Annotated in this window: 53 protein-coding genes and 1 riboswitch (2 of these 54 running past the window's edge); of the genes, 37 read left to right on the forward strand and 16 right to left on the reverse strand. The window is 60.3% G+C overall.

Annotation, left to right across the window (positions count from 1 at the left end; translation table 11 throughout):
* The 3 genes from H4V96_RS02320 to H4V96_RS02330 form a co-directional block, all read left to right on the forward strand.
* Positions 1-454, forward strand: the 3' portion of a protein-coding gene (locus H4V96_RS02320) for an MBL fold metallo-hydrolase (RefSeq protein WP_196856080.1). The gene continues 416 nt to the left of window position 1, outside the view; the window shows 454 of its 870 coding nt (coding positions 417-870); its start codon lies beyond the left edge, outside the window; its stop codon occupies positions 452-454.
* Between the two features lie 137 nt (positions 455-591).
* Positions 592-1,248, forward strand: coding sequence for a DsbA family protein (locus tag H4V96_RS02325; RefSeq protein ID WP_196856079.1), 657 nt, complete (start codon positions 592-594; stop codon positions 1,246-1,248).
* Between the two features lie 246 nt (positions 1,249-1,494).
* A complete protein-coding gene (locus H4V96_RS02330; RefSeq protein ID WP_280720674.1) occupies positions 1,495-1,878 on the forward strand; it encodes a hypothetical protein in 384 nt (127 codons plus the stop codon).
* Positions 1,879-1,929: 51 nt separating this feature from the next.
* Here H4V96_RS02330 and H4V96_RS02335 read toward each other — a convergent pair whose 3' ends face one another.
* The 4 genes from H4V96_RS02335 to H4V96_RS02350 form a co-directional block, all read right to left on the reverse strand.
* Positions 1,930-5,508: a M1 family aminopeptidase gene (locus H4V96_RS02335; RefSeq protein ID WP_196856077.1), complete on the reverse strand. Its 3,579-nt coding sequence runs from the start codon at positions 5,506-5,508 to the stop codon at positions 1,930-1,932.
* 10 nt (positions 5,509-5,518) lie between these two features.
* A complete protein-coding gene (locus tag H4V96_RS02340; RefSeq protein WP_010393267.1) occupies positions 5,519-6,412 on the reverse strand; it encodes an ABC transporter ATP-binding protein in 894 nt (297 codons plus the stop codon).
* Between the two features lie 171 nt (positions 6,413-6,583).
* Positions 6,584-7,780 carry an ABC transporter permease gene (locus H4V96_RS02345; RefSeq protein ID WP_196856076.1) on the reverse strand — a complete coding sequence of 399 codons (1,197 nt, stop codon included), beginning with the start codon at positions 7,778-7,780 and terminating at the stop codon, positions 6,584-6,586.
* Positions 7,781-7,783: 3 nt separating this feature from the next.
* Positions 7,784-8,563 carry an ATP-binding cassette domain-containing protein gene (locus H4V96_RS02350; protein WP_196856075.1) on the reverse strand — a complete coding sequence of 260 codons (780 nt, stop codon included), beginning with the start codon at positions 8,561-8,563 and terminating at the stop codon, positions 7,784-7,786.
* 148 nt (positions 8,564-8,711) lie between these two features.
* On the opposite strand from H4V96_RS02350, the gene H4V96_RS02355 reads away from it, so the two are divergent.
* Positions 8,712-9,143: a hypothetical protein gene (locus H4V96_RS02355; RefSeq protein WP_196856074.1), complete on the forward strand. Its 432-nt coding sequence runs from the start codon at positions 8,712-8,714 to the stop codon at positions 9,141-9,143.
* 84 nt (positions 9,144-9,227) lie between these two features.
* Complete coding sequence (gene coq7 / locus H4V96_RS02360; protein WP_196856111.1) at positions 9,228-9,872, forward strand: 2-polyprenyl-3-methyl-6-methoxy-1,4-benzoquinone monooxygenase; 645 nt, start codon at positions 9,228-9,230, stop codon at positions 9,870-9,872.
* 251 nt (positions 9,873-10,123) lie between these two features.
* Here coq7 and H4V96_RS02365 read toward each other — a convergent pair whose 3' ends face one another.
* The gene (locus H4V96_RS02365) at positions 10,124-10,552 is read right to left on the reverse strand and encodes an OsmC family protein (RefSeq protein ID WP_196856073.1); all 429 of its coding nucleotides are present in this window, start codon (positions 10,550-10,552) and stop codon (positions 10,124-10,126) included.
* Between the two features lie 225 nt (positions 10,553-10,777).
* On the opposite strand from H4V96_RS02365, the gene rplM reads away from it, so the two are divergent.
* From rplM to erpA, 5 genes are all read left to right on the forward strand, one after another.
* The gene (gene rplM, locus H4V96_RS02370) at positions 10,778-11,206 is read left to right on the forward strand and encodes a 50S ribosomal protein L13 (RefSeq protein WP_010393282.1); all 429 of its coding nucleotides are present in this window, start codon (positions 10,778-10,780) and stop codon (positions 11,204-11,206) included.
* A gap of 9 nt (positions 11,207-11,215) precedes the next feature.
* Positions 11,216-11,608: a 30S ribosomal protein S9 gene (rpsI, locus tag H4V96_RS02375; RefSeq protein WP_010393285.1), complete on the forward strand. Its 393-nt coding sequence runs from the start codon at positions 11,216-11,218 to the stop codon at positions 11,606-11,608.
* A 179-nt stretch (positions 11,609-11,787) separates the two neighbouring features.
* Positions 11,788-12,825 (forward strand): N-acetyl-gamma-glutamyl-phosphate reductase, encoded by a 1,038-nt coding sequence (gene argC / locus H4V96_RS02380; RefSeq protein WP_196856072.1) that lies wholly within the window; start codon positions 11,788-11,790, stop codon positions 12,823-12,825.
* A gap of 90 nt (positions 12,826-12,915) precedes the next feature.
* Entirely contained in the window at positions 12,916-13,305 is a 390-nt protein-coding gene (locus tag H4V96_RS02385; protein ID WP_010393290.1) for a polymer-forming cytoskeletal protein, read from the forward strand.
* A 129-nt stretch (positions 13,306-13,434) separates the two neighbouring features.
* Positions 13,435-13,797: an iron-sulfur cluster insertion protein ErpA gene (erpA, locus tag H4V96_RS02390; protein WP_029496047.1), complete on the forward strand. Its 363-nt coding sequence runs from the start codon at positions 13,435-13,437 to the stop codon at positions 13,795-13,797.
* A gap of 165 nt (positions 13,798-13,962) precedes the next feature.
* Here the strand turns inward: erpA and H4V96_RS02395 are convergent, their stop codons facing one another.
* Together H4V96_RS02395 and H4V96_RS02400 are read right to left on the reverse strand one after the other, a co-directional pair.
* A complete protein-coding gene (locus tag H4V96_RS02395) occupies positions 13,963-15,081 on the reverse strand; it encodes an anhydro-N-acetylmuramic acid kinase (protein WP_280720675.1) in 1,119 nt (372 codons plus the stop codon).
* Positions 15,082-15,193: 112 nt separating this feature from the next.
* Complete coding sequence (locus tag H4V96_RS02400; protein ID WP_010393298.1) at positions 15,194-16,561, reverse strand: M23 family metallopeptidase; 1,368 nt, start codon at positions 16,559-16,561, stop codon at positions 15,194-15,196.
* A gap of 154 nt (positions 16,562-16,715) precedes the next feature.
* On the opposite strand from H4V96_RS02400, the gene tyrS reads away from it, so the two are divergent.
* From tyrS to H4V96_RS02455, 11 genes are all read left to right on the forward strand, one after another.
* Positions 16,716-17,981, forward strand: a complete 1,266-nt coding sequence (gene tyrS / locus H4V96_RS02405; protein WP_070345816.1) for a tyrosine--tRNA ligase — start codon at positions 16,716-16,718, stop codon at positions 17,979-17,981.
* Positions 17,978-18,427 (forward strand): D-aminoacyl-tRNA deacylase, encoded by a 450-nt coding sequence (dtd, locus tag H4V96_RS02410; protein ID WP_196856071.1) that lies wholly within the window; start codon positions 17,978-17,980, stop codon positions 18,425-18,427. The genes tyrS and dtd overlap by 4 nt, the downstream gene beginning before the upstream one ends.
* Positions 18,428-18,452: 25 nt before the next feature.
* Positions 18,453-19,109, forward strand: coding sequence for a YbhB/YbcL family Raf kinase inhibitor-like protein (locus H4V96_RS02415; RefSeq protein ID WP_196856070.1), 657 nt, complete (start codon positions 18,453-18,455; stop codon positions 19,107-19,109).
* 3 nt (positions 19,110-19,112) lie between these two features.
* A complete protein-coding gene (locus H4V96_RS02420) occupies positions 19,113-19,757 on the forward strand; it encodes a histidine phosphatase family protein (protein ID WP_196856069.1) in 645 nt (214 codons plus the stop codon).
* Positions 19,758-19,873: 116 nt separating this feature from the next.
* Positions 19,874-20,926, forward strand: a complete 1,053-nt coding sequence (dusB, locus tag H4V96_RS02425; RefSeq protein WP_080570545.1) for a tRNA dihydrouridine synthase DusB — start codon at positions 19,874-19,876, stop codon at positions 20,924-20,926.
* Between the two features lie 181 nt (positions 20,927-21,107).
* Positions 21,108-21,341, forward strand: coding sequence for a helix-turn-helix domain-containing protein (locus H4V96_RS02430; RefSeq protein WP_008445162.1), 234 nt, complete (start codon positions 21,108-21,110; stop codon positions 21,339-21,341).
* A gap of 102 nt (positions 21,342-21,443) precedes the next feature.
* On the forward strand, positions 21,444-23,030 hold the full coding sequence (gene purH, locus H4V96_RS02435) for a bifunctional phosphoribosylaminoimidazolecarboxamide formyltransferase/IMP cyclohydrolase (protein ID WP_070345814.1): 1,587 nt from the start codon (positions 21,444-21,446) through the stop codon (positions 23,028-23,030).
* 134 nt (positions 23,031-23,164) lie between these two features.
* A complete protein-coding gene (gene ruvC / locus H4V96_RS02440; RefSeq protein WP_010393321.1) occupies positions 23,165-23,704 on the forward strand; it encodes a crossover junction endodeoxyribonuclease RuvC in 540 nt (179 codons plus the stop codon).
* A gap of 42 nt (positions 23,705-23,746) precedes the next feature.
* The gene (ruvA, locus tag H4V96_RS02445; RefSeq protein WP_196856068.1) at positions 23,747-24,325 is read left to right on the forward strand and encodes a Holliday junction branch migration protein RuvA; all 579 of its coding nucleotides are present in this window, start codon (positions 23,747-23,749) and stop codon (positions 24,323-24,325) included.
* Positions 24,326-24,337: 12 nt separating this feature from the next.
* Positions 24,338-25,393: a Holliday junction branch migration DNA helicase RuvB gene (gene ruvB / locus H4V96_RS02450; RefSeq protein ID WP_196856067.1), complete on the forward strand. Its 1,056-nt coding sequence runs from the start codon at positions 24,338-24,340 to the stop codon at positions 25,391-25,393.
* A 32-nt stretch (positions 25,394-25,425) separates the two neighbouring features.
* Positions 25,426-25,902, forward strand: a complete 477-nt coding sequence (locus H4V96_RS02455; RefSeq protein WP_043460334.1) for a YaiI/YqxD family protein — start codon at positions 25,426-25,428, stop codon at positions 25,900-25,902.
* Between the two features lie 46 nt (positions 25,903-25,948).
* Here H4V96_RS02455 and H4V96_RS02460 read toward each other — a convergent pair whose 3' ends face one another.
* Complete coding sequence (locus tag H4V96_RS02460; RefSeq protein ID WP_196856066.1) at positions 25,949-26,416, reverse strand: DUF2147 domain-containing protein; 468 nt, start codon at positions 26,414-26,416, stop codon at positions 25,949-25,951.
* A 113-nt stretch (positions 26,417-26,529) separates the two neighbouring features.
* Positions 26,530-29,337, reverse strand: a complete 2,808-nt coding sequence (locus tag H4V96_RS02465; protein ID WP_010393334.1) for a valine--tRNA ligase — start codon at positions 29,335-29,337, stop codon at positions 26,530-26,532.
* Between the two features lie 491 nt (positions 29,338-29,828).
* Here H4V96_RS02465 and H4V96_RS02470 point away from each other — a divergent pair, with 491 nt between their 5' ends.
* Entirely contained in the window at positions 29,829-30,881 is a 1,053-nt protein-coding gene (locus H4V96_RS02470) for a porin (RefSeq protein WP_196856065.1), read from the forward strand.
* On the opposite strand, the gene H4V96_RS02475 is transcribed toward H4V96_RS02470, so the two are convergent.
* The gene (locus H4V96_RS02475) at positions 30,878-32,923 is read right to left on the reverse strand and encodes an EAL domain-containing protein (protein ID WP_070345812.1); all 2,046 of its coding nucleotides are present in this window, start codon (positions 32,921-32,923) and stop codon (positions 30,878-30,880) included. The two genes, H4V96_RS02470 and H4V96_RS02475, sit on opposite strands and share 4 nt — an antisense overlap.
* Positions 32,924-33,160: 237 nt before the next feature.
* Here H4V96_RS02475 and H4V96_RS02480 point away from each other — a divergent pair, with 237 nt between their 5' ends.
* The 12 genes from H4V96_RS02480 to H4V96_RS02535 all read left to right on the forward strand — a co-directional run bounded on the left by H4V96_RS02480 (position 33,161) and on the right by H4V96_RS02535 (position 46,549).
* Complete coding sequence (locus H4V96_RS02480; RefSeq protein ID WP_196856063.1) at positions 33,161-33,901, forward strand: Crp/Fnr family transcriptional regulator; 741 nt, start codon at positions 33,161-33,163, stop codon at positions 33,899-33,901.
* 57 nt (positions 33,902-33,958) lie between these two features.
* Complete coding sequence (locus H4V96_RS02485) at positions 33,959-36,202, forward strand: PAS domain S-box protein (protein ID WP_280720676.1); 2,244 nt, start codon at positions 33,959-33,961, stop codon at positions 36,200-36,202.
* A gap of 28 nt (positions 36,203-36,230) precedes the next feature.
* Positions 36,231-37,037: a response regulator gene (locus tag H4V96_RS02490; protein ID WP_196856061.1), complete on the forward strand. Its 807-nt coding sequence runs from the start codon at positions 36,231-36,233 to the stop codon at positions 37,035-37,037.
* 53 nt (positions 37,038-37,090) lie between these two features.
* Positions 37,091-37,348 carry a hypothetical protein gene (locus H4V96_RS02495; protein WP_010393340.1) on the forward strand — a complete coding sequence of 86 codons (258 nt, stop codon included), beginning with the start codon at positions 37,091-37,093 and terminating at the stop codon, positions 37,346-37,348.
* 108 nt (positions 37,349-37,456) lie between these two features.
* A riboswitch (TPP riboswitch) is annotated at positions 37,457-37,572 on the forward strand.
* Between the two features lie 90 nt (positions 37,573-37,662).
* The gene (gene thiC / locus H4V96_RS02500; RefSeq protein ID WP_010393342.1) at positions 37,663-39,576 is read left to right on the forward strand and encodes a phosphomethylpyrimidine synthase ThiC; all 1,914 of its coding nucleotides are present in this window, start codon (positions 37,663-37,665) and stop codon (positions 39,574-39,576) included.
* Positions 39,577-39,587: 11 nt separating this feature from the next.
* Complete coding sequence (gene thiS / locus H4V96_RS02505) at positions 39,588-39,800, forward strand: sulfur carrier protein ThiS (protein ID WP_043460341.1); 213 nt, start codon at positions 39,588-39,590, stop codon at positions 39,798-39,800.
* A gap of 15 nt (positions 39,801-39,815) precedes the next feature.
* Entirely contained in the window at positions 39,816-40,610 is a 795-nt protein-coding gene (locus H4V96_RS02510) for a thiazole synthase (RefSeq protein WP_010393350.1), read from the forward strand.
* Positions 40,610-41,434 carry a hydroxymethylpyrimidine/phosphomethylpyrimidine kinase gene (locus tag H4V96_RS02515; RefSeq protein WP_280721171.1) on the forward strand — a complete coding sequence of 275 codons (825 nt, stop codon included), beginning with the start codon at positions 40,610-40,612 and terminating at the stop codon, positions 41,432-41,434. Before H4V96_RS02510 ends, H4V96_RS02515 begins: the two co-directional genes overlap by 1 nt.
* Positions 41,397-42,020, forward strand: a complete 624-nt coding sequence (gene thiE / locus H4V96_RS02520) for a thiamine phosphate synthase (RefSeq protein ID WP_070346556.1) — start codon at positions 41,397-41,399, stop codon at positions 42,018-42,020. The genes H4V96_RS02515 and thiE overlap by 38 nt, the downstream gene beginning before the upstream one ends.
* Positions 42,021-42,099: 79 nt before the next feature.
* Positions 42,100-42,732, forward strand: coding sequence for a response regulator (locus tag H4V96_RS02525; protein WP_010393356.1), 633 nt, complete (start codon positions 42,100-42,102; stop codon positions 42,730-42,732).
* A 112-nt stretch (positions 42,733-42,844) separates the two neighbouring features.
* On the forward strand, positions 42,845-43,951 hold the full coding sequence (locus tag H4V96_RS02530) for an S-(hydroxymethyl)glutathione dehydrogenase/class III alcohol dehydrogenase (RefSeq protein WP_010393359.1): 1,107 nt from the start codon (positions 42,845-42,847) through the stop codon (positions 43,949-43,951).
* A gap of 288 nt (positions 43,952-44,239) precedes the next feature.
* Positions 44,240-46,549, forward strand: coding sequence for a UvrD-helicase domain-containing protein (locus H4V96_RS02535; RefSeq protein ID WP_196857045.1), 2,310 nt, complete (start codon positions 44,240-44,242; stop codon positions 46,547-46,549).
* Between the two features lie 175 nt (positions 46,550-46,724).
* On the opposite strand, the gene H4V96_RS02540 is transcribed toward H4V96_RS02535, so the two are convergent.
* From H4V96_RS02540 to H4V96_RS02550, 3 genes are all read right to left on the reverse strand, one after another.
* Positions 46,725-47,516 (reverse strand): BPSS1780 family membrane protein, encoded by a 792-nt coding sequence (locus tag H4V96_RS02540; RefSeq protein ID WP_010394768.1) that lies wholly within the window; start codon positions 47,514-47,516, stop codon positions 46,725-46,727.
* Between the two features lie 2 nt (positions 47,517-47,518).
* Positions 47,519-48,475, reverse strand: coding sequence for a homoserine kinase (locus H4V96_RS02545; RefSeq protein WP_196857044.1), 957 nt, complete (start codon positions 48,473-48,475; stop codon positions 47,519-47,521).
* Between the two features lie 83 nt (positions 48,476-48,558).
* On the reverse strand, positions 48,559-48,963 hold the full coding sequence (locus H4V96_RS02550; RefSeq protein WP_070345806.1) for a hypothetical protein: 405 nt from the start codon (positions 48,961-48,963) through the stop codon (positions 48,559-48,561).
* Between the two features lie 313 nt (positions 48,964-49,276).
* Here H4V96_RS02550 and polA point away from each other — a divergent pair, with 313 nt between their 5' ends.
* The 3 genes from polA (at position 49,277) to H4V96_RS02565 (ending at position 54,088) form a co-directional block, all read left to right on the forward strand.
* The gene (polA, locus tag H4V96_RS02555) at positions 49,277-52,027 is read left to right on the forward strand and encodes a DNA polymerase I (protein WP_196857043.1); all 2,751 of its coding nucleotides are present in this window, start codon (positions 49,277-49,279) and stop codon (positions 52,025-52,027) included.
* Between the two features lie 134 nt (positions 52,028-52,161).
* Positions 52,162-53,046, forward strand: a complete 885-nt coding sequence (locus H4V96_RS02560; RefSeq protein ID WP_010394775.1) for a dienelactone hydrolase family protein — start codon at positions 52,162-52,164, stop codon at positions 53,044-53,046.
* 283 nt (positions 53,047-53,329) lie between these two features.
* A complete protein-coding gene (locus H4V96_RS02565) occupies positions 53,330-54,088 on the forward strand; it encodes a ZIP family metal transporter (RefSeq protein ID WP_010394777.1) in 759 nt (252 codons plus the stop codon).
* Positions 54,089-54,233: 145 nt separating this feature from the next.
* Here the strand turns inward: H4V96_RS02565 and H4V96_RS02570 are convergent, their stop codons facing one another.
* The 3 genes in view from H4V96_RS02570 to H4V96_RS02580 are tightly spaced (at most 60 nt apart) and all read right to left on the reverse strand, a layout consistent with a single transcriptional unit that may run on beyond the window.
* Positions 54,234-55,085, reverse strand: a complete 852-nt coding sequence (locus H4V96_RS02570) for a sulfurtransferase (protein WP_196857042.1) — start codon at positions 55,083-55,085, stop codon at positions 54,234-54,236.
* Positions 55,086-55,098: 13 nt separating this feature from the next.
* Positions 55,099-56,022: a DMT family transporter gene (locus tag H4V96_RS02575; protein WP_070345803.1), complete on the reverse strand. Its 924-nt coding sequence runs from the start codon at positions 56,020-56,022 to the stop codon at positions 55,099-55,101.
* Between the two features lie 60 nt (positions 56,023-56,082).
* On the reverse strand, positions 56,083-56,753 hold the 3' portion of the coding sequence (locus H4V96_RS02580) for an aromatic ring-hydroxylating dioxygenase subunit alpha (protein WP_196857041.1). The gene runs 430 nt beyond the window's last position; the window shows 671 of its 1,101 coding nt (coding positions 431-1,101); its start codon lies beyond the right edge, outside the window; the stop codon is at positions 56,083-56,085.

Here is a 56,753-nt window from a genome sequence, read left to right on the forward strand (position 1 = left end):
CAGCATCGTCATTCCCGACGCCTTGCAAGGCCAGAGCATTACGCTCGAAGGCCAGTCGCTGAGCATCTCGGGCCCGACCCCATCGCGCACCTATGTGTGGATTCCGTCGATCAAGGCCGTCGTTGGCGGCGTGGCGCTGTTTGGCAATTTGCACGTGTGGACGGCCGATACGCAAAGTCTGGCATCGCGCCAGGACTGGCTCAAGACGCTCGATGGCATCGCCGCACTGAAACCTGTTACCGTCGTGCCCGGCCACTTCCAGGTCGGTGCCAGCCTGACGCCCGACAGTATCGGCTTTACGCGCGACTATCTGGTGACGTTCGAAGCGGAAACGGCCAAGGCCGCCAATTCGGCGGCCCTGATCAAGGCCATGAAACAGCACTACCCGAGCCTGGGCCTCGATGGTGCCCTGGAGACCAGTGCGAAAGTGGCCAAAGGCGAAATGAAATGGTAAAAACCTATTGCGCGACGCGATTTCCGGCCTGCGATGCTCACTGCCTCGGCGGCCCCGTGCCTGACACGGTTGCGCTTCTTGGCCAGAACTAGCGTCGCTCGCGACGGTTTTTCACGTCTTTTATAAAGGATAGGGTCATGCCCACACTGCATTATATTTTCGATCCCTTGTGCGGCTGGTGCTACGGCGCCGCGCCGCTGGTCGAGGCGGCGCGCGCCGTGCCAGGGCTGGCGCTGGCGTTCCATGGCGGCGGCATGATGACGGGCAGCAATCGCCGTCAGATCACGTCCGCCTGGCGCGGTTACGTCTTGCCGCATGACCGGCGCATCGAGCAGCTATCCGGCCAGCCATTTGGCGACGCCTATGTCAACGGCTTGCTCAACGACACCACGGTCATGCTCGATTCCGAACCGCCGATCACGGCCATCCTGGCTGCGGAAATGCTGGCCGGCAAGGGCCTGGACATGCTGCAGCGTGTGCAGCGCGCCCATTACCTGGACGGCTTGCGCATCGCCGACTTGCCTGTGCTGGTGGCGCTGGCGCAAGAACTGGGCCTCGATGGCACTGCCTTCGAGCGCGCATATGTGCAGCAGGCGCGCGCTGCCACGCAGCAGCACATCGATGCCAGTCGCACGTTGCTGGCGCAGGTGGGCGGGCAGGGCTTTCCCACGTTTGTGCTCGACGATGGCAGCGGCAAGCTGTCCGTGATCGATATCGGGGACTTTCTGGGACAGCCGGCGAAGTTGCAGGCGCAATTGGGCGGCGTGTGCGACGCCCACGGTTGTTCATTGTAAATATATAGAGAAGCAATCAAATCAATTGTCTTCTTTTGTTGTTGACTTCGCTACTCTGCTACCAATAGGCAAGCACGGATGCCTTGCCGGCGTAACAACACTGGGGCGCCTGCTGTTGACGCAGCACAAAGTAGTGGCTGCAATTAAATATTGCCACGTGGACATATCCGTCTTCCATGCGTAGACTTGTCGTTCTGATGATTGCGCCATCTTCCTGGCGCAATCCTGACTAGAAAGTCGTACGATATGAATATGGTGAAGCTGTCGGTGCATGGGGACGACCCCACGCTCAAATCGATTCTCGAAGTCTTGCCCACCGATCCTGAACGGCAATGGCGCAAGGGCGAGGAGAAAGGCGCGGGTCGAATGCATCTCGATTCCGGCTTCGAAGTGATCATCGCGCAGGCGTCCAAATCCCAAGTGCTGCCCTCGCGCATACGCAGCTACCTGGCCGAATGCCGCTCGCGCGGCGTCACGTTCAGCATGTCGTGCATCGTCGCCGAGCTGCAATTGGAGTTGAATGGCGACGATACGCTCGATGCCTCGCTGGAGCTGACCCTGTCCGACATGCAGCAACTGACGGAGATGGGCATTAGCCTTAGCCTGGTGACGCGTGGCGCCGCCGCCTGATACCCGCGCAACACTGAACAAGCAGCCGTCCAAGAAGACGGCCACTGTTCGTCACGTTTCTTCCAGCTCGACAGTGAGCATATTGTCATCGGGCTTGCGGTCGATCAACTTGTTGTCGGGATCGATGCCTGCCTTGCCTGGCCGGCTATTGACGATGACGGTATAGCGCGCTTCACGCGCCGTCATGCGCAGGCGCTCGCGCAACAGCGGATGGCCATACGCATCGTCGACGCCAATCTCGATCCAGTCATGCAGGGGCGCGTCGTGTTCCTCGCCCTGTTCGCCAGCCGTCAATTTGCTCGCCTGCACCTTGAGGGTGACAGCGTACTTGCCGTCGCTGCGCTTGGTAGCCGTGGCCGACAGGGCACGGTTGTCGAACAACACGATTTTCTCGAACAGATCATCGATCAGGTAAGCATGCTCGGGCGGCGTCACCTGGCGCAAGCCCTGGACCAGGGCCGTCACGCTGGCGTACGGCGGACCTTTTTGGCCATGCGTCTTGAGCAGCGCGCGTAGTACGCCATTGACTTTGTCTGCGCCGATCATGTCTTGTAGCAAGTACATGGCCAGGCTGCCCTTGTGGTAATGGATGTAAGCCTGGTTTTCAGTCTCGGCCAACGGCAGTTCTTTTTTGCGCTCGGTACTGCGTCCTATCAGGTATTGATTCAAGTCATAGCGCAGGAAACGGCGCATCTTCGCCGGCCCCACGGTTTTCTGCATCACCATCAGGGCCGAATATTCGGCCAGTGTTTCACTGAGGACGGTGGCGCCGCGCGTGTTACCGCCCACCAATTGATGCGCCCACCACTGGTGCGCCACTTCATGCGCCGTGACGTAGAACGGATAGTCGATATCTTTCGGGTTCTTGTCATCGACCTTGGCGATAAAGCCCAGGCCTTCCGAATATGCAATGGTATTCGGGAACGACTGTGCAAAGGTGGCGTAGCGGGGGAATTCGACGATGCGCAAGACCTTGTGCTGGTAAGGGCCGAAGTTTTTCGTGTAGTAATCGAGCGCTTCCTTGCTGCCGCGCACGAAACGTTCGAGGTTGTACTCATGGCCAGGATGGTAATACACGTCGATGCCCACATCCTGCCAGCGCTCGTGCCTGACGGCGTAGCGGGCCGACTGGAAGGCGTAGAAATTGACGATAGGCAGGTCCATCGTGTAATGGAAGTAATGGCGGCCCTTGGCGATCCAGTCCTTGTTCAGCGTGCCCGGTGCGATGGCTGTCTGGCCATCGACGGTGCTGACGGTGGCGTCAAAGTTGATGCGGTCAGCGTCGTTGCTGACGTAATTGTCGGCCAGTCCGCGTGCATCGTCACGTGGCAAGACCTGTTCGCGCGCGGGCAAGCCATGTTTCTTGCGGTCGCGCGGGTCTGTCAATTCCTGCTGCGGCTGGTAGCCGATGCGCGGCAGCACGGCATTCGTGAAGAAGGTACCGTTAGCCACTACGGGCGTGTCCTGGCCCAGGCCGAAGAGGCCGCGCGGCGCATAGGAAATGTCGAAATCGAGGCCCAGGCTGGCGCCCGGCGCCAGCGGCGCGGACAGACGGTAGCTGTAAAAGCCCAGCTTGGCGTCATCGAGACCGGGATGCACGCGCGCATCGAAACGCAGGCGCATGGTAGACGTGGGATCTTGTTGCACAAAAATGTGGCGGATCGGCAGGCTGGTCTTGTTTTGCAGCATATAGCGGCCCGTGACGGCCAGGGTGCGCTGCGCCGGGTAGATTGCCACGTCGAGTTTCACGTCGGTGATTTTCGGCTGCGCCGTGGCGGCAAACTTGCGGTACTGGCGCTCGATACTGGCGCGGTCCGCATCGCGGCCAAATTCGGACTTGTCATCGTTGGCCACGTGGAAGACGTAGAACAGCACGCTGCCGGTCCCGAGAAATAGCAGGGCGCCGCCGGCAAAGCTGGCCAGCACACCGTGCGTCAGGCCGTGGCGCGCCAGGCGCAATCGGATGCGCCAGCTGTCTTGCGCGCCGCGCGGCCAGAACAGCAGCGACAGCAGCGTCAGCATGATGGCCGCGCCGCTCCAGTACAGCAAGTACCAGCGCTCACGCAAGACATAGTGGCCGGCCCCGTTCATGGCCGAATACACGAAGTCCGGCGTGCTGCCGTATAGCAGCAGCGGGTCGCCCAGGCCCAGCGAGGCAAAGCTGATGCTGGCGATGTGGTACACAATCATGGCGAAATATGCCAGATACTTGTGATTGATCAGTACCTGCAAAAAGATGGCCAGCACGGCGATCAGCGCATAAGACGGCAGGTGCGACAGGAATAGCGATTCCAGGTACAGGCCGGGGTCGAGGCGGTAATAGCCCTTGAAGATCTGGATCGACATGCCGCACAACATGATGACCAGGCTGAGTAGTGCTTGCAGGCCGATCAGCGCAAACAGCTTTGACAGCAGCGGCAGCCAGTTTGGCACGGGCAGGGCGTCGAGCATCAAGTGCGTGCCCGTCTCGCGTTCGCGCCACACCAGTTCGCCCGCATAGAAGGTGGTAATGATCAACATGAACAGGGCGAACGAGGCGCTGACCATTTGCAGCACCTTTTCCGTTGTCGGATAGGTATTCGTGCCGTAGAGCGAGCCCATGTCGAGCGCGCCGCCATACATGGTCAGGACGCCTGCCAGCACGATGACGACAAAATAGATGTTCTTGATGGTTTCGCGCAGGTTCAGCCAGCTCATCTTGAGCAGCAGGGACGCCAGCTTGCGCTGCGCAAAATCAGGCGCTTGCTGCGTCGACAGTGACGCTTTCGACAGGCGCAGCGGGACGTCGCCGTCGCTGCGGCGCTTGCTGGCACCGGCGTCCGTCGTGGCGTGTAGCTGGAAGCGCCAGTAACCGAGCAGCAAGGTCACCAGGGCGAAGCCGGACCAGATGGCGCGGTTCAGCAGGTATACGCCTTCCAGGGTCACCAGGCGCGTGTTGCGCTGCGCATTCGGCCAGTATTCCGTCAGGCGTATCAGCGCCGTGGTGCCGAAGGGGTCGATCAGGGCGGCCAGGGTCTTGTAGTCGAGGTCGCGCGCCAGCGAGGGCGCCACCAGGTAGCCGATCAGCATGACTACCGAGCTGATGTAGACGGGCAGCATGCGCCGCGTCAGGGCGGCGATGACGAAGAAGATGGCGCCGAAGATGAACAGGTTCGGCAGCAGCGTAAATACGTACGGCATCAGGTAGGCCAGCGCGCGTTGCGGCCCCAGCCGTTCCGGGTCGATGCCGGGCAGCCAGGTGCCCAGCCACGCACCGATCACGATGCTGGAAAACACGGCGGCCAGCACCAGGTAGGCACCGAGGAAGCGGCCAAAGACATACTGGTATTTTTTGATCGGCGCGCTGAAGAAGAAATGCTGCATGCCGTATTCGAAATCCTGCTGCACCGAGCGGCCCATCATGGCGGCTACCACCACGGCGCCGAAACAGCCCAGCACGCTGCAGGTGAATGCCAGCGAGCGCGGCGCATTGATCAGGAACTTGCCGCCAAAACTGATGCTCGCTTCCTTGAAGACGCCGCCGGCGGCGGCCATCCACAGCATGGACAAGGCCAGGAACATGGCGAAATACACCCAGGTGGACAGCAGCTTGAGCCGCTGTCGCGCTTCAAAGCGAGCGATGGCAAACATGGCCGTCCCCTCAGTCGCACTGCGGGGCGACGCGGTGGCGCCCGGCAATGGTGGCGAAATACAGGTCTTCCAGGTCGCCGATGGCTTCTTCGAAGCCGTCGCCCGGATCGTCGTCGCTGTAGACGTGGATCAGGGTGCGGCCCGACAGCAAGCGCGTGGAAATGACGGCGTGGCGCTGCTGGAAGCTGGCCAGTTCTTTCTTGTCGACAAAGCGTGCCCAGATCTTGCAGCTGACTTCATCGATGAGTTCCTGGGTCTTGCCGCACAGCAGCAAATGTCCCTTGTTGATGATGGCCATGTTGGCGCACAGGTCGGCCACGTCGGACACGATGTGGGTCGACAGTATCACCGTCTTGTCTTCGCCGATGTCGGACAGCAAATTATGGAAGCGCACGCGTTCCTGCGGGTCGAGGCCAGCCGTCGGTTCGTCGACGATGATCAGTTTCGGATCGCCCAGCAAGGCCTGGGCGATGCCGAAGCGCTGGCGCATGCCGCCGGAAAAGCTGCCCAGGCGCTGGTGGCGCACGTCGAACAGATTGGTCTGTTGTAACAGGCCATCGACGACTTCGCGCCGGCGCGCCCGCTGCGACAGTCCTTTCAGCATGGCGAAGTGGTCGAGCAGCTCGTACGCCGTCACTTTCGGATACAGGCCGAAGTCTTGTGGCAGGTAGCCCAGCATGCGGCGGATCTCGTCCTTATCGTCGAGCACGTCGTACTCGCCGAAGAAAATGGCGCCGGAATCGCATTCCTGCAGGGTGGCCAGGGTGCGCATCAGGGTCGACTTGCCGGCGCCGTTCGGGCCCAGCAAGCCAAACATGCCGGGCGGTATCGTCAGCGATACCTGATCGAGCGCCACCACGCCATTCGCGTAGGTCTTCGACAATTTCCTGATCTGCAATTCCATACAACTCCTAACTCATGCGTTACAGCCCGATGCTGCAGGGCTTCTGTATGCAGGCATTGTATTGAATTTAAGACGTACTGGGCAGTTGCATGCGATGCACGGTCTTTTCGCGTGCCCAGAGTGCAGATGCGCGGAGTGGATGGCCCCTGCGCGTCAGCCTTTTGACTGCGTCTAATTGCGAAAGAGGACCGATTCGCGGTTAAACCACCAGCGGCACAGCATCAGCAGCGCACCCGCGATCAGCGTGGTCGAGGCCAGGATCACGCCGAACATGCGGTAATCCATGGTGCCTTTTACCAGCTCCTTCATGGCCAGCGAGACATTCGTCAGCGGCACCATGGCCCACATCCAGTTCAGTTCGACGCCGGGTAGCATGGCCGCCACGGTGGGCAGGATGACAAACATCATCAAGGGTGTGATCATGCCGGTCGCTTCCTTGTAGCTTTTTGCATAGATCGAGATCGACAGCAGCAGCGAGGCGAAAATGGCCGCCGTCGGCACCAGCATCAGCGTCACCATGGCCAGATCGAGCCAGCCGATGCTGCGCACCAGGACAGCCATGTGGCCTTCGAGCGAGCTGCCGAAGATGGCCAGCAGGGCGCCCATGCTGCCGACCATCAGCACCGCCGACGTCATGCCGACGGTAAACAGCACGAGAAACTTGGCCAGCACGATGGCGCTGCGCGGCACGGGCGCCAGCAGCAGGGTTTCCAGGGTGCCGCGCTCCTTTTCCCCGGCGCCCAGGTCGATGGCGGGATACATGGCCGCCGTCAGGCACACCATCAGCAGTAGATAGGGCAGCAGACCGCCGATGATGGCGCCCATCTGCTCGCGCTCGTTGGCCGTCGATTGCTTGTCGAGCACGATGGGGTGCAGGGCAAAAGCGAGCTGGGCCGGACTCAGGTTCAGGGCCGACAGCGCCCCTTCGCGCAGGCTGGCGTTATACGCCTCGATGATTTCGCGCACCCGCTGCTGGGTCACGTCGACCGTGCTGGCGCTGTTGTAATGCAGGGTCACCCTGGCTTGCCGTTGTTGCGCCAGCGTTTCTTCAAAGTGGGGCGCAATGACGACGGCAAACTTGATGCTGTCGTCGCCGATGGCGCGGCCGATGTCGGCCTCGCTGGCCAGCGCTACTTCGCGCAAGTTGTACTGTTGCGCAAAACGCGCGCTCAGGCCCGGCGAATGTTCTTTGCCGAACAGGGTGTAGCGCATTTCCGCCGTCTTGGCATTCTTGAACATATTGTTCGAGACGTAGGCGAAGCCGCCAAAAATCAGCGGCATGGCAAAGATGGGGATGAGGATGGTGAAGATCAGCGTCTTGCGGTCGCGCGTGAGTTCCAGCAACTCTTTCAGATAAATGGTCCACATGGCTCAGCTTCCCTGCTTGATGACGCTGACGAAAGCGTCGTATAGATCGGCACTGCCGCCCAGCTGGCGCAGTTCATTGACCGTGCCATTGAAGGCGGTAGTGCCGCGGTTGATGATGCAAACGCGGTCGCACAGCTTTTCCACTTCGTGCAGATGGTGCGTGGAAAAGATCAGCGGCACGCGCAGCGCCTTGTAGCTGGCGATGAAGTCGAGCAGGATCTTGGCCGACATCACATCGAGGCCCGTGGTCGGCTCGTCGAGGATCACCACTTGCGGCTCATGCACGACGGTGCGGGCGATCGCGCACTTTTGTTGCATGCCGGTTGACAACTGATCGGCCCGCTTGCCGCCGTAGTCCTCCATCTGCAGCAGCGCAAACAGCTCGTCGCAGCGGCGCTTGAGTTTATCGGCCGGCATGCCATGCAGACGGCCAAAGTACTCGACGTTCTCGCGCGCCGTCAGGCGGCCATATAGCCCTGTCGAACCGGACAGAAAGCCGATGCTCTGGCGCGCTACCAGCGGTTGCTGCAGCACATCGACGCCATTGACGAGGGCGCTACCCGCGTCCGCTTGCAAGGCCGTCGACAGCAGGCGCAACGTGGTGGTCTTGCCGGCCCCATTCGGCCCCAGCAGGCCCAGCACTTCGCCCGCGGCGCAGCTGAAACTGACGTCGCGCACGGCGTGAAACCAGCCCGCATGTTCGCGCGGATCGCTGACGTGTGCGCCCTTGCCTTTGTGGGGGGGCATGCGAAAACGTTTTGCCAGGTGTTTGACCTCAATCATGTATGCCATCCATTCAACGGTGAAGAGCGAGAGTAGCATGCAAAAAATGTAACTTGCAAGGTGGAAATATCGTATGGTCTATTGAAAAAAACAGCATCTTCATGCAAGCTGGCTCGGTAGGCGCCGGCGGACGGCGCGGGAGAGCGCAATGCAAACGATCGATCAGGCAATGCAGGACAAGGTACTCGCTGTGGCGCGCGCCGGCATGACGAGCGCCGAAGCCATTGGTTTCTTCCGCGTCAGCCTGGGTTTGTACTATCTGGCCAGCTTGATGACGCAAGAAACCCTCGACTTCAAGCAGATCGACGCGCAGTACAACCGTTTTATTTATCACTCGATTGGTGGCGGGCACAGCATCGCCAGCGTGTTGCAATTCATGAGCGGTGAGAAAGTCTTGCGCGTGCTGCAGTCAGAGCGGTTTCTTGCCGCGTTTGCCCAGCATTGCCCGGACATCCCCGTCGACAGCATTTCTTTCCTGGTTTCACTCAACCTGGGCGTGGCGAAAAGCCTGTCCGGCCTGGACGCCGTTGGCCCCGTGGTCGATTGGATCGAGCAGGAAAAAGCGCGCACAAGTCAATAAAGCCCTTTTCACCCTGCGCGCGGCGTGGATACGTCTGTCCCTGATCGGCCTATAATCATGTTTTCTCCTACATGAATATCCATGATGACCGCGAACCGATATCTTGACCCCCTGGATCGTTTGATTGTTGGCGCCGACAAGGCCCTGCGCGTCATCGCTGGCGTAGCTTCGGCCTCGCGCCCCTCGCCGGCTGCGCACGCGCCCGATGCGCAGCTGAGTGCGCCCGAGCAGCGCCACAGCGCCGGCTTGATGCGCGTCAACCACGTGGGCGAAGTGTGCGCCCAAGCCTTGTACAACTCGCAGGCGCGCTATGCGCGCAGCCCGGCCATCCGCGCCCAGTTTGATGAAGCGGGGCGCGAAGAGGAAGATCACCTGGCCTGGACGGCGCAGCGCCTGACGGAGCTCGGTTCGCGTTTGAGCCTGCTCAATCCTCTGTGGTATGCGGGTTCCTTTGCGTTGGGCACCATCGCCGCGCGCATGGGCGACGGCCGCAGCCTGGGTTTTGTGGTGGAAACAGAGCGCCAGGTGGAGGCGCACCTGGCCAGCCACTTGCAAGAATTGCCGCCGCAGGACGCCAAGTCGCGCGCCATCGTCAAGCAGATGGCCATCGACGAGATCGAACACGGCGCCGCCGCTCAGCGATTAGGCGCCATCGAGACTCCGGCGCCCGTCAAGGCGTTGATGGGCATCATGGGCAAAGTCATGACCAAGACGGCCTACTATATTTAAAAACACCTGAGAAAAAGTCCATGGCTGCGTTGCACTGCCTCGCCGTACTATTCGTACTGTCTTCGGCATTGCGCCTTGCCCTGAACATTTTTCAGGTGTTTTGAGAAAAGCTGCCGATTCAAAAGCTGCCTGAGCCGTGAAACGCCTGACAAAACCGTAGCGAGCGGAAGGGAGAGGCGGTCGAGAAGCGCAGCCGTGCTAGAGCACGGCGAGCATCGCAGGCCGCCTATACCGACGCGCAGTAGGTTTGGTCAGGCGCTTTCTTCGATGATCTCGAAGGAATGCGTGATCTCGGCCGTTTTGGCGAGCATGATAGACGCCGAGCAATATTTGTCGTGCGACAACGAAACGGCCCGTTCCACGGCCGCCGGTTTCAGGGCCTTGCCTCGCACGGTGAAGTGGAAGTGGATCTTGGTAAACACTTTCGGATCGGTGTCGGCGCGCTCGGCCTTCAGGCTCACTTCGCAGCCGCTGACGGCTTCGCGCCCGCGTTTCAGGATCAGCACCACGTCATAGGCGGTGCAGCCGCCCGTGCCCAGCAAGACCATTTCCATCGGGCGTGGCGCCAAGTTGTGGCCGCCGCCATCGGGCGCGCCATCCATGCTCACCATGTGGCCGGAACCGGTTTCTGCCCGAAAACTCATGCCCGAAGGGCCATTCCAGCTGACTTTGCATTCCATCGTACTCTCCGAAAATTGTAAGCGTTGGGTATTGTAATAGAGGAAGGCCGGTCCATGTGCGGCTCGCCAGGGCGCAGCGGGTCTGCATCGTCGCTTGACGCGGCAAGGCAAAGCCGCTTATACTTGTCGGCTTTCCGTTCGCTCAGGAAAAGTAAATAAGGCAGAGTCCGCACGGCAGCTTCGGCGGAACCACCATTTGAGCGTGTAATCTATTAGGAAGTCAACATGAAAACATTTTCCGCTAAAGGACATGAAGTCCAGCGCGATTGGTTCGTGGTTGACGCGACGGACAAAGTCCTCGGACGTGTTGCCAGCGAAGTGGCACTCCGACTGCGCGGCAAACACAAACCAGAATTTACTCCTCACGTCGATACCGGCGACTTTATCGTCGTCATCAACGCAGGCAAACTGCGTGTGACCGGTACCAAAGCTACTGAGAAAATTTACTACCGTCACTCTGGCTATCCAGGCGGCATCTACGAAACCAACTTCCAGAAAATGCAACAGCGTTTTCCAGGTCGCGCGCTTGAGAAAGCGGTCAAAGGCATGTTGCCTAAAGGCCCACTCGGCTACGCAATGATCAAGAAGCTGAAAGTGTACGCGGAAGGTTCCCATCCGCACGCTGCTCAGCAACCTAAAGCACTTGTTCTCTAAGGAACTGACATGATCGGTAATTACAATTATGGAACCGGCCGTCGCAAAAGTGCAGTGGCTCGGGTTTTTATCAAAGTTGGCACAGGCTTGATCGTTGTTAACGGCAAACCAGCAAACGAATACTTTTCGCGCGAAACGGGTCTGATGGTCATCCGTCAACCACTGGAACTGACCGGCAATGTCGAGCGTTTCGACATCAAAGTCAACGTTCATGGCGGCGGTGAGTCGGGCCAGGCTGGTGCAGTTCGTCACGGCATCACCCGCGCTCTGATCGACTACGATGCAGCGTTGAAACCGGAACTGGCAAAAGCTGGCTTCGTTACCCGCGATGCACGTGAAGTCGAGCGTAAAAAAGTTGGTCTGCGCAAAGCACGTCGCGCAAAGCAATTCTCGAAGCGTTAATTTTTACGCTACAGCATCTTTATGGTGCTGGTCGAAAAGCCGCTGGACTTCGGTCCTGCGGCTTTTTTGCATTTCAGCGCAATGCGTCGTTGCGCTGTAAAATACGCGCAAAACGCGCATGGGCGGCGTTTCTGCTCATCTTTATGCAATCTTATGCACTCTAAACACAAGGAAAGAACATGATTAAAGTTGGCATCGTCGGCGGCACTGGATACACGGGCGTGGAATTGCTGCGCTTGCTGGCAACTCATCCTGATGTTGAGTTGACGGCGATTACCTCGCGCAAGGAAGATGGCTTGCCCGTTGCTGACATGTATCCTTCCCTTCGTGGTCATGTGAAACTGGCGTTTTCCGCGCCGGACAAAGCCAATCTGGAGCAGTGTGACGTGGTCTTCTTTGCCACGCCACATGGTGTTGCCATGGCGCAAGCACCAGCGCTGCTGGCTGCCGGCGTGAAAGTCATCGACCTGGCCGCCGACTTCCGCCTGAAAGACCAGGCCAAGTTCGAGCAGTGGTACAAGATCGCCCACACGGCGCCCGAGTTGATCGAACAGGCCGTGTACGGCTTGCCGGAACTGAACCGCGAAGATATCAAGCAAGCCAAGCTGATCGCCAACCCCGGTTGTTATCCGACCACCATGCAGTTGGGCTTTTACCCGCTGCTCAAGGCTGGCTTGGTGCATGCGGGCGGCTTGATCGCCGACTGCAAGTCGGGCGTGTCCGGCGCTGGCCGCAAGGCGGAAATCGGCATCCTGTTCTCGGAAAGCAGCGACAGCTTTAAAGCCTACGGCGTGGCCGGTCACCGTCACTTGCCGGAAACGACGGCGCAATTGCAGCGTTTCACGGATGAGAAAGTGGCGCTGACCTTTACGCCGCACCTGGTGCCGATGATACGCGGCATGCATTCGACCCTGTACGCGCAGCTGAACAAGGACGTCAGCAATGAAGCATTGCAAGCCTTGTTCGAGGAGCAATACAAGGATGAGCCTTTCGTCGACGTGATGCCATTCGGCTCGCATCCGGAAACGCGTTCCACGCGCGGCTCGAACATGCTGCGCCTGGCCTTGCACCGTCCCGAGGGCGGCAACACCGTCATCGTGCTGGTGGTGCAGGATAATCTGGTCAAGGGCGCATCGGGTCAGGCCGTACAGTGCATGAACTTGATGTTCGGCTTGCAAGAAACGGCCGGTTTGCAACACATTGCCCTGATGCCATAAAAATCGGCAGTCGTGCTTGCGCAGGTCCGGCGTCATTTTGCCGGACCTGTGATAAATTGAGCTGCTATCGACCCCGACAGGATGACGTTCATGTTCGAGCGCAATGCGAAAACCCCCATCGATACCCTGATCGGCGCTACCACGCGGATCGAGGGTGACGTCCTGTTTTGCGGCGGCCTGCGCATCGATGGCCAGGTGCGCGGCAATGTCAGGGGCGAGCCGGGTGCGCCCACCTATGTCGTGCTGGGCGAGGCGGGGCGCATCGATGGCGAAGTGCGCTGCTCCAGCCTGGTCGTCAGCGGCGAGATCAATGGCCCCGTGTATGTGTCTGAAATGCTTGAAATCCAGCCCAAAGCCCGCATTCTCGGCGAGGTCTACTACAAGGTGCTGGAAATGCACAGTGGCGCATTGGTGCAGGGCAAGCTGAGTCGCCACGACAGCGCCGACCCGGTGCTGCACCTGGCCGTGTCGGAAGTGTGAGCAGGAACAACACTGTTTTGCAGGCTACCAGGCAAAGCGCGACGCGCAGCAGGTTTTAAAGGTGGTGCGCAGCGCGAGTTGCGCCAACAGTCTATAATGAGGTAACGTTTTCTAGTAGGAGTGTCCGTTATGAATGCCGTCGCTGAAATGCAAGATGTGATCCCTTCACCTATTATCTTTACCGATAGCGCCGCCGAAAAAGTCGCGCAGCTGATCGAAGAAGAAGGTAATCCCGACCTGAAATTGCGCGTTTTCGTGCAGGGTGGCGGCTGTTCCGGCTTCCAGTACGGTTTCACCTTCGACGAAATCGTCAATGAAGATGACACCACCATGGTCAAGAACGGCGTCCAGCTGTTGATCGATTCCATGAGCTACCAGTATCTGGTCGGCGCGGAAATCGACTACAAGGATGACCTGGAAGGCGCGCAGTTCGTGATCAAGAATCCGACCGCCACCTCCACCTGCGGTTGCGGTTCTTCGTTCTCGGTATAAGCACACCTGAGAAAACGTCCATGGCGGCGTTGCATTGCCTCGCCGTACTATTTGTACTGTCTTTGGCAATGCGCCTTGCCCTGAACGCTTTTCAGGCACACCGGTTTGCCGGCGCAGCATGAAAATAGCGGATCATTGATCCGCTACTCGTTTTTGTGCGTCTGCTCAACGCGGATATAGCGCGCCGAGCACCCGCACACCCATCGCGCCGGTCACGGCAGGCAAGTTGCCGGGCTGACGCTGTGTAAAACGCCATGCCAGCCAGGCAAATGCCAGCGCCTCGACCTGGCTCGGTGCCACGCCCAGCGCTTGCGTCGATGCCACCGCCATGCCCGGCAATTGAGCGGCCAGCGCTGCCATCAGGCTGGCGTTCTGCGCGCCGCCGCCACACACATACACGTTTTCCGCCTGCGCGCCGTCGCGCGCGATGGCCTGCGCCAGGCTGACGGCTGTCAGCTGTGTCAGGGTCGCTTGTACGTCAGCCGGCAGGGCAGAGGAATACCCGGCCAGCTTAGATTGCAGCCAGTCGGCATGGAACAGGTCGCGGCCCGTGCTTTTCGGCGCCGGCAAATCAAAATACGCTTCATTGAGCAAGTCTGTCAACAGGGCAGGGATGACCTGCCCCGTGGCGGCCCAGGCGCCGTTGGCGTCATACGGCTGGCCCTGGTGCTGCAAGACCCAGCCATCCATCAACGCATTGCCCGGACCCGTGTCGTAGCCGCTCACCTTGCCATCCGCGTGCAGCACGCTGATGTTGCTGATGCCGCCGATATTGGCCAGCACGCGTGTGTGGCCGGGCTGATTGAAAATGGCTTGATGGAAGGCCGGCACCAGTGGCGCGCCCTGACCGCCGGCCGCCACGTCGCGGCTGCGCAAGTCGGCGACGACGTCGATGCCCGTCAGTTCGGCCAGCAGGGCTGGATTATTCAACTGGCGCGTAAAGCCCAGTTCGGGGCGGTGGCGGATAGTCTGGCCGTGTGCGCCGATGGCGCTGATGGCATCGGCGCCTATGCCCGCCTTGCTCAAGAGCATGGCGACGCAGTCGGCGTAATGGCGCACGAGTTGATTGGCCGCCAGCGCTTCGCGTTCGATTTCATTCTGGCCCGCACTTTGCAATGCCATCAGGTCGGCGCGCAGGCTGGCGGGAAAGGCAATATAGGCGTCGCCCAGGCTGCGCGTGCCCTGGTCGGAAAAGTCGACCAGCGCGCCGTCGACGCCGTCCAGGCTGGTGCCCGACATCAAACCGATATACAGCATGGGTGTTTCCTTGAGTGCGTCAGTCATGGCTGCATTGTGCCGCATTTTCCTGCGCGCATAAAACAAAGACACCGGCCATTTGCATGGGCGGTGCCTTTGTCTGATGCCCGAAGGCAGCATCGCAATGTTGCAGTGTCGTTTAGCGCGACGCCAGTGCCCTGTCGTTCGGACGCAGCAGGGTGAAGCGGTGCATCATGTCAGCCGATACCGTGCGGAAGCGGCTCAGCTCGGCAGCCGTCAGCGGCGCCTGGGCTTGTACGTTCAGCTTGCTTGGATCTTGTGCCACGCCGCCGACGCGAAATTCATAGTGCAAATGTGCGCCTGTCGACCAGCCGGTGCTGCCAACATAGCCGATCACGTCGCCCTGGCTCACTTTTTGACCTTTTTTCAAGCCTGAAGCGAAGCGGCTCATGTGGGCATAGGCGGTGCTGTAGTTGGCCCAGTGCTTCAGAACAACCACATTGCCATAGCCGTTTTGAGTGCCAACGGACTCGACCACGGCATCGCCCGAGGCGCGGATAGGCGTGCCCGTTGCTGCAGCAAAATCGATACCCTTGTGCGCTTTCCAGTTGCCCGAAATCGGGTGCACGCGCATGGAGAAACCGGACGAGATGCGCGAGAATTCGAGGGGGGATTTCAGGAAGGCTTTTTTGAGGGACTTGCCGTCGAAACTGTAGTAACCGCCGCCTTGCTTGCTGGCTGGGTCTTCGAACCAAACGGACTGGTAAGTCGTGCCGCGGTTGGTGAATTCACCGGCCAGGATGCGGCCCGCTCGGACGAATTCGCCATCTTGCCAGAAAGTTTCGTAGACGACATTAAACGAGTCGCCGCGTTTCAGGTCGGAGCGGAAGTCGATATTGGTGGAGAACATTTCCACGATTTGTGCGGAAATCGAGTCTGGCAGGCGCGTACCGTCCAGGCTGGAGTCGGTGGCGGCGAACAGGGTGGAGGTAATCTTGCGCGCATGCATTTCAACGCGGCGTTCCAGTTGGGCTGCCACTTCCGTGGCCACGAATTTGTCGCCCTTGCGGGTGATCATGATGTTCTTGACCGATTTGTCGCTGCCATCGACGAGGGTGGCGCGCATCCAGTTGAGTTCGCCGTTTTCGGACGTTTGCGCTTGCACGCGCTTGCCTGATTTCAGCAACATCACGCCGCGCGCGATCTTGTCGGTTTTGATGAAATTGGCAGCGGCCGCATCATCCACGCCGAGACGGGTCAGCAGGGTGGCGAGGGTATCGCCAGCGCGGACTTTTTCTTCGTGGGTGAAATTCTGGTCTACCTGTTCCATCGCGGAAATTTGCGAAGCCAGATCCGGCATTTCCAGATTTTGCGCGATCGAGGTCACTGGCAAGTCGGATGCGTCGGGCGCCATGGGAGAAACAGCGACCGCGCCGAAGGCGGCCACGGCGAGCAGCACTGCCGACACGCTGATAATGCGTGCCTTGCGTGTCGCCGCCAGCTGTGTGTACAAGCGTGAGCCTGTGATTTTATGTATAGGGTTCATGCAATCAGTTAAAATTTGCCCTTGAACGTGACCTGAACTAATGCTCTTTGTTATTGTTATTTTGGTTCGTTTTCATACGGCAAGATTGATGGGATCGAGCATTATAGCAAACTCCGAAAACCTACTACCATTTTGAGATCTACAGTCAAATTTTATGGAAATCAACACCACTGCATCGCCTGCCAAGGCTAACGCCGCTCAGGCCGCACTTCCGCTGTCGGACAGAGTACAAGAAGCCCTCGCCATTACCAAGCGTGGCGTCGATGAACTCTTGATCGAAAGCGAATTTGCGCAAAAATTAGCGCGCTCCGAGAAAAGCGGTGTTCCACTGCGCATCAAGCTGGGCCTGGATCCGACTGCACCCGACTTGCACCTGGGCCATACTGTCGTATTGAACAAAATGCGCCAGCTGCAAAACCTCGGCCATCAAGTCATTTTCCTTATTGGCGACTTCACTTCGATGATCGGCGACCCTTCGGGCCGCAACATCACGCGCCCGCCTTTGACCAAGGAACAGATCGAGATTAACGCGATGACGTATTTCGCGCAAGCATCTTTAGTGTTGGACGCCAGCAAGACCGAAATCCGCTATAACTCCGAGTGGTGCGATCCGCTGGGCGCGCGCGGCATCATCAAGCTCGCTTCCCACTACACGGTGGCGCGCATGATCGAGCGCGACGACTTCACCAAGCGCTTCCAGGGCGGCATTCCTATTTCCGTGCATGAATTCCTGTACCCGCTGATGCAAGGTTACGACTCGGTGGCCCTGAAATCGGACCTGGAACTGGGTGGCACGGACCAGAAGTTCAACCTGCTGGTGGGCCGCGAACTGCAAAAGCAGTATGGCCAGGAGCAGCAGTGTATCTTGACCATGCCGCTGCTGGAGGGCCTCGATGGCGTGGAAAAAATGTCCAAGTCGAAGAATAACTACATCGGCATCACCGAACCGGGCAATACCATGTTCGCCAAGCTGATGAGCATTTCCGACGTCATGATGTGGCGTTACTACGAGTTGCTGTCGTGGCGTTCCATCGACGAACTGGCACAGCTGAAGCGCGAAGTCGAGGGTGGACGCAATCCGCGCGATGCCAAGGTTGCGCTGGCGCAAGAAATCGTTGCCCGTTTCCACTCGCAGCAGGCAGCGCAAGATGCGCTGACCGATTTCGTCAACCGCTCCAAGGGCGGCATTCCCGACGATATCGCGGCGGTGACGCTGGCTGGCGCGCCGCTGGGCATTCCGCAATTGCTCAAGCAGGCGGGCCTGTGCCCATCGACCTCGGAAGCCATGCGCAAGATCGACCAGGGCGGCGTGCGCATCGACGGCACCGTCATCAGCGACAAGGCGCTGCAAGTGGCGGCCGGTGAGTTCGTCTTGCAAGTTGGCAAGCGCAGTTTCGCGCGCGTCACCTTGACGCCATGATTGCGCTGCTGCAAAGAGTGACGCAGGCAAAGGTCGACGTTGCCGGCGCCACCATCGGCGCCATCGACGCCGGCCTGATGGTGCTGGTGTGTGCGGAGCGCGGCGATACGGAAAAGGAAGCAGAAGCCTTGCTGGCCAAATTGCTCGGCTATCGCGTGTTTGCTGACGCGGCGGGCAAGATGAACCGCAGCGTGACCGATGTGGCAGGCGGCTTGCTGCTGGTGCCCCAGTTCACCCTGGCGGCCGATACCAAGTCCGGCACGCGCCCGTCATTTACGCCGGCGGCCGCACCGCACGATGGCTTGCGCCTGTTCACGCATTTCGTGGAACAGGCGCGCAGCCGCCATGCGGGCGTGCAAACGGGGCAGTTCGGTGCCGACATGCAAGTGTCGCTGACGAACGACGGGCCCGTCACCTTCTGGCTGCAGGTCAATGCAAAGCAATAAATGAAGTGCTAAAGGGGAGCAGGCGATGAAATTGTGGAGCGAGACGTTTCGTGATGGCGGGCTGATGCCGGCCGAGTATGCTTTTTCCGAGATCGATCCAGCCAGCCGCGTGCGCCTCGCCGGCAACCGCAATCCCCATCTGGCTTGGGACGAGGTGCCTAACGGTACCGAGTCGCTGGCCCTGTTCTGCATCGACCCCGATGCGCCGCAAGACGCCAGCCTGGCCAACCGCAACGACCAATCGCTGCCGCTGACGGCGCCGCGCAGCAACTTTTATCACTGGAGCTTGCTCGATTTGCCGCCCGCCATGCGCGCTATTGCCGCCGGTGAATTTTCCAGCGGCATGACGCCGCGCGGCAAGGCTGCCGCTACTGGCACTGGCACTGGTGCTGGGCTGCCATTGCGCCAGGGCCTGAATGACTATACGGGCTGGTTTGCCGGTGATGCCGCCATGGCCGGCGATTATTACGGCTATGATGGACCGTGTCCGCCATGGAATGACGAGCGCATCCACCATTACCTTTTCCGTCTGTATGCGCTCGACGTGCCGCAACTGGCCTTGCCCCAGCGTTTTACCGGGCAGCAAGCGCACGCCGCTCTGTACGGCCACATCCTCGACGAAGCCCAGCTCGTCGTTGCCTACTCGCTCAACCCCGAGCTGGCACTTACCCTGAAGAAATAAAGCATGAGCACCACGATTTTACTCATACGCCATGGCGAAACGGCCTGGAATGCGGGCCGCCGCCTGCAGGGCCATATCGATATCGCCTTGAACGCGGCGGGCCTGGCGCAAGCGGGGGCGCTGGGGCAGGCGCTGGCGGACGCACCGCTGGCCGCTATCATTGCCAGCGATTTGCAACGCGCGCAGCAGACGGCGCAAGCCGTGGCCGATGTGCAAGACTTGCCCGTGCAAATAGATCCTTTGCTGCGCGAGCGTTGCTATGGCGCCTTCGAAGGCTTGCTGTATGCCGACATTGCGGCGCGCTATGCACATGAGTATGCGCAATGGCAATCGCGGCAGATCGATGCCGTGATGCCGTCCGGCGAGCGCGAGGCGGAGAGTTTCCGCCAGTTTTATGCGCGCGCCAATGGCGCCATCGCCCGCTGGGCCCAGCAGTATGAGGGCCAGACGATTGCCATCGTGGCGCACGGCGGCGTGCTTGAGTGTGCCTACCGCGAAGCGCTCGGCATGGCGCTCGACAGCCCGCGTGACTTCCAGGTGAAAAATGCCAGCGTCAACCGTTTTTCGTATGCCGACGGCAAGCTGCATTTAGTGCACTGGGGAAATATCGAACATCTGAGCGCGCCCGCGATGGACGAGCTGGGCTAACAGCGCTCTACGCGGCCCCATAGTCACTCTGACGCACTGATCGAAAAATAGTGCTTATTATTTAGGCAGGGAATCGGTTAAAATAGCAGGTTACCCCGTCCATTCCAGGTTCTTCAGTGCAAATCGGCCCTCACATTCTGCGCAACAACGTTTTCGTCGCTCCCATGGCGGGCGTGACGGACCGGCCTTTCCGTCAGTTGTGCAAGCAACTGGGTGCCGGCTATGCCGTGTCGGAGATGGCGGCGTCGAATCCGCGCCTGTGGGCGACGGAAAAAAGCACGCGTCGCACGGATCACGAAGGCGAAATGGAGCCGAAAGCCGTGCAAATCGCCGGCGCCGATCCACAAGACCTGGCCGATTGCGCCAAGTTCAACGTCGACCGCGGTGCGCAGATCATCGACATCAACATGGGTTGCCCCGTGAAGAAGGTATGCAACAGCTGGTGCGGTTCGGCCTTGCTGCAAAACGAAAGCCTGGTCGAACGGATTTTGCACGCCGTCGTCAACGCCGTTGATGTGCCCGTTACCTTGAAGTTTCGCACGGGCTGGAACCGCGAAAACAAAAATGCCTTGCGCATCGCCCGCATCGCCGAGCAGGCCGGCATCCAGATGCTGACCTTGCACGGCCGCACGCGCGCCGATGGCTACAAAGGTGATGCCGAATATGAAACTATTGCCGCAGTGAAAGCATCGGTGGGCATTCCAGTGGTCGCCAATGGCGACATCACCAGCCCCCAGAAGGCCCGCTTCGTGCTCGATCAGACGGGTGCCGATGCCGTCATGATCGGCCGCGCGGCGCAGGGGCGGCCGTGGATTTGTCGCGAAATCGACCATTTCTTGCGTACCGGCACCTTGCTGCCGGCGCCCTACGTGGACGAAGTACGCACCTTGATGGATGAGCATTTGCGCGCCCATTACGCGTTTTACGGCGAATTCCTCGGTGTGCGCACAGCACGCAAGCACATCGGTTGGTATGTGCAGGACCTGGAAGGCGGCGAAGCGTTCCGCCAGCAAATGAACTTGCTGGAGTCGACGGACGCGCAATTGCTGGCCGTCGATCAATTTTTTGAGTCGCAATGGAAATTTGGCGAGCGGTTACAATACCGCCTCTCCGAATCGAGTGAAAGTGGCCTGATCGATGTGATCAAACCTACGGCCACGGCAGCATGAGCAGATAACACAAGCAGGAAAATAAGTTAGCAGTAGCTAAGTTAGCAGTAATACAAGGGCGAGCGCCTATACAGAGCGTCATGCAATATTAATTACAACACCGGGGCAAGATGGCAGCACGCGGACCGCATGAGCGGCGCGGCACCCGATTGCCTGGTGTTCAGCCGGTTGAAGCATACAAATGAGCAAAGAAAGCATTCAGGAAGTCGTACAGAAAAGTCTAGAAGATTACTTCAATGACCTGGGCGAACAACAAGCATCGAATATCTATGACATGGTCGTGCTGACCGTGGAAAAGCCCATCCTGGAGGTCGTGATGACACGCGCCGATGGCAACCAGTCGCACGCCGCGCAGATGCTGGGCATCAACCGCAACACCTTGCGCAAGAAATTGCAGGAGCACGGTTTGCTGTAATGCCGGCATGCAAGTGACGCCAAGATTTGAATCCGCCGCCGCCGCAGCCAGACGACTGAGCGGCGCCATTCGCCAAGAACACTTAACCACCTAGCCACAGCCATGATCAAACAAGCTCTCCTTTCCGTTTCCGACAAGACCGGCGTTCTCGAATTCGCGCGTGCCCTGTCTGCCCTCGGCGTCAACCTCCTGTCCACCGGCGGTACCGCCAAATTACTGGCAGACAACGGTGTTCCCGTCACGGAAGTTGCCGATTACACGGGTTTCCCGGAGATGCTCGATGGCCGTGTGAAGACCTTGCACCCGAAAGTGCACGGCGGTATCCTGGCGCGCCGCGATTTCCCCGAGCATATGTCGAAACTGGTCGAGCACGACATGCCGACCATCGACATGGTGGTGGTCAACCTGTATCCATTCCAGGGCACGGTCGCCAAGGCCGATTGCACGCTGGAAGACGCGATCGAAAACATCGATATCGGCGGCCCGACCATGTTGCGTTCGGCAGCCAAGAACCACAAGGACGTCGTCGTCATCTGCGATCCGACCGACTACGACGCTGTGCTGGCGGAATTGCGCTCGGCCGACGGCACGGCCGGCACGGTCAGCTACGATACCAAGTTCATGCTGGCGAAAAAAGTCTTTGCGCATACGGCGCAATACGATGGCGCCATCACCAACTACCTGACCAGCCTGGGGCCGACGAAAGTGCACGCCGAGCGCGGCGCCTACCCGCAAGTGTTGAACGTTGCATTTGAGAAAGTGCAAGACATGCGTTACGGTGAAAATCCGCATCAGAGCGCCGCTTTCTACCGCGATCTGATCACGATCGATGGCGCGCTGGCCAACTACCGCCAGTTGCAAGGCAAGGAATTGTCGTACAACAACATCGCCGATGCCGATGCCGCCTGGGAGTGCGTGAAGAGTCTGGGCGGCTTTGAGCAAAGCGCTGCCTGCGTCATCGTCAAGCACGCCAACCCGTGCGGCGTCGCGCTGGGCAAGAATGCGGCTCAAGCCTATGCGCGCGCCCTGCAGACCGACCCGACTTCCGCGTTTGGCGGCATCATCGCCTTCAACACGGAACTCGACGGCGCCACCGCCGCCGAAATCGCCAAGCTGTTCGTCGAAGTGCTGATCGCGCCATCGTTCTCGGCCGAAGCGAAACAGATTCTGTCGAGCAAGCAAAACGTGCGCATGCTGGAAATCGCGCTGGGCAGCGGCGTCAACGCCATGGACTTCAAGCGCGTCGGTGGCGGCTTGCTGGTGCAATCGCCGGATGCGAAAAACGTCGGCGTCGGCGACTTGCGCGTGGTCAGCAAGCTGCAGCCAACGCCGCAGCAATTGTCCGACCTGATGTTCGCCTGGAAAGTAGCGAAATTCGTCAAGTCGAACGCCATCGTCTTCTGTGGCAATAACATGACCCTGGGCGTGGGCGCTGGCCAGATGAGCCGTATCGACTCGGCCCGCATCGCATCGATCAAGGCGCAAAACGCTGGCCTGTCGCTGACCGGCTCGGTGGTGGCGTCGGACGCTTTCTTCCCGTTCCGCGACGGCCTCGACGTCGTCGTCGACGCGGGCGCGACCTGCGTGATCCACCCGGGCGGCTCCATGCGCGACCAGGAAGTGATCGATGCGGCGGACGAGCGCGGCGTGGTCATGCTCTACACGGGCACGCGTCATTTCCGTCATTAATTAAACCCAACGGCAAATGCTGGGGTCAGACCCGCCGGGTCTGACCCCGGATGTTGCTTGTGGGGTGACGATGTATAGAACGGCAGGCACCGGTTATTCACCGGTGTCTGCCGTATTCATTATAGAATCTGGCGATGATTATTCTTGGCATCGATCCTGGGCTGCGCACGACCGGCTTTGGGGTCATTGAAAAACACGGCAACAAGCTGCGCTATATCGCTTCGGGGACCGTCAAGACCGGTTCCGAAGAGCAATTGCCGCCGCGCCTGAAGATCATCTTGCACGGCGTGAGCGAAATCGTCAGCACTTACCGGCCCGACTGCGCGGCCATCGAAAAAGTGTTTGTCAACGTCAATCCCCAATCGACTCTGCTGCTGGGCCAGGCGCGCGGCGCGGCCATTTGCGCGCTCGTGCATGCCGACCTGTCGGTGGCCGAATACACGGCGCTGCAAGTGAAACAAGCCGTCACGGGCCACGGCAAGGCGGCCAAGGAGCAGGTGCAGGAGATGGTGGCGCGACTGCTGTCCTTGCCCGGCTTGCCTGGTACGGATGCGGCCGATGCGCTGGGCGTGGCCATTTGCCATGCCAACAGTATCGATGCGCTGGCCATGCTCGGCGCGGTGGCGCCCCAACTGCAAGGCTTGCGCATGAAGCGCGGCCGTTTAGTGGGATAGGCGCATGGCCCTCATATATATACACAACATTAGGAACACGCGATGATAGGTCGTCTCTCCGGTATTTTGCTTGAAAAGAATCCGCCACAATTGCTGGTCGATTGCCAGGGCGTCGGCTATGAAGTCGATGTGCCGATGAGCACGTTCTACAACTTGCCCCAAGTGGGCGAAAAAGTCGTGCTGTTCACGCACCAGGCCATCCGTGAAGATGCGCACCTGCTGTTTGGCTTCGGCAATGCGGCCGAGCGGGCCGTGTTTCGCCAGTTGATCAAGATCACGGGCGTGGGCGCGCGCATGGCCTTGTCCATCCTGTCGGGCATGACGATTGCCGACCTGGCGCAAGCGATCACCTTGCAAGATTCGGGCCGCCTGGTCAGAGTGCCTGGCATCGGCAAGAAGACGGCCGAACGCCTGCTGTTGGAATTGAAGGGCAAGATCGGTGCGGATCTCGGCCCGCTAGGCGCACACGCTGCGCCCGATGCGCAGTCCGATATCCTCAATGCCCTGCTGGCGCTGGGCTATTCGGACAAGGAAGCAATGGCAGCCGTGAAAAACGTGCCGACCAGCAGTGGCGTGTCGGACGGCATCAAACTGGCGCTGAAAGCGCTGTCGAAAGGCTAACGGGAACACTGCATGAGCATCCAGACCGATATCTTCACGGAGCAGCGCATCATCGACGCGGCGCCCATCTCGCATAACGAAGAGGCCATCGAACGGGCCTTGCGCCCCAAGCAACTCGACGAGTACGTGGGGCAGGAAAAGATCCGTGGCCAGCTGGAAATTTTCATCACGGCCGCGCGCCAGCGCAAGGAAGCGCTCGACCATACCTTGCTGTTCGGGCCACCTGGCCTGGGCAAGACGACCCTGGCGCACATCATTGCGCGCGAAATGGGCGTCAATCTGCGCCAGACCTCGGGCCCCGTGCTGGAACGCCCGGGCGACCTGGCGGCGATTTTGACGAACCTGGAAGCGAACGACGTCCTGTTCATCGATGAAATCCACCGGCTGTCACCGGTTGTGGAAGAGATCCTGTATCCGGCGCTCGAAGATTATCAAATCGATATCATGATCGGCGAAGGCCCGGCTGCGCGTTCCGTGAAGCTCGATTTGCAGCCGTTTACCCTGGTCGGCGCCACCACGCGCGCCGGCATGCTGACCAATCCGCTGCGCGACCGTTTTGGCATCGTCGCGCGCCTGGAGTTCTATAACACGGGCGAATTGACGAAGATCGTCACGCGCAGCGCCGCTTTGCTGAAAGCCCCGATCGACCCCGAAGGCGCGCTTGAAATCGCCCAGCGCGCGCGTGGCACGCCGCGCATCGCCAACCGCTTGCTGCGCCGCGTGCGCGATTTCGCGGAAGTCAAAAGCAATGGCGACATTACCAAGGTGGTGGCCGACCGCGCGCTGGCCATGCTCGACGTCGATTCCGTGGGCTTTGACGTGATGGACCGCAAGCTGCTCGAAGCGGTGCTGTTCAAGTTCGGCGGCGGCCCCGTTGGCATCGGCAACCTGGCAGCCGCCATCGGCGAAGCGGCCGATACCATCGAAGACGTACTGGAACCGTATTTGATCCAGCAAGGCTTTTTGCAGCGCACGCCGCGTGGCAGGGTCGCTACGCCAGCGGCCTATCTGCACTTCGGCGTCAGCGCGCCGCGCACCGGCCCCGGTGGTGAAGCGTGGGAACTGTGATGGCGCACGAGCGTCAACCGAGTATGCCGAGCATGCAAATCTGGATCGACGCCGATGCCTGCCCCGTGGTCATCAAGGAAATCCTGTACCGCGTGGCCGAGCGCCTGGAGTTGCCGCTCATCCTGGTAGCCAACCAGGGCTTGCGCGTGCCGCCGTCGCGTTTTATTCGCACCGTGCAAGTGCCGTCCGGTGCCGATGTGGCGGACCAGGAAATCGTGCGGCTGTTGAATCCGGGCGACCTCGTCATCACGGGCGATATTCCGCTGGCGGCCGACGTGCTGACCAAGGGCGGTTTTGCGCTCAATCCGCGTGGCGATTTTTACACGAAGGACAATATCGCCCAGCAATTGACGATGCGCGCCTTCATGGAAGAATTGCGCAGTGGCGGCGTGGACACCGGTGGCCCGGCCGCCTTCAGCCAGTCCGACCGGCAGCAGTTCGCCAACAGCCTGGACCGGCATCTGAGCAAGCATCACCGCAAGCCGGCGCCAGCCGTGCGCCAGACGTAAAAAAGCCGGCGCAGGGCCGGCTTCAGCGGGGCCGTGCGTGCGCTGCTTATTCTTCGCGCAACCACGTCTGCGAACGGCCAAACATCGGCACACCGACATAGCCGCGCACTTGCAGCTTGCTGCCGCCTTCCGTCAGTTCAGCCTTGCTCTTGTAGACCTTGCCGCTGGCCGGATCCGTGATTTCGCCGCCCGCCCATTCCTTGCCGTCATATTTCAGGCCGGACAAGATCACCAGGCCGATGATGGGCTGGTCCTTGTTGGCGCCCGTGCACTTGTCGCACTTGGGGTTTGGATCTTCATTCGGGCTACGGAACAGCTTGTCAATCTTGCCTTGCAAGACACCGTTGCTTTCCGTGATGACGACCAGCGATTTCGGTTTGCCGGTGGCGTCGTCGATGGTTTTCCACGTGCCGACTGCGCTGTGGTTGCCGTCGCGCGCGGCGGCGCTGCCGGCGATAGCCAGGGCGGCCATCATGATGCTTGCTGCGACGCTTGCTTTGGATATTTTATGCATTGCTAGTCTCCTATGTTTTTTTGATCGGATCGCGAACATTCTATATATCAAGGCAAGACCAGCAGTGCTGCGCGGCGTCACGCAGGACGCCGCGCAATCTTGCCAAACTTGCCTTATGCGCTGGCTAGTTTAGCAAACTGTTCGCGCAATTTTTCAATTGTGGCCGAAAAACTGAGCAGACGCTCGTTTTCTTGCGCAACAATGGCGGCCGGGGCGCGCGCGACAAAGCTCTCATTGCCTAATTTGCCATTTACTTTGGCAATTTCCGCTTCGATGCGGGCGATTTCCTTGCCCAGGCGTTCGCGTTCGGCGGCCACGTCGATTTCCACTTTCAGCATCAGCTTGGTGGTGCCGACGATGGCGACGGCGGCAGGCGAGTCTGGCAGCGCATCGACGATCTGCACTTCGGCCAGCTTGCCCAGCGACTGGATGTAGGGCGCGTACGAGGCCAGTGCTGCCTTTTCCGTCGCATTGCCCGCTTCGACGATCAGCGGCACGCGCACGGAAGGAGAAATCTGCATTTCGCCGCGCAGGTTGCGTGTCGCATCCGTCAACGCTTTCAGCTGCTGCATCCACGCTTCGGCCGCTTCATCGATCTTGTCGGTGTTGGCGATCGGGTACGGCTGCATCATGATGGAATCGCCCTCTGGCTTGAGCGTCTTGCCGGCCAAAGGCGCGACCGTCTGCCACAGCGCTTCCGTGACGAAGGGGATGATCGGATGGGCCAGGCGCAGCACCACTTCCAGCACGCGCAGCAGGGTGTGGCGGGTGGCGCGCTGCTGGCCTTCCGTACCTTGCTGCACTTGCACCTTGGCCACTTCCAGATACCAGTCGCAATACTCGTCCCAGACGAATTTATAGATCGATGCGGCGATATTGTCGAAACGGAAGTCTTCGAAGCCCTTGGCCACGTCCAGTTCCGCTTTTTGCAGCAAGGAAATGATCCATTTGTCCGCTTGCGACAGATCGGCGTCGTTCGCAGTGCAATCCTTGCCTTCCGTATTCATCATGACGAAACGGGTGGCATTCCACATCTTGTTGCAGAAGTTGCGGTAGCCTTCGCAGCGGCCCAGGTCGAAGTTGATATTGCGGCCCAGCGATGCATAGCTGGCCATGGTGAAGCGCACGGCGTCGGTGCCGTAGGCGGAAATGCCTTCCGGAAATTCCTTGCGCGTCGCCTTGGTGATCTTTTCCGCGTCGCGCGGGTTCATCAGTCCCGTGGTGCGCTTGACGATCAAGCCTTCCAGGTCGATGCCGTCGATCAGGTCGATCGGGTCGAGCGTATTGCCCTTCGACTTGGACATTTTCTGTCCCGTCGAGTCGCGCACCAGACCGTGCACGTAGACGGTGTCAAACGGCACCTTGCCCGTGAAGTGCGCCGTCATCATGACCATGCGCGCGACCCAGAAAAAGATGATGTCGAAACCCGTCACCAGCACCGACGATGGCAGGAAAGCCTTCATGTCCGGCGTTTCTTCGGGCCAGCCCATGGTCGAGAAAGGCACCAGGGCCGACGAGAACCACGTGTCGAGCACATCGTCGTCACGCTTCAATGGGCCCGTGCTACCGGCGGCCAATGCCTTGGCTTGCGCCTCGGCTTCGGTCTTGGCAACAAAGATATTGCCCTTGTCGTCGTACCAGGCCGGGATTTGATGGCCCCACCACAGCTGGCGCGAGATGCACCAATCCTGGATGTTGTTGAGCCATTGGTTGTAGGTGGTGCTCCAGTTTTCCGGCACGAACTTGATGTCGCCGTTGGCGACCTTGTCCAGCGCGGTTTCGGCGATCGATTTGCCGGGGAAGAAAGTGCCTTCCGGGGCCGGTTTGCTCATGGCGACAAACCACTGGTCCGTCAGCATCGGCTCGATGACGACGCCGGTGCGGTCGCCGCGCGGCACCATCAGCTTGTGCGGCTTGACTTGCTCGAGCAAGCCTTGCGCATCGAGGTCGGCGACGATCTGCTTGCGCGCGGCGAAGCGGTCCATGCCGCGGTAGGCTGCCGGCGCGTCGTCGGTGATCTTGGCATCGAGCGTCAGGATGACGATTTGCGCCAGTTTGTGGCGCTGGCCCACGGCGTAATCGTTCATGTCGTGCGCCGGCGTAATCTTCACGCAACCGGTGCCGAATTCCTTGTCGACGTATTCGTCGGCGATGATGGGGATTTCGCGATCGCTCAAAGGCAGTTTCAGCATCTTGCCCACCAGCGGCAAATAGCGCTCGTCCGTCGGATCGACGGCCACGGCCACGTCGCCCAGCATGGTTTCAGGACGCGTCGTGGCCACCGTCAGGAAACCGCTGCCGTCGGCCAGCGGGTACTTGATGTACCACATGGAGCCGTCTTCTTCCTCGGACACCACTTCTAGGTCCGACACCGCCGTGCCCAGCACGGGATCCCAGTTGACCAGGCGCTTGCCGCGGTAGATCAGGCCTTGCTCGAACAGGCGCACGAAGACGTCGGTGACCACTTTCGAGCGCGGTTCATCCATCGTGAAGTATTCGCGCTGCCAGTCGGCCGAGGCGCCCAGGCGGCGCATTTGCCCGGTGATGATGGAACCGGATTTTTCTTTCCATTCCCACACTTTTTCCACGAATTTCTCGCGTCCCAGGTCATGGCGCGAAATCTTTTGCGCGTCCAGCTGGCGCTGCACGACGATTTGCGTGGCGATGCCGGCGTGGTCGGTGCCGGGAATCCAGGCCGTGTTGTGACCGAGCATGCGGTGGTAGCGCGTCAGGCCATCCATGATGGTCTGGTTGAACGCATGGCCCATGTGCAGGGTGCCGGTGACGTTCGGCGGCGGCAACTGGATGCTGAAGGAAGGTTTTCCGGCATCGAGGGTGGCGGTAAAGTAACCGCGCTGCTCCCACTCGGTGCGCCAGAATTGTTCAATGTCGGCGGGCTCGAAAGACTTGGCTAATTCCATGATTTGGCGTGTGATTGGCAAAAGGAACCATTATAGATGACGCGGCATCGCCTGCAGCGTGGCAAGCGGCCTTTTCAGTGTTTTGGCGGCTTGGCGGGGCGTTTGGCCGCAACAGAACGTGGCTAAAAGTGCTGTCGATGTTATAATTTACGCCCAGGCGCCTCCTGCCCCATCTTTGCGGACAGCGCCAGCAGACGCAGTTTTATCGAACTCCCGTCCGCGTCACCAGGCCAGCGCATTAGCGATGCCAGCCACTTTCAGCGCGTCCCCTGCGGGAGGTGCGCCTGAGCCACGCGCACCTCCAGCGGTGCACAATTCACGGCGGAATACCGCGCGTCTTCGTCTTTATCGGCCGCGCCGCCATCGCTTAGCCAGGAAGGTTGTTATCTGGCCTGTCGTTTTTCGATACGGCACGTCCCGCAGCGCCTAGCTGCCTGTGGCCGTGCCACGGCCGCGCGCTTTCCCGGTTTTGCCTTAATAAGGAAACCAATATGAAAAAAATCTCGATCGCCCTGGCACTTGCCACCCTGGGCACCTTGCCCGCCGCCCACGCCCAGTCGTCCATCGATGCGTCTTCAGTCACCATGTATGGCTTGATGGACGCTGGCTTGGTGCAGGAAGGCGGCATCAGCAAGCTCACCAGCGGTGTCTCGGCCGGCTCGCGTGTGGGCCTGCGCGGCACGGAGTCCTTGGGCGACGGCTGGCAAGCCGTGTTTACGCTGGAAGCGGGCGTACAGCTCGATACGGGCCGTTCCGACCAGGCCGGGCAGTTGTTTGGCCGCCAGGCTTTTGTCGGCCTCAATAGCCCGCTGGGCATGCTCACTGCGGGCCGCCAGTACAACTTGCAAAGCGAGGCGCTGACCGACGTGGCTGACCCGTTCGAGGGTGGCATGGCGGGTGCCTCGACCAACCTGGCTGGCTATTCGGCCACGCGCATCGACAATACCGTGCGCTATACCTCGCCCGAGCTGCGCGGCGTCACGGCCACCGTCATGTTTGGCTTTGGCGAACATACGGGTGTTGCTGCAGATCAACGCTCGCTGGGCCTGTCCCTGGGCTATGTCAACGGTCCCTTGACCCTGCGCCTGGCGCGCCAGCGCCTGAGCGGCGAATTTGGCAAGGCCGACGCGAATAACACTATCTTGGCTGGCAACTACAACTTCGGCGTGGCCACGGCGTTTGCCGGCTATGGCCGCAACACGGGCGATGGCAGTAGCCTGTTCTTGGCGGAAAACCCCTATGGCGCGGCGCAGGCGCCGGCCCAGTCCACGGATAGCCGCGACGCCATCGTCGGCGTCTCCGTGCCGCTCGGCGCGACGACGCTGCTGGCCTCGTTCATCCATAAGGATGACCGCGATGCGGCCAACCGCGATGCGCAGCAACTGGCCATCGGCGCCACGTATGCCTTGTCCAAACGCAGCAAGGTATATCTTGCTTACGCGCACATCCGCAACCGCAACGATGCCGCTTACATGGTGGGCAATGCCACCGAAGCGGGCACGGGTAACCGCGCGCTGAACCTCGGCTTGCTGCACGCGTTTTAAGCGGGCAGCGCTTTTCTCTGCAATAGCAGTTCTTCGAAGGCGGGCGCGGTCAGCGGGCGGCTGAACAGATAGCCCTGCATCTGGTCGCAGCCGTGTTGGCGCAGGAAGGCCAACTGCTGCGCCGTTTCCACGCCTTCGGCGATCACTTTCAGACGCAGGCTATGCGCCAGTGAAATGATGGCGCGCACGATGGCAGCATCGTCGCCGTGCGTGATGTCGCTGACGAAGGTCTTGTCGATTTTTAAGACGTCGATGGGAAAGTGGCGCAGGTAGGCCAAGCTGGAATAGCCGGTGCCGAAGTCATCAATGGACAACTGCACACCCAGCGCCTTGAGCTTGCGCATGATGGTCGTGGCTTGTTCCACGTCATGCATGACCATGCTTTCCGTCAATTCCAGCTCCAGATGGGCGGCATCGAGGCCTGTTTCGGCCAGTGCCTGCGCTACCGCATGCAGCAGATTCCTTTGTTTGAATTGCCGCGCCGACAGGTTGACAGCCAGGCGCAGCGGGCCATGGCCGGCCACTTGCCAGGCACGCACCTGGGCGCATGCCGTGCGCAGTACCCAGTCGCCGATAGGGATGATCAAGCCCATTTCTTCAGCCAGGCCGATGAAGTTGATAGGTGCAATGCGCCCCAGTTGCGGATGTTGCCAGCGCAGCAGTGCTTCCATGCCCACCACTTTGCCGCTGGCCAAGTCGAGCTGGGGCTGGTATTCGAGATGGAATTGTTTGCGTTCCAGGGCATGGCGCAACTCGCTCTCCAGTCCCAGCCGCGCCAGTGTGCCCGCATTCATGCTCGATGCATAGAAGCGCCAATGACCGCGCCCCAGTTCCTTGGCGCGATACATGGCGATGTCGGCATGCTTGATCAGCGTATCGGCATCCTGACCATCATCGGGATACACGGCCACGCCCATGCAGCAGCTGAGCAAAAATTCATATTCGCCCAGTTGCAGCGGCTGCGCCACGGCATCGAGGATGCGCTGCAGGATGGCGGTGCCTGGTTCCCCCTTGCCATGCTGTGGCAGCAGCAGCACGAATTCGTCGCCGCCCAGGCGCGCCACCGTGTCGACTTCGCGCGTGGCGTCGCGCAGGCGCTCGGCCACGTTTTTCAGCACCAGGTCGCCGGCATCGTGGCCCAGGGTATCGTTGACGAACTTAAAGCGGTCGAGGTCGATGAACACCACCCACAGGGGCAGGTCGTTACGTCGCGTCATGGCCATCGCCTGTTCCATTCGCTCGCGCAGCAGCAGGCGGTTGGCCAGGCCCGTCAAAGTATCGTGTCGCGACTGTAATTTCAGCTCTTGCTCGAAGCGCATGACCGTGCTGATGTCGTATTGCGCAACGACAAAGTGGCTGACGTGGCCATTGCCATCGTCGTGCACGGGGGCGACGAACAGCTCGCTCCAGTAGCAGCTGCCATCTTTGCGGAAATGCCGCACGATAGCCTTGCCTTCGTGCTGTTCGCGCATGGCCGTCGTAATGGCATGCATGTCTTGCCGTCCTTGCGCAGGCCCCTGCAAGTGTTCCAGGCGCTGGCCGATGACTTCGCCAGCGGCATAGCCGGTGATGCGTTCGAAGGCGGGATTGACGTATTCGATCAGGTAGCCTGGTGCGTCGGCGCTGCACAGGATGACGGCATTGGCCGACACTTCGATGATGCGTTCGCGCAAACGCAGCGACTTTTCTTGCTGCACGCGCGCGGCGAGGTCTTCTGACAGGCGCACATTGGCAAACTGTAGCGCTGCCGTGCGTTCGCCCGCGATGCGGGCAATTACGGCGTTGCGCGACATCAGCTGAAACACATACGCCGTTGCCAGCAGGCTCGACAGCAGTCCGCCCAGCAGCACATACAGCGAAGCGCGATGGCTCGCTGTCAGACCCGTGCCGCCGGCGTGGTACTGCAACAGCAGCTGCATGTTTTCCGATTCGATCTGGCGCGCAGAGGCGTAGCACAGGGCCGTCAGGCACAACCCGAGCGCCACGGTGAGCAGGGCCGCAGTGGAAGCAGAAATGGAGAGGCGTTTGAAAAAAGCGTGCATGATGGCGTCCGTGAGCTGCGCCCGTACCGATCCATGATCCGGCAACCCTGGCAGTGACTGACTGTAGGGCGCGCAGCGAATCACCGTCTGTTCGCTAGCGAACGGACAGTGATGTCAGCAAACCATATACTCGCCGCATTGTGCAAACGCTGTGTTACGCTGCTGCAAATGGCTGCCCTCGTTCGGACGTCTTTCATCTCTCCCCTAGCTGACGACTGGAAACCAGGAAACCTGCCTATGTCGAGTCCGTATGCCCAGCAGCACAACCCGAATCAAAACCATTTGCTCGCCGCCATGCTCGACGCCGATTTCGCGCGCCTGGCGCCCCATCTGGAGCAAGTGTCCATGTTGCTCGGTGACGTGATCTACGATTCTGGCGACAAGCTGCAGCATGTGTATTTCCCCACCACGGCCATCGTTTCCATTCATTACCTGCTGGAAAACGGCGGCTCGTCCGAGATCGCCGGCGTCGGTAATGAAGGCGTGGTGGGCGTGTCGTTGTTTATGGGTGGCAACTCGACACCGAGCCGCGCCGTGGTGCAGACGGGCGGTGTCGGCTATCGCCTGAAGGCGCACTTGCTGATGGAAGAATTCGATCGCGCTGGCGCCGTCATGCGCTTGCTGCTGCGCTACACCCAAGCGCTGATTACGCAAATGTCACAGACGGCCGTCTGCAACCGCCACCATACTGTAGAGCAGCAGCTATGCCGCTGGCTGCTGCTGACCATGGACCGCCTGCCGGACCGCGAGCTGACCATGACGCAGGAACTCATTGCCAATATGCTGGGCGTACGCCGCGAAGGCGTGACCGAAGCGGCCGGGCGCTTGCAGGCGCGCGGTTTCATCAGCTACCGGCGCGGCCATATTTCGGTGCTGGACCGCGCTGGCCCGGAAGGCCATGTGTGCGAATGCTATGGCGTGGTGAAGAAGGAGTTCGCGCGCCTGCTGTCGGACGTGCGCCAGCGCCAGGCACCCTGAACACAGCATTCAATACCGCATGCCCGTTTCTTATCGTTGTCATTGCCCAGGCTTATCATGCAATCTGTCGAAAACACCCCCCCGCGCGCACCGTCGCGTTGGCCCATGGCGCTGGCATTTTCGTTCAGCGCCGTCGGGCTGATTGCCGTTGGCGTGCTGGCCTGGCGCGCGCCGTTCGAGACGGCGTGCGTGATTGACGCGCTGGTAGTGCTGCTGCTGATGTTGCTCGTGGCGCTGTACCGGCGTACGGTGGCGGCCGGTCTGCCACGCCAGTTGCTGAAAGCGGGTGCCTTGCAGGATGCGATTTTCAACAGCGCCAATTTCTCCTGCATCGCCACCGATGCGCAGGGGGTGATCCAGATTTTCAATGTGGGTGCCGAACGCATGCTCGGCTATGAAGCGAGCGACGTCGTCGACAAACTGACGCCGGCCAGTATTTCCGACGCGCAAGAGATCATCGTCCGCGCCGCCGCCCTCAGTGCCGAGCTCGACACCGTCATCACGCCCGGCGTGGAAGCGCTCGTGTTCAAGGCTTCGCGCGGCATCGAAGACATTTATGAACTGACTTACATTCGCAAGGATGGCAGCCGTTTCCCCGCCATGGTATCGGTGACGGCCCTGCGCGATGCACAGAGCAAGGTCATCGGTTACTTGCTGATCGGCACCGACAACACGGCGCGCAAGCAGGTCGAGGCGGAGCAGGCGCTGCTGGACCAGCGCTTGCGCGAGCAGCAGTTCTACACGCGCTCGCTGATCGAATCAAATATCGATGCCATCATGATGACGGACCCGCGCGGCATTATCAGCGACGTCAACCAGCAGATGGAAGCACTGACGGGCTGCACGCGCGATGAATTGATCGGTGCGCCATGCAAGAATTACTTTACAGAACCGCAACGCGCTGAGGAAGCCATTGTGCGCGTGTTGCGTGAGGGCAAAGTGACCAATTATGAGTTGACGGCTTTGGCGCGCGACGGCAAGCAGACGGTTGTTTCCTACAACGCCTCGACCTTCCACGACCGCAACCGCAAGCTGCAGGGCGTGTTTGCCGCCGCGCGCGACGTGACGGAACGCAAGCAGTTCGAATTGGCCTTGCAAGACACGAATATCGAAATGGAAAAAGCCCGCCAGGCGGCGGAAAAGGCGAACCTGGCGAAGTCCGAGTTTTTGTCGAGCATGAGCCATGAATTGCGCACGCCCTTGAACGCCGTGCTGGGCTTTGCCCAGTTGATGGCGTCCGAGACGCCGGCGCCGAGCTTGCCGCAGCAGCGCTCGATCGACCAAATCCTCAAGGGTGGCTGGTATCTCTTGCGTTTGATCAATGAAATCCTCGACCTGGCCATGATCGAGTCGGGCAAGGTCACCATGTCGGAAGAGGCGATGTCCTTGCTCGACGTGTTGCAAGATTGCCAGGCGATGATCGCGCCACAGGCAGAAAAACGCGGCATCAGCATGCATTTCCCCCGTTGCGGCAAGGCCTTCTATGTGCATGCCGACCGCACGCGCGTGAAACAGGTGATGATTAACCTGCTGTCGAACGCCATCAAGTACAACCAGAGCGGCGGCAGCGTGAAAGTCGAGTGCCGTCATCAAGGCGAGCGCGTGCGCGCCAGCGTCACGGACAGCGGCGCTGGCCTGAACGCCGAACAGATGAGTCAGTTGTTCCAACCCTTCAATCGCCTGGGCCAGGAAAGCAGCACGGAAGAGGGCACGGGTATCGGCCTGGTCGTCACCAAGCAACTGGTCGAGTTGATGGGGGGCCAGATCGGTGTCGACAGCACGGTGGGCATGGGCACCACCTTCTGGGTGGAATTCCAGGCCTCGCGCGCGCCTGAACTGCATCTGGAAGAGGGCGTAGCCTTGCCCGCGGTACAGGAAGATCCGGAAAGCCAGCGCACCTTGCTGTACGTGGAAGACAATCCCGCCAACCTGGCGCTGGTGGAGCAATTAATTGCCCGCCGCAGCGACTTGAAGCTGCTGACGGCCATCGATGCGCACCTGGGCATCGACCTGGCGCGCACGTATCAGCCGGACGTGATCTTGATGGATATCAACCTGCCCGGCATCAGCGGCTATGGCGCCCTGCGCATCTTGCATGACGATCCGCTGACCAGCCATATCCCCGTGATGGCCCTGTCGGCCAACGCCGTGCCGCGCGATATCGAGAAAGGCCTGGAAGCGGGCTTCTTCCGCTATTTGACCAAGCCCATCAAGGTCGTCGAATTCATGGATGCGCTCGACGTGGCCTTGCACCATGCAGCCGCACACGGCTTGGCCGACGACACGCACGCAGCACGCTAATTTTGCATTTCATTTTAGGAATACCGCCATGCTTCAAGCCACTGAGATCCTGAACGCCAGCATCCTCATCGTCGATGACCAGGAGGCCAACGTCATGCTGCTCGAGCAGGTGTTGCGCAATGCCGGCTATACGCGCATCACGTCCACCATGGACCCGCAAGCGGTGCACGCGCTGCACCAGCAGCACCGCTACGATCTGATTTTGCTCGACTTGCAGATGCCTGAAATGGATGGCTTCGAAGTCATGGACGGCTTGCGCGACATCGAGGCGGGCAGCTATCTGCCGGTGCTGGTGATTACGGCCCAGCCCGGCCATAAGCTGCGCGCGCTACAGGCCGGCGCCAAGGACTTCGTCAGCAAGCCCTTCGACCTGGTGGAGGTGAAGACGCGCATCCACAATATGCTGGAAGTGCGTTTGCTGTACCAGAAGCTGGCCGAATACAACAAGTCGCTGGAACAGTTGGTGGAAGAACGCACGGCCGAGTTGCGCGAGAGCGAAGCGCGCTTCCAGCGCTTTACGGAACTGTCTTCCGACTGGTACTGGGAACAGGATGCGCAGGGTAAGCTGACGCGCTTTTCCGGTCCCGTGGCTGAAATGCTGGGCATCGGCAGCGAGGCAGAGCCGCAGCGCTGGAACGCGGCCGAGCGTGCATTGCTCGACGCCAAGATCGCCGCGCGCGAACCTTTCCTCGACTTCATCTATAGCCGCGCCAACCTGGACGGCAGCACGCAGTATCTGCAGGTCAGTGGCGAGCCGATGTTCGACAATGGCAGCCGTTTCATCGGCTATCGCGGCATCGGTCTCGATGTCACGCAGCGCCTGCGTGCTGTCTGATTGCCGACCGTTGATCTATACTTGTTGTTATTGACATCAACAAGGAAAGTATCATGGTTGACAAATCACTGCCCGAATACTGGTTTCCCGCCAAGACCTACGGCTGGGGCTGGGGTTTGCCCATCACCTGGCAGGGTTGGCTGGTGTTCCTGGCCGCGCTGGCGCTGTTCGCCTGCGGCGCCTTCCTGTTCCCGCCACAAACCATGCTGCTGGGCTACATCGTGTATGAAGTCGCCATCGTCGCCGCGCTGATCGCCGTGTGCCAGTGGAAGGGCGAACCGACCGCCTGGCGCTGGGGCAAGAAGAAATAAGCGCGCCGGTATCTGCTGCATTGCAGCAGATGCCGGCACGACGACAACGCAAGAAATCATCTGGCCACGCGGCGCGAAGCGCGTATAATTGGCCCGCTGCCGCAAGGCGGCAAACGCTAGGGGTCCTGCCTTTCGCTGTGGAAACACAGTGCAAGCGCGGGTGAGAAATACCCTCCGAACCTGATCTGGATAATGCCAGCGAAGGGAAGCTTTAGGATGAACGCACCTCGCTTTTCCGCGTGCGCGCAGCCGAACCTCCTTAGCTGGCTCCAGGCTATAAATAGTCTAGCTGCAAGTCTAGCCAAGGAGCCAAAATGAACGCCAACCCGAAATTCCTCTCCGCCACCGCCACGGTCGACGAAGCGGCCATCGCACCGCTGCCCAATTCGCGCAAGATCTATATTGAAGGCAGCCGCCCCGATATCCGCGTGCCCATGCGCAGAATCAGCCAATCCGATACGGAAGCGTCGTTCGGCGGCGAAAAGAATCCGCCGATCTACGTGTACGACACGTCCGGCCCGTACACGGACCCGGAGGTGCAGATCGATATCCGCTCGGGCCTGGCTACGCCGCGCCTGCCGTGGATCATGGAGCGGGCCGACACGGAAGAATTGCCCGGTCCCACCTCCGACTACGGCATCGCCCGCCTGGCAGACCCGACACTGGCCGAGCTGCGTTTTAACCTGCACCGCAAGCCGCGCCGCGCCATCGCCGGCAAGAATGTGACGCAAATGCATTACGCCCGGCAAGGCATCATCACGCCGGAAATGGAATTCGTGGCCATCCGCGAAAACATGCGCCGCCACGAGTATTTGCGCGAACTGAAAGCCTCCGGTCCCATGGGCGAGCGCCTGGCCGAGCTGATGGGCCGCCAGCATCCGGGCCAGTCCTTCGGCGCCAGCATTCCTGCGCAAATCACGGCCGAATTCGTGCGCGAGGAAATCGCCCGTGGCCGCGCCATCATTCCCGCCAACATCAACCATCCGGAAGTCGAACCGATGATCATCGGCCGCAATTTCCTGGTGAAAATTAACGCCAATATCGGCAATTCGGCCGTCACTTCGTCCATCGGCGAGGAAGTGGAAAAAATGACCTGGGCCATCCGCTGGGGCGGCGATAACGTGATGGACTTGTCTACTGGCAAGCACATCCACGAAACGCGCGAATGGATCGTGCGCAACAGCCCCGTGCCCATCGGTACTGTGCCCCTCTATCAGGCGCTGGAAAAGGTCAATGGCAAGGCCGAAGACCTGACGTGGGAGATTTTCCGCGATACCTTGATCGAGCAGGCGGAGCAGGGCGTTGACTACTTCACCATCCACGCGGGCGTGCTGCTGCGCTATGTGCCGCTGACGGCCAAGCGCTTGACGGGCATCGTCTCGCGCGGCGGTTCCATCATGGCGAAATGGTGTCTGGCACACCATCAGGAATCGTTCCTGTACACGCATTTTGAAGACATTTGCGACATCATGAAGGCGTACGACGTGTCGTTCTCGCTGGGTGACGGCTTGCGCCCCGGCTCGATCTACGACGCCAACGACGAGGCGCAGTTGGGCGAACTGAAAACCCTGGGCGAGCTGACGCAAGTGGCCTGGAAGCACGATGTGCAAGTGATGATCGAAGGCCCGGGCCATGTGCCCATGCAATTGATCAAGGAAAACATGGACTTGCAGCTGGAGCAGTGCGGCGAAGCGCCGTTCTACACGCTGGGACCGCTGACGACCGATATTGCCCCCGGCTACGACCACATCACATCGGGCATAGGCGCGGCCATGATAGGCTGGTATGGCACGGCCATGCTGTGCTATGTGACGCCGAAGGAACACTTGGGCTTACCCAACAAGGCTGATGTGAAGGATGGCATCATCACGTATAAAATTGCGGCGCATGCGGCCGACCTGGCCAAGGGCCATCCGGGCGCACAAATCCGCGACAACGCCCTGTCGAAAGCGCGCTTTGAATTTCGCTGGGATGACCAGTTCAACATCGGCCTGGACCCGGACAAGGCGCGCGAATTCCACGACGAAACTCTGCCCAAGGATTCGGCCAAGGTAGCGCATTTCTGCTCCATGTGCGGCCCGCACTTCTGCTCGATGAAGATCACGCAGGAAGTGCGCGAATATGCGGCCGGCATGGGCATCGCGGAAGACAAGGCGCTCCAGCAAGGCATGGAAATCAAGGCCATCGAATTCATCAAGAACGGCGCCGAGCTGTACCGTAAGGTATGAAGGAGAGCGTGATGCCTGCATGCATACCCATCACGCTCAACGGCGCGCCGCACCAGGTGCCGCCGGGGCACACGCTGGACCAGTTGATCGCCGCATTGTCGCTGGAAAACCAGGCGCTGGCGCTGGCCGTCAACCGCCATGTCGTGCCGCGCAAGGCGTGGCAGGGCAGGGTCCTGGAAAGCTTGGATCAGGTAGAGATCGTACGCGCCATCGGCGGTGGCTAAATTAAGGAAAAAGCAATGACAAGTAATCATAACGATGATCTGCTGAGCATCGCAGGAAAACAATACCAATCGCGCTTGCTGGTGGGCAGCGGCAAGTACAAGGATTTGTCACAGACGCGCGAAGCGACGGACGCGGCGCAAGCGCAAATCATCACGGTGGCGATCCGTCGCGTCAATATCGGGCAAGATCCGAGCGCGCCCAGCCTGCTCGATGTGCTGCCGCCGGACCAGTACACGATTTTGCCCAACACGGCTGGCTGCTACAACGCCAAGGATGCCGTCTACACCTTGCAGCTGGCGCGCGAGCTGCTGGGCGGGCGCAATCTGGTCAAGCTGGAAGTACTGGGCGATGAAAAGACCTTGTTTCCACACATGCCGGAAACCCTGATCGCGGCCGAAGCGTTGGTCAAGGATGGCTTCGACGTGATGGTCTATTGCAGTGACGACCCGATCCAGGCGAAGATTTTGGAAGATATCGGCTGCGTGGCCATCATGCCGCTGGCCTCGCTGATTGGCTCGGGCATGGGCATCTTGAATCCGTGGAATTTGTCACTGATCATAGCCCAGGCGAAAGTGCCGGTGCTGGTGGACGCGGGCGTGGGCACGGCGTCGGATGCGGCCATTGCCATGGAGCTCGGTTGTGACGGCGTGCTGATGAACACGGCCATTGCCGGCGCGCGCGATCCCGTGCGCATGGCGCATGCGATGAAGCTGGCCGTGCGCGCCGGACGTGCCGCGTTTCTGGCAGGACGCATGCCGCGTAAATTTGCCGCCTCGCCCTCGTCGCCGATGGCTGGCCGCCTGGCGTGATGGGGCGACAGCGTCTGCCGGGTCGTCCGGTTGTGCTGGTGTTTGCCGGCCTCGACCCCTCGGGCGGCGCCGGCCTGGCCGCCGATATCCTGGCCATTGCGGCGCAGGGCGTGCATGCCTTGCCCGTCATCACGGCGCTGACGGTGCAAGACAATGACCGTGTGTTTGGCGTGGAAGCGGTGGCGCCGGCAATGCTGTGCCGGCAGGCGCAGGCGCTGATCGCCAAAATCGCCATTGATGCTGTGAAAATCGGCATCCCCGGCAGCGCTGCAAATGCGGCCGTCATTGCGCAACTGATCGCGCAATTGCGGCTGGTCCGGCCCGACTTGCCCGTGGTGCTCGATCCCGTACTGGCCAGCGGCCATGGTGATCTGCTCAGCAAGGGCGATGCGGTGCTGGCGCTGACGCCCTTGCTGCCGGTGACGACCCTGATCGTGCCGAACGGGCCGGAAGCGCTGGCCCTCGGTGGCGCAGAAAGTCTGCGCGCGCAAGGCTGCAAGAACGTGCTGCTGACGGGCGGGCATGGTGAGGGCGAGGTGATCGTCAACCGCTGGTGCGATAGCGCAGGCGGCGAGCGCGAGTGGCGCTGGCCGCGTCTGCCCGGCGCCTTCCACGGCAGCGGCTGCACTTTGGCCTCCGCCATCGCGGCACGCCTGGCATTGGGCCATCCGCTGGCCGAAGCGCTGGCGCTGGCACAAAGCTATTGCCATGCGGCCCTGGCCGGCGCGTATGCGATAGCGCCAGGTCAAGGCATACCGCAACGTTTCATTGAACAAGGAAAACATCATGCGTGGACTGTATCTGGTCACCCCCAACTGGGATGACACCGACCGCTTGCTCGACGTGAGCGAGCAAGCCTTGCAGGAAGGTGTTGCCATGCTGCAATACCGGCACAAGAGCGCCGACGCGCAGCAGCGGCGCGAGCAGGCTGGCGCCTTGCTGACCCTGGCCCGCAAGTATGGCGTGCCCTTCATCATCAACGACTTTATCGCACTGTGCGAAGAGCTCGACGCGGACGGCGTACACGTCGGCGGTACGGACGCTGCCGTGGCGCAGGTGCGCGCGCGCCTGGGCGCGAACAAAATCGTGGGCGCTTCCTGCTATGGCGACATGGCCTTGGCAAGGATGGCCGAGGCGGGCGGCGCCAGCTATGTGGCCTTCGGCGGCTTTTATCCTTCGCTGGTGAAAAAGTACCCGGTGACGACGCCCCCCGATATCGTGCTGCAAGCCAAACGCGAGATCAGCTTGCCGTGCGTGGTGATCGGTGGCATGACGCCGGAAAATGCGGCACCGCTGGCCGCGCGCGGCGCCGACATGGTGGCGGCCATCAGCAGCGTATTTGGCAGCGTGCATCCGGCGGTGAATGTGAATATTGCAGTGCGGCAATTCAATCAATTGTTTGCCGCGTGAGTATCGGCATGGAGGGCTGATTTGGGGGAATAATCGGCATATAATAAGAACATCTTTCATTAGCGAGGTCCCTTTACCCATGAGTCAGCCAGCCGCCGCGAAACGCCTTATCTTGATCGTTGACGATGATCAGATCCTGTTGGAATTCCTCGGCGAAGTCCTGTGCCATGCCGGCTACGAGACAGCCCTGGCCAATTCTGCCGAAGTGGCGCTGCAAATGGTCGCCCAGCGCGAGCCGGACCTGGCCTTGCTCGACATCCACATGCCGGGCATGTCCGGCCTGGAATTGGCCAAGCGCCTGCATGGCGAGACGAGCGTGCCGTTCATGTTCCTGTCTGGCAGCGGCGACAGCGAATCGGGCAAGCAGGCGGCCGCCTACGGCGCCGTTGGCTATGTCGTCAAACCCGTCGATGAAGGCCGCCTGATGCCTGCCTTCGAAGCGGGCCTGGCGCGCGCCGATGAAATCCGCCAGCTGCGCCGCACCGAGCTGAACTTGAATGCGGCGCTGGCCGCCGGCCGCGAAACCAGCCTGGCCGTGGGTTTGCTGATGGGTAAGTTCCAGACGGACCGCAATACGGCGTTCGAGGTGCTGCGCGACCACGCCCGTTCCAGCCGTCGCAAGATCAATGAAATCGCCAGCCAGTTGCTGTTGGCCGAGGAAACCTTGAACGGCTTGCATGGTTCCTTCCTTAACAGGGCAAAAACCAAGTAAGCGTTGAAGCAAGCGTCGGTTTGGCGCCCGCGTAGCACGTCGGCGCCTGGCTTGTTATGATGTGATGGTACGGCGCGCTGGCGCGCCTGGTTCAACCATAGACAGGACATACATGAAAACCAAAGCCGCGATTGCCTGGAAGGCGGGTGCCCCTTTGAGCATCGAAGAAGTCGACCTGGCCGGCCCGCGCGCCGGCGAAGTGCTGGTCGAGCTGAAAGCCACGGGCATTTGCCACACCGATTACTACACCCTGTCGGGCGCCGATCCGGAAGGCATCTTCCCGGCCATCCTGGGCCATGAAGGCGCCGGCATCGTCGTCGACGTGGGCCCGGGCGTGACGACGCTGAAAAAGGATGACCACGTCATCCCGCTGTACACGCCGGAATGCCGCCAGTGCAAGTTCTGCCTGTCGCAAAAGACAAATTTGTGCCAGGCCATCCGCTCGACGCAGGGCCGCGGCCTGATGCCTGACGCCACCAGCCGTTTTTCCCTGAATGGCCAGCCCTTGTTCCATTACATGGGCACCTCGACCTTTTCCAACTACATCGTGGTGCCGGAAATTGCCTTGGCAAAGATCCGCGAAGACGCGCCGTTCGACAAGGTGTGCTACATCGGCTGCGGCGTGACGACGGGCGTGGGCGCGGTATTGTTCTCGGCCAAGGTGGAAGCGGGCGCCAACGTGGCCGTGTTTGGCCTGGGCGGCATCGGCTTGAACGTGATCCAGGCGGCGAAAATGGTCGGCGCCGATAAAATCATCGGTATCGATATCAACCCGGCGCGCCAGGCCATCGCGCGCAAGTTCGGCATGACGCATTTCATCAATCCGAATGCGGTGGAAAACGTCGTCGATGCCATCGTGCAGCTGACCGATGGCGGTGCCGATTATTCGTTTGAATGCGTCGGCAACACGACCCTGATGCGCCAGGCGCTTGAATGCACGCACAAGGGCTGGGGCAAATCGTTCATCATCGGCGTCGCTGCGGCGGGCCAGGAAATTTCCACGCGCCCATTCCAGTTGGTGACGGGGCGCGAATGGCGCGGTTCGGCCTTCGGCGGCGCGCGCGGGCGCACGGACGTGCCGAAGATCGTCGACTGGTATATGGAAGGCAAGCTCAATATTGACGACCTGATCACGCACAGGCTGAAGCTGGAAGACATCAACCAGGGCTTCGACCTGATGAAAAGCGGCGAGTCTATTCGTTCCGTGGTGCTGTACTGATAGACATACGCCCTGACACGGTATTTTGCGCAGGCTGCGGCCTGCGCTTTTTACCCTGCTTTTCATCAAAAATCTGACTGCGCTTGAGTTCCCGTGCTTCAGTGCGGTAGCGCAGGCGGAGATTGCCCGGCATCGATCGGGCGACTTCCGACGTAATGCTCGGGGAGGCGGTGCCTAACCCTTCCCAAGCTTATTTACTCGACAGGTCCATCGGCCTGCAGCCATTCAATTGCTCAAGATCGCTGGACAAATGCACAGTATTTTTAGCCATGCCGGTATAATCACGGCATGCAAAATCTTCTTCACAACCTCAATCCCGAACAATTGGCTGCCGTCACCTTGCCGGCCCAACATGCGCTGATCCTCGCTGGCGCTGGCTCGGGCAAGACCCGCGTGCTGACCACCCGCATCGCGTGGCTGATCCAGACCCAGCAGGTATCGCCGCCCGGCGTCCTGGCCGTGACCTTTACCAATAAGGCCGCCAAGGAAATGCTCACGCGTCTGTCGGCCATGTTGCCGATCAACACGCGCGGCATGTGGATCGGTACCTTCCACGGCCTGTGCAACCGCCTGCTGCGCACGCATTACCGGGACGCGGCCTTGCCGCAGCCTTTCCAGATCCTCGATTCGCAGGATCAGTTGTCGGTGATCAAGCGCTTGTTGAAGGCAAATAATATCGATGATGAAAAATTCCCGCCGAAGACGGTGATGTATTTCATCAACAATGCCAAGGACCAGGGCTTGCGCGCCACGGACGTGGAAGCGTATGACGCGCACGAGCGCAAGATGGTCGAGCTGTACCAGCTGTATGACGATCAGTGCCAGCGCGAAGGCGTGGTCGATTTTGCCGAACTGCTGCTGCGCACGTACGAATTGCTCAGCCGTAACCAGCCGCTGCGCGAGCATTACCAGGCGCGCTTCCGCCACATCCTGGTCGATGAGTTCCAGGATACGAATAATCTGCAATACAACTGGCTCAAGTTGCTGGCTGGCCACGGCAGCCGCGATGGCGGCGCCCTGTTTGCCGTGGGCGACGATGATCAGAGTATTTACGCGTTTCGCGGCGCCAACGTCGGCAATATGAGCGCCTTCGAGCACGAGTTCCAGGTCAAGAACTTGATCAAGCTCGAGCAGAACTACCGCTCGCATGGTCACATCCTCGACAGCGCTAACGTGTTGATCGCGAACAATAGCAAGCGCCTGGGCAAGAATCTGCGCACCGACGCCGGTCTTGGCGAGCAGGTGCGCGTGTATGAAGCCAGTTCCGACTTGCAAGAAGCGCAGTGGATCATCGAAGAGGCGAAAAGCTTGATCGCCGATGGCGCTTCGCGCAGCGAAATTGCTATTTTGTACCGCTCGAACGCACAGTCGCGCGTGATCGAGCATGCGCTGTTTTCAGCCAGCATTCCATATCACGTGTATGGCGGCCAGCGCTACTTCCAGCGCGCCGAGGTCAAGCACGCGATTGCATATTTGCAACTGATGGACAATCCGCATAACGACTCCGCTTTCTTGCGCGTGGTTAATTTCCCCACGCGCGGCATCGGCATGCGTTCGATCGAGCAATTGCAGGCCGCCTCGGAACAGTACGGTATTTCGCTGTACGCCTCCGTGCCCTACGTGGCGGGCAAGGCTGGCAGCGTGCTGGCCGGTTTCGTCAAGCTGATCGAGGGCGTGCGCTTCGAAACGCAGCAATTGTCGCTGCCCGAAATGGTGCGCGTCGTGCTGGAAGCGAGTACCTTGCTCCAGCATTATCAGAATGAAAAGGAAGGCGCCGACCGCATCGAGAATCTGGAACAGATGGTGAGCGCGGCCAGCCAGTTCGTTGCCGAAGAAGGTTTCGGTCAGGCTGCACCGGCGCACCTGGGGCCGGCCGCCCAGGCGCAGTCGGGCGTGCCCGTGGTGAACCGGGACGGCATCGACATACTCGACGCCGATGCGCCGTTGCCGGCCGTGATGTCGCCGCTTTCTGCCTTCCTCTCGCACGCGTCGCTGGAAGCCGGGGATAACCAGGCGCAGGCGGGCCAGGATGCGTTGCAGATGATGACGGTGCACTCGGCCAAGGGTCTGGAATTCGATAATGTGTTTATTACCGGCCTGGAAGAGGGCCTGTTCCCGCACGAAAGCAGCTCGAAGGAAGACAACGGCGTGGAAGAAGAACGTCGGCTGATGTATGTGGCAATCACGCGCGCGCGCAAACGCTTATATATGAGCTTCTCGCAGACGCGCATGCTGCATGGACAGACGCGCTACAACATGAAGTCGCGCTTCTTCGATGAATTGCCGGAAGAAGCGCTGAAGTGGCTGTCGCCGAAGGTACAGGCGAACTGGTTCGGCAACCGCAAGTCGGCCTGGGACGAGGCGCCGCGCGTGGCCAGCCTGGGTTCCGACAATGCGATTGCGCAAAAGATCGCGCAAAAAGCCACGGGCGGCGGCTGGCGCATCGGTGAATCGGTGGCGCACGCCAAGTTTGGCGAAGGCGTGATCGTCAACATCGAAGGCGGCGGCGGCAATGCGCGCGCGCAGATCAATTTCGGACAGCACGGCATGAAGGTGCTGGACCTGGGGATTGCCAAGCTGGAGAGATTAGGCCGCTAAATACCGGGGTCAGACCCCCGGTCATGTTGGCGCCAAACTTTGCGTTAGCGGTGTTGAGGGTCTGACCCCAGTGCGTAGGTCGGATTAGCGCAGCGTAATCCGACACCACTGTTAGCCCCGCAGCGTCGGATTACGCGGCGTGCCGCCGCTAATCCGACCTACGTCTGACCGGTGATCACTCGCCGGTCTTATCCAGCGACACCGTCTTGCTCTCCTCGACGGGCACGCCAAAGATCTGGCGGTAGGCGGCGTAGAACGAGCAATGCATGATGATGGTGAGTATCATCGACAACGGCAGCATCAGTTGCATCATCATTGGCGTGCGGCCAAAGATGAGGGCCAGCAACTGGCTGGTGACGATGCTGATGGCGAACCAAGTGGAAGCGAAGACGATGAAGGCCGACAGCGAGCGCCAGACGGCGAAAAAGCTGAAGAACAGCGACTTGCCCAGGCCGGTTTTTTTCCAGTAGATCAGCGGTGCGGCAAAGCAGAAAGCCATCGCGGCCGGCACGTACAGCACGATCGCCAGCAGGATGCCAAGGCCCAGGCGCGACTCGGGGATGACAGCGCGCGCGGCTTCTTCCGTCAGTTGTCCGGTCACCAGTTGCCACAGCAAGCCGTCGTCCACCAGGGTGGCGGCGCCGATGGCAAGGATGGCCATGAGAATGTACAGCACGCCCAGGCCGAACAGGGATGCAAAGGCCGGCTTGCGGAAGCCCGAGATCAGCAGGCTGGGCAGGACGCGCTTGCCCTGGTCGATATGCAGGCAGCCTTGCACGAAGGCCACGGAAAATACGGGGACCAGGATGACGGGCAGCAATTGACCGAGCACGGGCACGATGCTGACGGCCAGCATGCAAAACATATAGCCGAGAAACAGCATCGACATGCCGCCAGGTTGCTTGCGAAACAGGGCGAAGCCTTGTTTCACCCATTGCCAACCTGTACTTGCAGGTAATTTTTCCATGTTTAAAACAGTTCCGGAGCAGGTGTGGCGATACGTTCGCGCAGAATGCGTTCGAAATGCGCCGGATCGTGCGGGGTCAGCATTTCCGCTTCGCGCGGCTGGTAATAATCGTACAGGCGCGATAGCCAGAAGCGCAGCGCGGCAGCGCGCAGCATCGCTTGCCATGCCGTCTGTTCTTCGGGCGTGAACGGGCGCACGGCCCCGTAGGCATCGAGCAGGGCGCGCACGCGCACCGTGTCGAGTTTGCCCGTGGCCAGGTCTATGCACCAGTCGTTGACGGTCACGGCGACATCGAACAGCCAGGTGTCGCAACCGGCAAAGTAAAAGTCGAAAAAGCCTGTCAGGCGCTCGCCGTCAAACATCACATTGTTGCGGAACAAGTCGGCATGCACGGGGCCGCGCGGGATGGCTTTATAGGTAGCGCAGGCGGCAAAGGCGTCCTGGAAATGGATTTCCGCGCGCAGCAAATGCGCATTGGCATCATCGAGGTGGTGCACGACCAGCGCCGTGGTGGCATTCCACCAGTCCAGGCCGCGCAAATTGGCTTGCTGCAGGGGGAAATCGCGCCCCGCCAGGTGCATCTTCGCCAGCATGGCGCCGACAGCGGCGCAATGCACGGCTTGCGGCGCCATTTGCGAGCTGCCGTCGAGTTTGCTGACGATGGCGGCCGGCTTGCCTTGCAGGGCCGTCACCAGTTCGCCATCGGCATTGGCGATCGGCGCGGGCACCAGCACGCCCCGGTCCGCCAAATGGCGCATCAGTTGCAGATAAAACGGCAATTGCTCGAAGCTGAGGTTTTCAAAGATCGTCAGCACATATTCGCCGCGCTCCGTGCTGAGGAAGAAATTGCTATTTTCGATGCCGGACGCGATGCCCTTGAGCGCCAGAGGTTTGCCGAGTGGAAACTGCGTGATCCACTGGCCGATATCGTCCAGATGTAGCGCGGTAAAAACTGCCATGGGTAAGAGAGGAGTGGTCTAAAAGGTCAAAAAAAGCCGGCTGCCCCGCAGGTGGCCGGGGCAGGGTAAAAGATAGTGGCTGCTTACTTCGCTGCTGCTGGGGGTGCTGGCGGTGCTGGCGCGTCTGCAGCCTCTTCATCGCGTTGTTTCTGTTTTTTCTTGCCCAGGTCGAATTCCAGCACTTTCCATTGTGGGCCGCGCAGGGCGCTGCCGTTGGCCTGGTCTGCGCCGGCGGCCGGCTTCATGTAATAGGTGCTGCCGCCGGTGGTGACTTTGACTTCGCTGGTCACGCCCGCTTCGCGTTTTTCGCTAATTTGTTGTTTGGCGGCCGCTGGTGCCACGGTGATCGGCGCTTCACCCATTTCCTCGATACGCTCGAGCTGTGGCGGCGCTTCGCTCGGTTTGGCCGGCGTCTGGGCGCTGGCAATGGCCGAAGCTGCCAGCAGGGGCAGGGCGAGGAATGTCCAGAGTGTCGATGTACGCATCATGATGGGTTTGCTTCCATGGGTTCGCTTGCATGTATAGGACTGCAGCGCGTGCAGTGCTCTAATGCCGTCAATTTATGTATAGGCCATTGTAACAAACTGGTAAGCAAAGCTGCTCAATACGGTTGATTAAATGCGTGTAAATAGACCCTGGCCGCCGGCCGGGTCGGCAGGTGGGGCGCCAGTCGTGGCGCATTGCACAAAAAACGGCAGCCGCGTCCCCGGTGGCGCGGTCCTAAACTCTGCGATAATTGGGCGATATTTGACCCGCCCGCCGCTCTCGGGGCGGGCGCGCTCACCTTATTTTATTGGCATTATGCACAACACCCTGCTGTTAGTCGACGGTTCCAGTTACCTTTATCGCGCCTTCCATGCGCTGCCCGACCTGCGCAGCCCGGACGGCTATCCCACGGGCGCCATGCACGGCATGGTCAACATGCTGCGCCGCCTGCGCGCCGATTACCCGGCCGCCTACATCGCTTGCGTCTTCGATGCCAAAGGTAAAACTTTCCGCGATGATATGTATCCCGAGTACAAGGCCACGCGCGCCTCGATGCCCGATGACCTGCGCCTGCAGATCGAACCGATCCACGAAGCCGTGCGCGCCATGGGCTGGCCTATTTTGATGGTCGACGGCGTGGAAGCCGATGACGTGATCGGTACCCTGGCCGTGCAGGCCGCTGCCGCCGGCATGAACGTGGTGGTGTCAACGGGCGACAAGGATCTGGCGCAACTGGTCAACGGCCAGGTGACCCTGATCAACACCATGAGCAATGAAAAGCTCGACGAAGCGGCCGTGCTGGCCAAGTTCGGCGTGCCACCGCAGCGCATCATCGATTATCTGTCGTTGATCGGCGATACGGTGGACAACGTGCCTGGTGTATCGAAGTGCGGCCCGAAAACGGCCGTCAAGTGGCTGACCTTGTACGACAGCCTGGAAGGCGTCATCGAAAATGCGGCCCAAGTGGGCGGCGCCGTGGGTGAAAACCTGCGCACGGCCTTGCCATGGCTGCCGCAGGCGCGCGCCTTGATCACTGTCAAGACCGATTGTGATTTGTCGCAGCACATGACGACGATCGCCGACTCGCTGGCGGCGAAACACGAAGACAAGGAAGCGCTGCTGGCCTTCTTCAACCGCTATGGCTTCAAGGCTCTGCTGCGCGAACTGGGCGCCACGCCGCCGCCCATGTCGCCAGTCGGCGCACCGGTAGCGACGACGAACATGACCGGCGACATGTTCGCCGATGCCGCACCAAAGGTCGAAGCCGTCTATGAAACCGTGCTGACGGATGAGCAGCTGGACAAATGGCTGGCCCTGATCGATGCGGCGTCGCTGACGGCTGTCGACACGGAAACCACGTCGCTCGAACCGATGACGGCGCAAATGGTCGGTATTTCCCTGTCCGTGGCCGAACACGCCGCTTGCTATATCCCGCTGGCCCACGATTACGCGGGCGCGCCGGACCAGTTGACGCGCGAGCACGTGTTGGCGAAACTGCGCCCATGGCTGGAAGATGCGCACAAGCCCAAGCTTGGGCAGAATCTGAAGTACGACAGCCATATCTTCGCCAACCATGGCGTGACGTTGCGCGGCATCGCCCACGATACCTTGCTCGAATCGTATGTGTTCGAATCGCACAAGAAACACGACATGGACAGCCTGGCCCTGCGCCACCTCAATTACACGACGATCCCTTTTGAAGACGTATGCGGCAAGGGCGTCAAGCAGATCACGTTTAATCAGGTGGAAGTGGAGCGGGCGGCCAGCTATGCGGCCGAGGATGCCGACGTCACCTTGCGCTTGCACAATGCCATGTGGGGTAACGTGGCCAACGATGACAAGCTCACCTTCATCTATGAAAAGATCGAGATGCCGACGGCCGTGGTCTTGCAAAAGATCGAGCGCAACGGCGTACTGATCGACGACGAGCTGCTCAACATCCAGTCGGCCGAACTGGCCGCGAAGATTCTGGAACTGGAAAAGAAGGCGTATGAACTGGCCGAGCAGCCGTTCAACCTGGGTTCGCCCAAGCAGATCGGTGAAATCTTCTTTGAAAAGCTGAAGTTGCCGGTAGTCAAAAAAACCCCGACGGGCGCGCCGTCGACCGATGAAGAAGTGCTGCAAAAGCTGGCCGAGGATTATCCGCTGCCCAAAGTGCTGCTCGAATACCGCGGCTTGGCCAAGCTGAAATCGACCTACACGGACAAATTGCCGAAGATGATCAACGTCAGCACGGGCCGTGTGCATACGAACTATGCGCAAGCCGTGGCCGTGACGGGGCGCTTGGCATCGAACGACCCGAACTTGCAGAATATTCCCATCCGCAGCGCGGAAGGCCGGCGCATTCGCGAAGCCTTCATTGCGCCGCCGGGCAGCCATATCGTCTCGGCCGACTATTCGCAGATCGAATTGCGCATCATGGCACACATCTCTGGCGACGAAGCGATGCTGCGCGCGTTTGCCGAAGGCATCGACATTCACCGCGCCACGGCCGCTGAAATTTTTGGCGTGCCAGCCGCGGAAGTGCAGAGCGAACAGCGTCGCTACGCCAAGGTCATCAACTTTGGTTTGATCTACGGCATGAGCGCGTTTGGCCTCGCCGGTAACTTGGGCGTGGACCGCACGGCCGCGCAAAGCTATATCGACCGCTACTTTGCGCGTTTTTCCGGTGTGAAACAGTACATGGAAGACACGCGCCAGCAAGCCAAGGCGCGCGGTTACGTGGAAACCGTGTTCGGGCGCCGTTTATGGTTGCCGGAAATTAATTCGCCGAACGGCCCGCGCCGCCAGGGAGCCGAACGGGCGGCGATCAATGCGCCCATGCAGGGCACGGCTGCCGACCTGATCAAGCTGGCCATGATCGCCGTGCAAGACTGGCTGGAAACAGACGGCTTGCAAACGAAGATGATCATGCAGGTGCACGATGAATTGGTGCTGGAAGTGCCCGACGCGGAACTGGAACTGGTCAAGCGCAAGCTGCCGGAACTGATGGCTGGCGTGGCCGAATTGAAAGTACCGCTCACTGCCGAGGTAGGTATCGGTAAAAACTGGGATGAAGCGCATTGATGCTGCGTCGGCTTACGCGGGGCATGCCCCGCTAAGCCGACCTACATGTTTAACAATAGCAATGAGCGTAGGTCGGCTTAGCGCGCAGCGCGTAAGCCGACATTTTTTGTCAACACACCTTTCAGGAGAAACGCATGAGCGACATGATCACCGATTGTGAAAGTTTGCTGGGCCAGAGCAGCTTGTCCGGGCCGGATGGCCGGCGTGGTTTCCTGAAGGTGGCGCTGGGCGCGGGCTTTGCCGTGGCCGTGCTGCCCGTGGCGGCGCAAAGCGTCATCAAGACCGATTCTGCCGGGCTCGTCACAGGCAGCATGTCGGTGATGGTCGATGGCCAGGCCGTGCCCGTGTATGCGGCGCAGCCGGAAGGCAAGACGGGCTTGCCCGTGGTCTTGGTCATTTCGGAAATCTTTGGCGTGCATGAGCACATTGCCGACATGGCGCGCCGCTTCGCCAAACAGGGCTATCTGGCGCTGGCACCCGATTTGTTCGTGCGCCAGGGCGACCCTACCAAGGTGGCCAGCATTCCTGAACTGTTGAAAGGCATTATCGCCAAGACGCCCGACGCGCAAGTGATGGCGGACCTCGACGCGGTTGTTGCGTGGGCAAAACAGAATGGCGGCGACACGAGCCGCCTGGCCATTACCGGCTTTTGCTGGGGCGGGCGTATCACCTGGCTGTACGCGGCGCACAATCAGGCCGTCAAGGCGGGCGTGGCCTGGTATGGCCGCCTGGTGGGTGAGCCGACCCCTTTGCAACCGAGCAATCCCATCGATATCGCCGCGACCTTGAAAGTCCCCGTACTGGGTTTGTACGGCGGCAAGGATACGGGCATTTCGCAGGAATCGATTGCCAAGATGCAGGAGGCGCTGGCCAAGGGCGGCAAGCAATCGCAATTCGTCGTCTACCCCGATGCGGGCCATGCCTTCAACGCCGATTACCGCGCCAGCTATGTGGCGGCCGATGCGAAAGACGGCTATGCGCGTTGCCTGGCCTGGTTCAAAACGCATGGTGTTGCCTGAGTTTGCGGCCTGAACGGCGCTAAAAGTGCCTGATGACGCTATTTTTTCCATCCCTTGATGTGAAAAACGCGAAAAACGCGAAAGGCGCACCGGGCTGTAAAGTGCCCGGTGTGCGTCAATGCAGTACAATTGCATCTCCATCGCGCTACGCTGCCGCCAAACGCACAAAAAATTAAGTAATAGATAACAGCGTATGCATCAGGCCAGACGCCAGCATCGCGGCGCCAGTGACCCGGCGCCATTTTGAGGTAAGAAAATCATCGATCCCGTCCTTATATCCATTTTGCTCGCGACCACGCTCGCGGGCGTCTTCAGCATTACTGCGGCGGCGATCTTTTCGTTTGCATTCTTGTCCAAAGTGGTCGAGCGCATGGTCAGCTTGTCCGTCGGCATCATGCTGTCGACGTCGCTGCTGCACGCCTTGCCTGAAGCGTTCGAGTCGCAAGCGGACCCGCGCAGCCTGTTCGCCACCTTGCTGGCGGGCTTGCTGGCCTTTTTCATGCTGGAAAAGTTCGCCATCCTGCGCCATTCGCACCACCATGAAGGCGATGGCCACCAGCATGCGCACGGCCACGACAAGCACGAAGCGGGCAAGGCCGGCTGGATGATTTTAGTCGGCGACGGCATGCACAATTTTACCGACGGCATCCTGATCGCCGCCGCCTTCCTGGCCGATCCGAAACTGGGGCTGGTGACGGGCCTGGCCATCATCGCGCACGAAATCCCGCAAGAAATCGGCGACTTCATCGTGTTGCTCAATGCCGGTTTTTCGCGCCTGCGCGCCTACATCTTCAATCTGCTGTGCAGCCTGATGGCGGTGGCCGGCGGCTTGCTTGGCTATTTCACCCTGGACCGCGCCAGCAACCTGATTCCTTACGTGCTGGTGTTCGCCTCGTCCGGCTTCATCTATATTGCCCTGTCCGACCTGATGCCGCAGATGCAGCGTCGTTCGACCCTGCGCGAAACCATACCGCAAGTGCTGCTGATCGCATTGGGCGTATGCATCGTGCTGTTTTTGACGCATAAACGCCACGGCGGCTGATGCACGGGCTCAGTGCGCCGGGCATGGCCTTGCGGTTGCCAGCGGGCGCTGCAGGCGGCACTGGAATGGCTGCATCAAGCGTCGGGGATAAGATCGCAGTTATCCACCAACAAAAAAATGGCGGACCATCTGGCCCGCCATTTTGTTAGTTGCCCGTCGCCACGGGCCGCGCCGGATCGGCGCACCATTCGCTCCACGAACCCGGATACAGGGCCGCGCCGCTTAAACCGGCCACTTCCAGGGCCAGCAGGTTATGGCACGCCGTGACGCCGGAGCCGCATTGCAGGATAGTAGATTTAGCCGTGCTGATCAGGCCCGCGAATTCCTGCTCCAGTTCTTTAGCGGATTTGAAGCGACCATCCGCCTGCAAGTTATCCTTGAATAAACGGTTTTTCGCGCCCGGGATATGGCCGCCCACGGGGTCGATGGTTTCGTTTTCGCCACGGAAACGATCTGGCGCGCGCGCGTCGAGCACCTGCAGTTCCTGCGTGGCCAGGTTCGCCAGCACCTCCTGCACGCTGACCGTGCGCGTCAGGCTGACTTTTTCCGTGATGTTGCCTGCTGCGCGCGGTGCCACGGGCGTGACCAGCGGCAAACCTTGCGCCTGCCACGCGCCCAGGCCGCCGTCGAGTACGGCAACGGCCGGGTGGCCTACCCAACGCAGCAGCCACCATAAACGGGCGGCGAACATGCCGCCCTGGCCGTCATAGGCGACCACTTGCGTGTCGTCATTGATGCCCCAGCCGCGCAAGGTGGCCAGCAGGGCGTTGCGGTCGGGCAAGGGATGTCGGCCCGTAAAGTCCGCGCCCCGCGCTGTTTTCGGGCCGGACAGGGCCGTGTCGATATCGGCAAACTGCGCGTTCTGGATGTGGCCAGCGGCAAACGCATCGCTGCCGGCAGTGGGGTTGAGCAAGTCGTGGCGGCAATCGAGGATGACCCAGTGGCTGTCATTGAGGTGGCTGGCCAGTTCACTGGCCTGTAACAGGGTGGTGTACATCAGTAACGCTCCTTTACACTTCGCTGGCGATGGGATCCGTGCGCGCGATGGCGGCGCCACGGGCCGTGTTGCGGGTATTGTAATAGGTTGCCGCGATGCCGGAGGCGAGAATGATGCCGATGCCGGCCCAGCCATGCCAGTCGAACAGGTCGCCAAAGATCACCACGCCCCAGAAGCTGGAAAAGACGATGCCCGTGTATTGCAAGTTGGCAACCACGAGGGTTTTGCCCAGGCGATAGGCGCGCGTCATGGCCATCTGTGCCATGGTGGCGCATAGGCCGATCACGGCCAGCAAGCCGATGCCGTAGCCGCTCGTGTGCGCGTGCCAGACGACGGGACCGCCGCCGGCGCTGGCCACGTTGCCGATCACGCCGGCGAGAAAATTGACGACCGAGAAATAAAACACGACACGGTATTCGGGTTCGCCCAGCAAGCCCAGTTTGCGCACCTGCAAATAGGCGAGGGCCGATAGCATGCCCGAAATCAAGGCCGTGATGGCGCCAGCCACCTGGTCCGTCTCGAACACGGGTTGCAGCAGCAGGGTCACGCCGACAAAGCTCATGGCAATGGCTGCCACCAGCGGCCACTCGACTTGCTGCGTCGCTTTCCACCAGCCGCCCGCGAGCAAAATCACGGCGATCCAGATGGGCGCCATGTAATTGAGCGTCATGGCCGTGGCCAGCGGCAGGATGGCGATGGCATAAAACCACAGCCACAGGGCGATCACGCCCACCACGCCGCGCCACAGATGCTGGCCCGGCAGCGTGGTTTTAAAGCTGCCGCCCTGGTACAAAATCGTACAGCTCATGACGCTCATGCCGATGATGCCGCGATACATGACGATTTCGGAAGTCGAATACAACTCCGACGCCAGTTTCACGCACACGCCCATGATGGCGAACATAAAGCTGGCAAACAGCATCCACAACGATTGCATTGGATTCCTGGAAATTGGAAGGATAAAAAAAAGGGCCGCGCAATGCGGCCCTTCTACTAATTACAGTTCGATATTGTTGCGGTACCACTCGTGGAAATGCTGCATGCCGTCTTCCATGGGCGACTGGTAAGGCCCCACTTCATTCTCGCCGCGCGCCATCAGGGCTTTGCGGCCGGCATCCATGCGCAAGGCGATCTCATCGTCCTCGACGCAGGTTTCCATGTAGGCGGCCCGTTCTGCCTCGACGAAGTCGCGCTCGAATAGCACGATTTCCTCTGGGTAATAGAACTCCACCACGTTGCGCGTCTTTTGCGGGCCATCGGGCCACAGGGTCGAGACGATCAGCACGTGCGGATACCATTCGACCATGATGTTCGGGTACAGGGTCAGCCAGATGGCGCCATACGGTGGTGCTTCGCCGCCACGCAATTGCAGCACCTGCTCTTGCCATTTTTTATACGCAGGCGTACCAGCCTGCTGCAAGCCGCGGTGCACGCCCACCGTTTGCACGCTGTAATCGTTGCCGAATTCCCAGCGCAGATCGTCGCAGCTGACAAAGCTGCCCAGGCCAGGGTGGAACGGTTCCACGTGATAATCCTCGAGGCAGACTTCGATGAAAGTCTTCCAGTTGTAGTCGCATTCGTGGATTTCCACGTGGTCAAACATGTAGCCGGAAAAATCGAGTTCTTTCGAGACGGATAAATCTTTCAATTTTTCCATCACGTTGTAGC

The organism is Janthinobacterium sp. CG_23.4, from assembly GCF_029892305.1.
In the GTDB taxonomy this organism is placed as follows: Bacteria; Pseudomonadota; Gammaproteobacteria; order Burkholderiales; family Burkholderiaceae_D; genus Janthinobacterium; species Janthinobacterium lividum_D.

What these genes read in the sequence shown, in the direction of transcription:
- H4V96_RS02325 (WP_196856079.1), top strand. Translation starts at nt 592, where the DNA reads ATGCCCACACTGCATTATATTTTCGATCCCTTGTGCGGCTGGTGCTAC.
- H4V96_RS02330 (WP_280720674.1), top strand. Translation starts at nt 1,495, where the DNA reads ATGAATATGGTGAAGCTGTCGGTGCATGGGGACGACCCCACGCTCAAA.
- H4V96_RS02335 (WP_196856077.1), bottom strand. Translation starts at nt 5,508, where the DNA reads ATGTTTGCCATCGCTCGCTTTGAAGCGCGACAGCGGCTCAAGCTGCTG.
- H4V96_RS02340 (WP_010393267.1), bottom strand. Translation starts at nt 6,412, where the DNA reads ATGGAATTGCAGATCAGGAAATTGTCGAAGACCTACGCGAATGGCGTG.
- H4V96_RS02345 (WP_196856076.1), bottom strand. Translation starts at nt 7,780, where the DNA reads ATGTGGACCATTTATCTGAAAGAGTTGCTGGAACTCACGCGCGACCGC.
- H4V96_RS02350 (WP_196856075.1), bottom strand. Translation starts at nt 8,563, where the DNA reads ATGATTGAGGTCAAACACCTGGCAAAACGTTTTCGCATGCCCCCCCAC.
- H4V96_RS02355 (WP_196856074.1), top strand. Translation starts at nt 8,712, where the DNA reads ATGCAAACGATCGATCAGGCAATGCAGGACAAGGTACTCGCTGTGGCG.
- coq7 (WP_196856111.1), top strand. Translation starts at nt 9,228, where the DNA reads ATGACCGCGAACCGATATCTTGACCCCCTGGATCGTTTGATTGTTGGC.
- H4V96_RS02365 (WP_196856073.1), bottom strand. Translation starts at nt 10,552, where the DNA reads ATGGAATGCAAAGTCAGCTGGAATGGCCCTTCGGGCATGAGTTTTCGG.
- rplM (WP_010393282.1), top strand. Translation starts at nt 10,778, where the DNA reads ATGAAAACATTTTCCGCTAAAGGACATGAAGTCCAGCGCGATTGGTTC.
- rpsI (WP_010393285.1), top strand. Translation starts at nt 11,216, where the DNA reads ATGATCGGTAATTACAATTATGGAACCGGCCGTCGCAAAAGTGCAGTG.
- argC (WP_196856072.1), top strand. Translation starts at nt 11,788, where the DNA reads ATGATTAAAGTTGGCATCGTCGGCGGCACTGGATACACGGGCGTGGAA.
- H4V96_RS02385 (WP_010393290.1), top strand. Translation starts at nt 12,916, where the DNA reads ATGTTCGAGCGCAATGCGAAAACCCCCATCGATACCCTGATCGGCGCT.
- erpA (WP_029496047.1), top strand. Translation starts at nt 13,435, where the DNA reads ATGAATGCCGTCGCTGAAATGCAAGATGTGATCCCTTCACCTATTATC.
- H4V96_RS02395 (WP_280720675.1), bottom strand. Translation starts at nt 15,081, where the DNA reads ATGACTGACGCACTCAAGGAAACACCCATGCTGTATATCGGTTTGATG.
- H4V96_RS02400 (WP_010393298.1), bottom strand. Translation starts at nt 16,561, where the DNA reads ATGAACCCTATACATAAAATCACAGGCTCACGCTTGTACACACAGCTG.
- tyrS (WP_070345816.1), top strand. Translation starts at nt 16,716, where the DNA reads ATGGAAATCAACACCACTGCATCGCCTGCCAAGGCTAACGCCGCTCAG.
- dtd (WP_196856071.1), top strand. Translation starts at nt 17,978, where the DNA reads ATGATTGCGCTGCTGCAAAGAGTGACGCAGGCAAAGGTCGACGTTGCC.
- H4V96_RS02415 (WP_196856070.1), top strand. Translation starts at nt 18,453, where the DNA reads ATGAAATTGTGGAGCGAGACGTTTCGTGATGGCGGGCTGATGCCGGCC.
- H4V96_RS02420 (WP_196856069.1), top strand. Translation starts at nt 19,113, where the DNA reads ATGAGCACCACGATTTTACTCATACGCCATGGCGAAACGGCCTGGAAT.
- H4V96_RS02430 (WP_008445162.1), top strand. Translation starts at nt 21,108, where the DNA reads ATGAGCAAAGAAAGCATTCAGGAAGTCGTACAGAAAAGTCTAGAAGAT.
- purH (WP_070345814.1), top strand. Translation starts at nt 21,444, where the DNA reads ATGATCAAACAAGCTCTCCTTTCCGTTTCCGACAAGACCGGCGTTCTC.
- ruvC (WP_010393321.1), top strand. Translation starts at nt 23,165, where the DNA reads ATGATTATTCTTGGCATCGATCCTGGGCTGCGCACGACCGGCTTTGGG.
- ruvA (WP_196856068.1), top strand. Translation starts at nt 23,747, where the DNA reads ATGATAGGTCGTCTCTCCGGTATTTTGCTTGAAAAGAATCCGCCACAA.
- ruvB (WP_196856067.1), top strand. Translation starts at nt 24,338, where the DNA reads ATGAGCATCCAGACCGATATCTTCACGGAGCAGCGCATCATCGACGCG.
- H4V96_RS02455 (WP_043460334.1), top strand. Translation starts at nt 25,426, where the DNA reads ATGCAAATCTGGATCGACGCCGATGCCTGCCCCGTGGTCATCAAGGAA.
- H4V96_RS02460 (WP_196856066.1), bottom strand. Translation starts at nt 26,416, where the DNA reads ATGCATAAAATATCCAAAGCAAGCGTCGCAGCAAGCATCATGATGGCC.
- H4V96_RS02465 (WP_010393334.1), bottom strand. Translation starts at nt 29,337, where the DNA reads ATGGAATTAGCCAAGTCTTTCGAGCCCGCCGACATTGAACAATTCTGG.
- H4V96_RS02470 (WP_196856065.1), top strand. Translation starts at nt 29,829, where the DNA reads ATGAAAAAAATCTCGATCGCCCTGGCACTTGCCACCCTGGGCACCTTG.
- H4V96_RS02475 (WP_070345812.1), bottom strand. Translation starts at nt 32,923, where the DNA reads ATGCACGCTTTTTTCAAACGCCTCTCCATTTCTGCTTCCACTGCGGCC.
- H4V96_RS02480 (WP_196856063.1), top strand. Translation starts at nt 33,161, where the DNA reads ATGTCGAGTCCGTATGCCCAGCAGCACAACCCGAATCAAAACCATTTG.
- H4V96_RS02485 (WP_280720676.1), top strand. Translation starts at nt 33,959, where the DNA reads ATGCAATCTGTCGAAAACACCCCCCCGCGCGCACCGTCGCGTTGGCCC.
- H4V96_RS02490 (WP_196856061.1), top strand. Translation starts at nt 36,231, where the DNA reads ATGCTTCAAGCCACTGAGATCCTGAACGCCAGCATCCTCATCGTCGAT.
- H4V96_RS02495 (WP_010393340.1), top strand. Translation starts at nt 37,091, where the DNA reads ATGGTTGACAAATCACTGCCCGAATACTGGTTTCCCGCCAAGACCTAC.
- thiC (WP_010393342.1), top strand. Translation starts at nt 37,663, where the DNA reads ATGAACGCCAACCCGAAATTCCTCTCCGCCACCGCCACGGTCGACGAA.
- thiS (WP_043460341.1), top strand. Translation starts at nt 39,588, where the DNA reads ATGCCTGCATGCATACCCATCACGCTCAACGGCGCGCCGCACCAGGTG.
- H4V96_RS02510 (WP_010393350.1), top strand. Translation starts at nt 39,816, where the DNA reads ATGACAAGTAATCATAACGATGATCTGCTGAGCATCGCAGGAAAACAA.
- H4V96_RS02515 (WP_280721171.1), top strand. Translation starts at nt 40,610, where the DNA reads ATGGGGCGACAGCGTCTGCCGGGTCGTCCGGTTGTGCTGGTGTTTGCC.
- thiE (WP_070346556.1), top strand. Translation starts at nt 41,397, where the DNA reads ATGCGTGGACTGTATCTGGTCACCCCCAACTGGGATGACACCGACCGC.
- H4V96_RS02525 (WP_010393356.1), top strand. Translation starts at nt 42,100, where the DNA reads ATGAGTCAGCCAGCCGCCGCGAAACGCCTTATCTTGATCGTTGACGAT.
- H4V96_RS02530 (WP_010393359.1), top strand. Translation starts at nt 42,845, where the DNA reads ATGAAAACCAAAGCCGCGATTGCCTGGAAGGCGGGTGCCCCTTTGAGC.
- H4V96_RS02535 (WP_196857045.1), top strand. Translation starts at nt 44,240, where the DNA reads ATGCAAAATCTTCTTCACAACCTCAATCCCGAACAATTGGCTGCCGTC.
- H4V96_RS02540 (WP_010394768.1), bottom strand. Translation starts at nt 47,516, where the DNA reads ATGGAAAAATTACCTGCAAGTACAGGTTGGCAATGGGTGAAACAAGGC.
- H4V96_RS02545 (WP_196857044.1), bottom strand. Translation starts at nt 48,475, where the DNA reads ATGGCAGTTTTTACCGCGCTACATCTGGACGATATCGGCCAGTGGATC.
- H4V96_RS02550 (WP_070345806.1), bottom strand. Translation starts at nt 48,963, where the DNA reads ATGATGCGTACATCGACACTCTGGACATTCCTCGCCCTGCCCCTGCTG.
- polA (WP_196857043.1), top strand. Translation starts at nt 49,277, where the DNA reads ATGCACAACACCCTGCTGTTAGTCGACGGTTCCAGTTACCTTTATCGC.
- H4V96_RS02560 (WP_010394775.1), top strand. Translation starts at nt 52,162, where the DNA reads ATGAGCGACATGATCACCGATTGTGAAAGTTTGCTGGGCCAGAGCAGC.
- H4V96_RS02570 (WP_196857042.1), bottom strand. Translation starts at nt 55,085, where the DNA reads ATGTACACCACCCTGTTACAGGCCAGTGAACTGGCCAGCCACCTCAAT.
- H4V96_RS02575 (WP_070345803.1), bottom strand. Translation starts at nt 56,022, where the DNA reads ATGCAATCGTTGTGGATGCTGTTTGCCAGCTTTATGTTCGCCATCATG.